The organism is Cellulosilyticum sp. I15G10I2, from assembly GCF_900095725.1.
Classification (GTDB): domain Bacteria; phylum Bacillota; class Clostridia; order Lachnospirales; family Cellulosilyticaceae; genus FMMP01.
The window spans coordinates 519,043-576,713 of sequence record NZ_FMMP01000009.1; the positions used below are offsets into that span (position 1 = coordinate 519,043).

Sequence of the window (57,671 nt, forward strand, 5' to 3'; positions counted from 1 at the left end):
TATATAATTACCAGCATTGGCTGTACTGACCCCTACGCCTTGCAAGGCTTCATTTTGATTGATGTTCTGAGGAATTTCTACTAATAGGGCTTCATTTCGCTTTAAAAGTTCCTTATTGCTTTTTAATGCAGCTTCTTCGGCTTTTAACGCAATCCTAAAGCTGTTGTGAAAATGGTTTATAGCCCTTTCCTTAGTCATAATGTCCAAAAACTTGATATAATTGTCATACAAAGTTTCAGCTAGCTTTAAGGCCTCCTCGGGACTGCCCGCTGATACTTTGATTTCAAAACTGTTTTGCTTAGGATCTGATTTTGCTCCTGTCTGGCTTATAGTTATTCTTTTTCTTAATCTTTCTACAGATAGTTCTTCTGATTTATACGCCATATGTGAGAGGGTATTAACGAGTACATTATTGCTTGTAATGAGGCCTATATACTGCTCATTTGTTGTAATGGGTAAAGTATACTCTCCATATTTCGTATTATAAATCTCCGGCATATTTATGATGATATTTAACTTGACATCATAAACAGGGGATAGCATAAATACACTATATCGTCCTGAAAGCATGGCTACTATAAGTGTTATGGCTATAGTGATATATTTTTGCTGCCATAGGGTAAAAATTAACTTCTTTATATCTATTTCATCTTCATACTGCTGTCTATTTAACTGATTGTCGGTAAGCGCATAATAAAAAGGTGTATTTTGGAATACAAAAAAGTCCGCTAAACTTAGATTTTTTTACTCTAAGTTTAGCGGACTTTTTATTTGCAGTCTTTTTGAACTTCTTCGTTCCAAGGCAGGAAGTTTTCCAGCTCTTCAGGATAATTTTTAAAGTCTATATCTCGCATATACTCTAAAAGATAAGTTAGATATTTATAGACGTTTAGGTTATTAGCCTTTGCCGTTTCTACAAGACTATAAATAGCTGCACTAGCATGGGCACCTTTTGGACTGACTGAAAACTCCCAGTTTTTTCTCCCTATAGTAAATGGGCGAATGCTGTTTTCAGCAAGATTGTTGGAGATTGAGCATCTGCTATAGATTTATACTTAAAACTTACTTGACAATCTACATCTGCCATCTAGTAAGTAGTTTTCCATATATTTTTTCTGATTCTTTGCATAGGTAACAGCCTTACCTAGTCTGGATCCATTTAGTGGATTTAAAGTACCAAGCCAGCACCAAAAAGCCTCTAATACTGGTTTTTCCAGTTCAAGACGCTTTATCTTTCTTTCATCTGCCGAAAGATCAACAAGAGTTTTTTCTATGTTAAAGAGTTTATTGCAATAGTCACGGCCTAGCTCTCCATTACTGACTTTTAACAGTTTGTTAGCATTAGAGGGCATAGCTTCTACAAAGTATCTTCTAAGGTGACTCCAGCACCCACATCTGATGATACCTTCTACTTTTTCATAGCCAGCGTAGCCATCTGTATTATCTTGATATCAGTATAATACTGACGGTTATGATGCTTATCATAATCTTGCAAATATGATTATTATATGCGGGTGCCTTGCTCATGCGAGAAGAAAATTTGAGGAAGCTCTTAAATCTATCCCGAGTTCAGAACAGTTAGGATCACAAGCGCTTATTGGTAAGAGTTATTGCGATAAACTATTCCGTATAGAAGAAGAGATAAAAGAACTATCTATTGAAGAAAAATATGAGAAGCGCCTTGAGCTTGCAAAACCAGTTTGGGACGCCTATTTAGTGTGGCTAAAAACAGTTAATGCGCTTCCAAAGTCAGCTTTGGGAAAAGCGATAAATTATAGCTTAGGGCAATGGAAGTATCTGCAGAACTATTTACTAGACGGCAGATGTGAAATTTCGAATAATAGAGCTGAACGCAGTATCAAGCCTTTTGTTATAGGAAGAAAGAACTTCCTTTTTGCAAATACCCCCCTTGGTGCAAAAGCTAGTGCAATAACTTATAGTATTATCGAAACAGCTAAAGAAAACAGGCTAAATCCCTTTGAATATTTACGATATCTTTTTGAGGAACTGCCAAATGTAGATTTTCAAAAAAATCCTGATGTACTGCAAAAGTATCTTCCTTGGGCAAATCTTCCGCAAGAATGTTATAGTAAGAAAAAATAATCTAATAAATAGCTCCAGAACCTTTGATGTCTGGAGTTATTTTACGCTTACCTTACAATTAATGGTACTATTTTCTTCGGAGCCAATGTAAAAAGGATGCAAGGGCAATCTCCTATCAGATTGCTTCTGCATCCTTTTTCTTAATCTTTTTTGAACCATTCTCTTACAAACACTATCATAACTCCTAACATGCCCCCAAGTACTATCCCAATGGCAACATTTAGTGCATTTCTCGGGCTTGTCTTTTGAGTTGGCGCTACAGGTGGTGAAGGCAGGTAGACACTGGTTTTGACTACACCTATTAAACTTGATTCAAGCTGGCCAATCTTACCATCTTCATAGTATTTTGTAATAGCCTGTTTTTCACTATCAAGCTCTGCTAAATATTCGTTATGCATCCTTATAGAATCTTCTATACCATTTATGGTTTGTTTATTGAGTATGATATCATTCTCTACTTTGGTATAGTTAGGATTAATAATGTTTTCGAGTACTACAAAATGACTGGTATTTGCTGACCCTGACGCAATTTCTTTTATGGCTTCTTTTTGATCAATCGTCTGTGGTATTTGGGCAAGGAGCTCTTCATTCTTTTTCAAAAGTTCTTGATTACTCTTTAATGAAATTTGCATTTTTTTAAGCTCAACATTGAAATTGTTGTAATAGTATCCTACAGCCCTTTCTTTGGTCATCACGTTTAAGAATTCTATGTAATTATCATATAATGTTTGAGCAAGCTTTAATGATTCTTGAGGAGTACTTGCTGATACTGTTATGTCAAAGCTATTTTGCACGGCATCTGCCTTTGCAGTTACTTGTCCTATAGCTATTTTCTTTCTTAAATCATCTACTGATACTTCTGACGCCTTGTAACCCATCTGTGAAATGGTATTTATGAGCACATCATTACTTTTAATAAGATTAATATATTGCTCGTTGGTGGTAATAGGCAGTTTATATTCCCCATACCTTGTATTATAAATTTCAGGCATATTTATTACGATATTTAATCGTGTATCATAAACAGGTGATAATATAAACACACTGAATAATCCTGCCAAAATGGTAGCTATAAGGGTAGTGCTTATGATGACATGCTTTTGCTTCCACAAAGTCAAAATAAGTTCTCTTAGGTCAATTTCATCTTCATAATGTTGTACGTTCAACTCATTTTCGCTCATTTTTTCCTCCTTAGTTATTGCTCTTATAATCTTAATGTAGCCTTTATAAGTGTATCATTTCAAATGCCCATTTGCAACCTGTTCTTAATTGTAAATAAAAGGTTTTTCTTTTCTCCTAAACGTTTTGAAGCTTTGCTGTGAATTATCCTTTTCCGATAATACGACTTCATCAACCTTTTCCAAAGGCCACTTTATACCTATATCAGGGTCATTCCGCACAATGCCGCCGTCATACTCCGGCGCATAATAATCTGTACATTTATACTGAAAAACAGCTACATCGGAAACTTCCAAAAAGCCATGGGCAAAACCTTGCGGCACATACAACTGCCTTTTATTCTCCTCTGCCAGCATAACTCCATGCCACTGCCCAAAGCTTGGAGAACCCTCTCTTAAATCAACAGCCACATCAAAGACTTCACCTTTAACAACCCTCACCAGCTTCCCTTGAGTATGCTTCATTTGGAAATGCAGTCCTCGAAGCACACCTTTTTTGGACTTACTTTCATTATCCTGAACAAATTCCATTGTAAGTCCTGCTTCAAAAAAGTCACGTTTTGAATAACTTTCCATAAAATATCCTCGGCTGTCTCCAAAAACCGTTGGTTCTATAACATATAAATCTCTAATGGGCGTTTCGATAAACTTAAATTTCCCCACTGGATGCCTCCTCATTTTCAAGATAATCCCTTAAAGCCTCTTCCCAATGTCTAAAGTGATTTAGACCATAAAGCTTAAGCATAAAATTATCAAGAACACTAAAACGAGGTCTTTTAGCAAGACTTACAAATTCCTTGCTTGTTATAGGGTTTACTTTTATATCTATATGCTTAAGGGCAAAGATCATACATGCAAAATCATGCCACGAGCATTGTCCTTCACATGTTGCATGATAAGTTCCGTAATACGCTGTCTGCATTAAGGCAATGATCACCCCCGCCAGATCTTTGGTTGAAGTAGGACTGCCTATCTGATCATCTACTACATTTAGCTCTTTATGTGTCTCGGCTAACTTTAGCATCGTTTTTACAAAGTTATTCCCCTCTCCATAAAGCCAGTCTATGCGAAGTATAAAATGCTTTTTGCAAAAGGTTTTCACATACTCTTCACCTAGAAGCTTACTACTTCCATAAATACTTTGCGGAGCGGCCTTATCATCTTCACGTCTTGGCTCTGGATTATTTCCTTCAAAAACATAATCCGTAGAAATATGCACAAGCTTAGCTCCTATCACTTCACATGCTATAGCTAAATGTTTTGCACCTAATGCATTTACTCTATAAGCATCTTCTATATCCTGCTCACACCGGTCAACCGCTGTATGTGCTGCACAATTAATCACTATATCAGGCTGCTTAGATAGCAACACTTGTTTTACCTTTTCTAAATCTGTAATATCTAGGGTATCATGATTTGTACTCATAATCTTATAAGCACCCTCTTTCTCATACAACTGTCTTAGTAGCTCTATGCCTAATTGTCCCTTGCCGCCTGTTATTAGCACTTTCATGTTGTGCATCCTTTCTCTTGTTTGTTCTCTCATAAAAATTGTGTTAGAGTTGATGATTTTATTTTGGAGAAACAGATCCACCTTTCATGATCTTATCTAGTACATCCCTCAATTTAGCTGAGGAAGTGCCTTGAGTGTAAGGGAAGTAAACAATATCTACTCCCAGAAGTTGTCAAGCTAGTTGTCCAAAGCAGTATAGGTTTTTAAGATGCATTTGCTCCTTGATCTTTCTTTGTGTCAGATTCTTCAGACTTATCAGGGTTCAAATAGACTCTATCCTCAATAGACCAATTTCTCGTGGTGGTTGTCCACCTTTCTGGATGCTTAAGTTTAGCTGATTTGCAGACTAACTCCCTTTTCTTGAGTGCATTAAGTCCATGATCAGACGCGTGACGTTGATTCGGTGTTAAGAAGCTTATACCGCTATGACGGTGATTATTATTATACCATTCCACAAAATTATATACCCATTTACGGGCTTCTTCTAGCGAAGAAAATCCTTTTGGCTGATAATTACACCGATTCTTTAGTGTTTTGAATAGACTTTCTGCAAAAGGGTTATCATTGCTCACTCTTGGACGGCTTCTTGAAGGTGTTATCCCCAAGTTAATAAGGTTTCAAGCATAGTGGCCCCTTTCATAGGGCTGCCATTATCAGAGTGTAGAACCAATGGATGTTCCCTAGTGGTTAGTTTTTCAGCTATAATAGCCCTGCGTATAAGCTCACTTGCATTTTCAGCAGAAGCAACCTCCCAAACTTCCCATGCTACAATTTTTCTGCTGAAAAGATCAGATATCATATATAAATAATAATGCCGTCCTTTAATAGGCCCATTGAGGTATGTGATATTCCATGTGTAGACTTGGTTTGGTGCTTTTGCTACATGAGTAGATACAGGGCATTTAACAGGTTCCTTACTGCGACCACGATGATGTTGTGCATTACATTCTTTAAGTACTCGGTAAAAAGTCGATTCGGATGCAATATATACACCTCTATCAGCTAAGATGGGTACGATTTGGCTAGGTGGTAAACTGCTGAATTCTGGTATATTTACATTGTTGATAATTTCTTGTTTTTCTTGTGGAGTTAACTTATTATGTGGCGTTGGACGAACTGTAATAGTTCTTTTATCCACATACTTATTGTTCTTATTAAATGAAGTTATCCACCTTTTATAGGTTCTTTGACTTATTGCAGCCTCTTCACAAGCGATGGATAGACGTGCCCCGCTTTTAACAGCTTCGTTAATGAGCACCACCACCTTTTCACGTAATTCTGGTTCTGTCATTCGTCCTCGTCGTCTGTCCCCAGTAATGTGTTTAGCTTTTTTCTAAGCACTAGTATAGCAGCTGCTTCAGCTAAAGCCTTTTCTTTACGTTGAAGTTCTTTCTCTAAAGATTTTATTTCTTTATCACGTATTTTAACTTCTTTATTAAGACGAGAAGCTTCCTCAGCGACAACGCCATTAGCTTGAATACAGATGTTTTTCCATTCCTTTACTTGTTCAACATAGAGACCCTTTTGACGACAGTACTTAGAAAGCTCTGTTTCATTCACACTTGCTATCTCTATGACAATCAAAAATTTATCCTGACTGCTCCAACGTTCACTTTCTTTAGTTCCAACAGGGAGCTGCTTGACCCGAAGTGCGAACTTGGTTTCTCCAGGTAGTTAAAGTTTTAAAACTAGTACCTGTCTCTTTTGATTTCTTAGACAGTGATTCATTATTTTAGGGTAACATGCGTAGAACAATTTTTTCTTTGAATTCATTGCTATAGCTTGCCATGTAGTTGTATCTCCTTACATTGTTATAGTTTTACTGTACTATTTTTACAGCTCCATGACAACTATTCTAACACCTAGGGGAATTGCTAGAATTGCTTAATAACCTTCTCACAGCTGGAATCACCTGTATCATACTAACACTATTATAGCCGCATCTCAGGATTGTAAATCATATTTAGTTTTCCAAGATATCAAGCAAGCAACTGCTCTGGCAAAGATGTGACTGCCTAATCTAAGTATCTTTAGTCATAAGAGCATCATTCGGCTCATCCCCCGAATAACCCAATACCCTTCTCACAGCTGGAATCACCCAATCAAGCTTACACAGTTATATGGCTAATGTTGAGATCGGAAGCTAGTGCTCAGGTGAAATAGGGACTGGGGGATTAGGGATTTATCATTATAAGCGCAATTCACCATAGTGTTTGATTGATCAGATGAATGTCTGATTTAAGCAGCTCCTCTTCCAAGTTTTTTCTTAATCGCTCCAACGATTACTTCAACATCTTCAATCTTCATAAAATAGATAACCACAAAATATGATAATGCACCTACTCCGATTGCCAGTACAAGCGAAAGGTTCTGCGATAAAGTAGTCCTTAGGTAATTGAAGCTAAGTTTTGCTAATACCCCCATAATTAATGAGGAAAATAGGATTTTTAGGAATGAAATGCTGATTTGCTTCATGCCGAATGGGCCTATTTTCTTTCTGAGGCTTATAAATAAAAGAGCCGTAGTAAATATCGCGGCTATAGAAGTTGCTAGTGCTAAACCCCCAATACCAAGATAACGTGATAATATAATATTAAGAATAATATTTACAACCATGCCAATGCCCGCATTAACCATAGGTGTTTTCGTATCTTGGGAAGCATAAAAAACCCTAGAAAGTACTTCGCGAAGCCCGAATCCCATCATTCCTAACGAATAAAAGAAAAGTGCTGATGCTGTCATACTAGTAGCATTCAAATCGAACGCCCCTCTACCAAACACCAGATCAACTATTTGATGTGCAAACAACATGGAGCCAAAAGTAATTGGAATAATCAAAATATTTATACTTGTTATTATTTCAGAAACTATACTTTTTAACCCCTTAACATTTCCAGCTGCAACTAATTTTGATATTAGAGGATACATTACAGTAGCAATTGACATAACAAATATCCCTTGAACAAAAGTATTTAATCTATTCGCATAGTTTAATGCAGATATTCCACCAACTGAAATAGTAGAAGCTAATGTCCTATCAACCAGAACATTTATCTGATTGACTGAAACACCTATTATAACAGGTATCGATAAATAAAAGATCTTTCTTAAATTCTTATCCATGAGAATTTGATTTGGTTTGAATTTAAAGTTAAACTTCTTAGTAAAAATCAAAACAAGAAATAGTTGTGAAATCAGTGACGCGACAATTCCTAGCGGTAAAAAAATTGTCCCAAATGTTGAACTTAACCAAATTGAAATAATTATAACAATATTGTTCGGGATTCCTGCAAAAGCTGGTATATGATAGTTGCCTTTTATATTCAAATAACTTGATAATAAATGAAACGATACGGAAAGAAAAATCCCAAACATTGATATCCTTGTGAACATAACCGCTAATTCTAATGTTTCTTTATCAAATCCCATAGCAAATGCTTTAACAGCTGGGTATGCAAAAATATACATAAATACTACAAGTATACTACTAATCGTAAGCAAAATTAATAACAAATTACTTGTAAAGGTATCAGCGTCACTTGTCCCATTATCTTTTTCAATATTACTATACAAGGGGATGAAACTTGTTGCAAGCCCCACGCCTATAAAAGAGAATATAAAACCTGGAATAGTATAAGCAATTAAATATGCATCGCTAATAGTGCTTGCGCCATAATAATAAGATAAAACAATTTCTCTTAAAAAACCAAATATTTTTGATATCAATGTAATTAGTACTATAATAAATGCTGTTTTTTTCATACTAAATTTTCAACCTTAATTCGTTCCATATTTATGCAGATTTGCATATGAATCATCTCCATTTTCGTTTTATCATTCCCCCAGCATTCTATTTCCCCCAAACAACCCTATTCACGTAATCTGTATAAGATAAAATTATCCTCAACACTTTGTCTGATACATTAGGCATACTATAATCTGCCACCAATCTTAATGTATCTTTCTTCTGTGTTTCCAGTATTTCTAGTCCCTGTAGAATTCTTTCTTTCTTAAGTCCTACCATCATCACAGATGCTTCTTCCATTGCTTCAGGTCTTTCATGAGCTTGCCTAATATTAAGTGCTTTAAAACCAAGTATTGATGTCTCTTCGCTTATTGTTCCACTATCACTCAAAACTGCCTTTGAATATTTTTGAAGTTTCACATAGGCATTAAAACCAAGCGGCTTCATAGTTTTAACTAATGGGTTGAACTCAATACCTTTAGCTTCAATCATTTTTCTTGTTCTTGGATGTGTACTCACGATTAATGGCATCTGATATTTTTCCGCTATCGTATTTAAGCTATCTACTAGATCCATAAAGTTCTGCTCAGAACTGATATTCTCTTCTCTATGAGCTGAAACTACAAAGTATTTCTCGACTTCAAGTCCTAACTCTTCAAGTATATCTGCCTTATCAATATCCTCTTTTCTTGAATTAAGAACCTCGAACATTGGGCTACCAGTTTTGATTACTCTATCTGCAGGAAGACCTTCTCTTAAAAGATATTCTCGAGCTATGTCGCTATACGTTAGGTTGATATCTGCTGTATGATCAACAATTTTTCTATTAGTTTCTTCAGGCACTCTCTGATCAAAGCATCTATTTCCGGCTTCCATGTGGAAGATCGGAATGTGTCTTCTTTTCGCTGCTATTGCACACAAACAGCTGTTTGTATCTCCAAGTACTAAAAATGCATCTGGTTTTACTTTTTCAAGAATAGGATCAATTTTTACTAGAATATTCCCTATTGTTTCTACCGCTGTTCCAGTAGCAGCATTGAGGAAATAATCCGGTTTCTTTAGGTTGAAGTCATTAAAGAATACTTCATTTAGTTCATAATCATAGTTCTGCCCTGTATGCACAAGGACATGATCAATAGCTTCAGATTCATCTAGTTTATTTATCACAGCTGACAGTCTGATTATTTCTGGCCTAGTACCAACGACTGTCATGACTTTTAATTTCTTCATCAATTATACCTCCAAATAGTAAGTATCCGGTTTTTCAGGGTCAAACGGCTCATTGGCCCACATTATTGTAACCATATCTGTAACACCAAGATTCTCTATGTTGTGTGTATAGCCTGTTGGTATGTCAACAACTTCCATTTTTTCACCACTTACGAAATACTCTAGTAATTCATCTGAATCTATTTTTCTAAACCGAATAACACCTTTCCCGCTTACAACTAGAAACTTCTCATTCTTCGTGTGATGCCAGTGATTTCCCTTGGTAATTCCAGGTTTTGAGATATTAACAGAAACCTGACCACGATCAGGCGTTTTTATAAATTCAGTAAATGATCCTCTCTGATCCACATTCATCTTTAAGTCATAACTAAACTGATCTTCTGGTAAGTAACTTAAATATGTACTGTAAAGTTTCTTAGTAAATACATCAGACATGTTTGGCACTGATCTATTTTCTCTACTCTCCTTGAATGAGTATATTAAATCTACTATTTCACCAAGTGTTATCGCGTGTACTACAGGAACTTCGCAGAATTGTTCTACTTTATTCTCATTTCCTTCTAGTGCATTAATCAGTTCATTAACCACATCATCTATATAAACAAGATTCATTACTGCGCTCGGATCATTTACTTGAATAGGTAAGGCATGAGCAACATTATGACAGAAAGTAGCTACTGCACTGTTGTAATTTGGTCTGCACCATTTCCCGAAAATGTTAGGGAATCTATACACAAGAACTTTGGCTCCCGTATTTTTACCGTAAGTAAACAGAAGTTCTTCCCCTGCCTTCTTACTTTTGCCATAAGGATTATCTAACTCAGCCTGAATAGATGATGAAATCATCACTGGGCAGGTGTTATTATGTTTCTTAAGGGAATCTAGTAAATCGGAGGTGAAACCAAAGTTGCCCTCCATAAATTCAAATTGTTCTTTGGGGCGGTTTACCCCTGCAAGATGAAATACAAAGTCAGCCTCTTTACAATTATCGTCTAGTAAACTAGGATCCGTTTCTTTATCAAACTCAAAAATATCCTCATATTTTCTATTTCTCAATTCTGCTATTAAGTTTTTTCCTATGAAGCCTTTTGCCCCAGTAACTATGATATTCATTATTTATCCCAACTTTCCAATTGTTCCCTTACATAATCAAGCTGTAATAACTTTTCTTTAATCTGCTCAATATTAAGCCTTTCTGTGTTGTGTGAGTTGTACTCGTCTTCAGATGAAAGTTTTTGATCTCCTTCAACAAAGTATTTATCATAGTTTAATTCTCTCTTGTCAGCCGGTACACGATAGAATCCACCCATGTCTTTTGCCACAACATGTTCTTCTTTAGTTAAAAGTGTCTCGTAGAGCTTCTCACCATGACGAGTACCGATTACTTTGATTTCATTATCTGCATTAAAGAGCTCTTTAACCGCTTGCGCTAAGTCCCCGATAGTTGATGCTGGCGACTTTTGAACCATAATGTCTCCAGCTTCAGCATTTTGAAAAGCAAACACAACAAGCTCTACAGCTTCTTCAAGACTCATCAGGAATCTCGTCATATTCGGATCAGTTACTGTCAGTGGTTGTCCGCTCTTAATCTGATTAATAAACAGTGGAATAACCGAACCTCTAGAAGCCATCACATTACCATACCTAGTACCACAAATAAGGGTTCTGTCTGGATCAACAGTCTTTGCTTTTGCCACAAATACTTTCTCCATCATAGCTTTAGAGATTCCCATGGCGTTTATTGGATAAGCCGCCTTATCAGTAGAAAGGCAAATGACCTTTTTAACTCCCATCTCAATAGCACTAGTAAGTACATTATCCGTTCCTAATACATTCGTCTTTACAGCTTCTAACGGAAAAAACTCGCAAGAGGGAACCTGCTTAAGAGCAGCTGCATGAAAGATATAGTCAACTCCATGCATGGCGTTTTTAACGCTAGAAAGATCCCTGACATCACCTATATAAAACTTCAGTTTATCATTCTTATAAAGTTTTCTCATATCATCTTGTTTCTTCTCATCGCGAGAAAAGATCCGAATCTCTTTAATATCTGTATTTAAGAATCTTTTCATAACTGCATTTCCAAAAGATCCTGTTCCACCTGTAATAAGTAAAGTCTTTCCTTTAAACATATGATGCCTACTCCTATCTTAATTAGATTGCACATTCTTTTTACAATGCTTTATAATTATATTTCTTATGATAAAATAACCAAAACAAAATCATTGTAATTGTTGAAATAAAAGTATCAATTGAATTAAATAGCTGGTTGTTTGCTGGTACAAAAACTAATCCCAAAGATAATATTGAAAATAATAATATGGAAACTGGATTTCTATATTTTATAATTTCTAACCAGGCAGTTTGCCAAATATACCCTACAAAAATAAATATCAAGAGTGCTCCTAAAAAGGTAAAATCCGATGCTAACCACGGAAATATAGTATTCCATGTTCTCAAACCATTTCTTCCAAAAACCTCTGTCATTCGATTTAAATAAGTCCTGTCATAAATTTCTGAAGTATTAAATAGTACAGATATTAACTTGGACATAAAATAGGAATTTCCAATTCCGTAAGTCCATTCAAATGGCAATTTGAAGCACAACGATAAACCATAATATCCTGATGATAAATATCCTGTCAATAAAATTGCCAACCCTAACCCAAACTCGTTACCTAGAATCTTGAAAATAAAATGATTAGTGTCAAAATATAGTTGTCCCCCTGATCTGATACCATAGTTTTCAACAGTTACTCCTAGAAGAGCGTATCTTTGAGATTGGATAAATGTAAAAGTTAATATTAATATAAGTACTAGAATTATACTGTATTTAATAATTTTAAATGCTCGTTTCTTGTCAGAATCCATCATCCTAATAGATAAAACAATTACTGTAAAAATCACTAAATCACCAAGAAATTTTTGTGTTCCATATGCAAGCATGTTTACTATTACCAATAACATAAAATACATTAACAAGATAAGTTTATAATTCCTTTTTAAATTTCTCCAATAATAAACCCCTAAAATTATTGATGCGTTTCTAAAAAAACCTGTGAGGAACCTAAAAAGAATTGGAATAGAATAAAATGAACTTCTATTTTCTAAATTTATCTCAAAATAATTACCAGCCATATTAGATAAAGAAAAGGCTGATGGATTTTTTATTAGTATCTCTAAAAATTCTAAAAAAATCGAGAAAAAAGCAATTAGTATTGTTACTCTAACAAACTTTGTTATTTTCTTTTGGTTCTTAAGAGCAATAATCATGGTCGCATCATTCGAAAGTTGTGGTTTCTTCTTTAAAACTACCTTGTATCTATTTGCAATGGTATATCCCAAATATAAGCAAAATAGAAAACCAGTGACATATAAAAAAACTAATAATTTATCATAATTATAGTATTTCATAGGGCCAAAAAAACTCAAAAATAAAGTTGTTAATATATAAATTGTAAACATTTTGATCGGTAATGATTTCATTTTTTCACTCCTAAAATTTGCTGTATTACATTATTTTTTTGAAAAAATCATCGAAATTACCTACATAACTTTTAAAGTTAAACTCCAAACTATTAACACAGTTTATCTTGAGTCTTGACACTTCATCTCTAGTTAATTGTAATATTTCTTTAATCTTACTAATTGACTCACTAATATCCTCATCTAAATAAAATCCATTGAAATCATCCAGCAAATACATCTCTAAATCACTAGTTTTTGTTGTAATTACAGGGATTCCACAGCTGATGCTCTCTACAAATTTTGTTGGGAAACCTGCGTTTGTTAGCCGATTTCTTTCTCTTATAAAAATACTAAAATCGCTTTGCTTTACTTCATCAATACTCTTTTGGTGTGACAGACGCCCCATAAAAACAATCCGGTTACCTAAAGCGAGTAGCATTTCTTTATGTTCAGGATAATAATCAAGATAACCATCAACAGTAAGTCCTATTATTTTTAATTCATAATTCTTATATTCCTTTAGTGAGTATAAAACCTCAACTAGTTTGTTAATTTTATCTTTATTCTTCCCAGGACTACCTGAGTATGAGAATTTTAATTTATCATTAGTAGTATTTCTTTGATAGACATCCCATTTCGCTTCATTAATGTCTACCAAGGGAGGAACCCGTAAAACATTTCTATTGTTTTTATAGTAATTTTCCAAATATGTACTTATAACAATCAACCCATCTAATCTCTTTTGAATAATTCTCATTCTTAAAAATGAATCAATTCCTTTTATAAGCATGAATAAGAAATTTGTACCTTTTGTACTGTACCACTCTGTACAATCAGCTAAGATTTTAATATCATGTTTAGCACTATATTTTTTAAGATTATACAATGCTATTGATGGATAATTGTAGGCTGTAATGGCTTTAATATCTTTGTATTTATTTTCAATTATTTTAATAAAACTAATACAGGTTAAAAAACTTAACCAGTCTTTGATTTTTTCTGGGTAAGGTACTGACCAGCAGTCAAAACCTTGGATATTTCTTAAAGTTGTTGAAATATCTGTATCAAACCTCAAAGTTTTATCGACATCAACAAATACTACATCGTAACCTAACTCTCTCATGGCTTTCCCATTACTAAGCACCCTATGAGCTGCTGCATTTTTATCCGGCAGTTCAAAACCACCGACGTATAGAATTGTACCTTTTGACATATTACAAATTCTCCTTATACCATTCTATAGCTGCTTCAATTCCTCTTTCAAAACTCCAGCTTGGATTATATCCTAACATCTCTTTAGCTTTGCTGATATCAGCATTACTATGCTTTATATCGCCTTTTCTATCAGATCCAAAGATTGGCTTAATATCTTTTCCAAGTGCTTTACAGAGTGAACTATAAACATCTATCAAATACTCTCTTCCACCGTAAGCGATATTGAATGCTTCTCCGGCAACTTCAGATGATGCCTTGCAAGCTTTCAGATTTGCTTCGATTACATTCTCAATGTAAGTAAAATCTCTACTTTGTTTCCCATCACCATTTATAGTTGGCTGTTCATCATTTAAGAGTTGCTTTATGAACTTTGGAATTACAGCAGCATAAGCTCCACTTGGATCTTGTCTTTTTCCAAACACATTGAAGTATCTTAACCCATAAGTATCTAACCCATAAAGTTTTGAATATAGCTTACCATACTCTTCATCAACCATTTTAGTTAACGCATATGGTGAAAGTAGATTGCCTTCTCTGCCTTCTTGTTTCGGAAGGTTTGGTTCATCTCCATAAACAGATGAGCTGGAAGCGTAGACAAACTTCTTCACCCCGGTTTGTCTAGCTGCCGCCATCATGTTTAGTGTTCCTTTAATATTGATTTCTTCATAAAGTAATGGCATTTCAATACTTCTTGGAACGCTGCCCCATGCTGCTTGATTTAAGACATAATCTACGCCTTTACAAGCCTTCATGCATGTATCCATATCTCTTATATCACCTTTAATAAATGTATAATTTGGGTTATTAATAAATAGGTCAACATTGGCTTGTTTACCATTAGAAAGATCATCTAGACATCTAACCTTATAACCTTTACTTAATAACACCTCACACAGGTTGGAACCAATGAAACCCGCTCCACCTGTCACGAGAAATACACTATCTTTTTCAAATTTAATATTTTCATATCCCATGATATGCACTACCTTTCCTTAAAGTCTCCAATACTTATATCCTGAGGCTTCATACTCTTTTCTATCTAGTATTCCTTTAATATCAAGTAACACTTTATTTACATTAGATCCTTCTTTATACATCTTATTGAAGTTTTGTTGACTTAAACTCAAGAATTGATCATGCCCAACAGCTACAACAATTGCATCCATCCCTTTGATGTCTTCTATTGAATCAAAAGCAATTCCATATTCGTGTTTTGCTTCCTCAGCATCAGCTTCCGGATCTGCAATCATCGGATTAATTCCATATTCTTCAAGCTCATTAACAATATCAATAACCCTTGTATTTCTAGTATCAGGGCAGTTTTCTTTAAACGTAAAACCTAGAATGGCGACTTTTGCATCTTTTACTGGCACATCTGCTTTTATAAGGTTTTTTATCAAATTTTCAACCACATATTTCCCCATATCATCATTGATTCTTCTACCAGAAAGAATGATTTGTGAATGGTATCCTAGCTGCTCAGCTTTATAGGTAAGGTAATATGGATCTACACCAATACAGTGTCCTCCAACAAGACCCGGATGGAAATTAAGGAAATTCCACTTCGTTCCTGCAGCTTTTAGAACAGCCTGTGTATCAATGCCCATCTTATTAAAGATGATAGAAAGCTCATTCATAAATGCAATATTGATATCTCTTTGAGAGTTTTCAATAACTTTAGCTGCTTCAGCTACTTTAATTGATTCCGCTCTATGTACTCCAGCATCCACTACTAGCTCATACACTTTAGCGATAGTATCCAAAGATTCTTCATCCCTTCCGGATACAACTTTTACTATCGTCTCAAGTCTATGTACTTTATCACCAGGATTGATTCGCTCAGGTGAATAGCCTACTTTGAAATCTTCTCCACATTTCATTCCTGATTCTTTCTCAAGAATTGGAATACAGATTTCTTCTGTAACCCCTGGGTAAACAGTAGATTCGAATACAACAATGGATCCCTTAGTCAGATTTCGTCCAACTGTTCTACTTGCTGATTCAACGGGCTTTAAATCAGGGGTATGATCTGCATTTACAGGAGTAGGAACTGCAACAATATGAAACTTAGCTTCTTCAAGTTTGTTCTCATCTGCTGTGAATTCTACTGTTGTGTCTTTTATTACATCATCTCCAACCTCTTTAGTTGGATCGATTCCCTTTTTGTATAACTCAACTTTTTCTTGGCTAATATCAAATCCTATAACGTCAGCTTTCTTGGCAAAGGCCACTGCTATTGGCATCCCAACATAACCGAGGCCTACAAGTGAAATCTTCTCTTCTCTGTTTTTGATTTTTTCATATAAGTTCATTTTGAATACTCCTTCATCTACTGATTTGTTCTAAGTAAGCGTTTATGACAATTTTTCTATCATACTCTTGTTCCATTTTCTTTCGCCCAGCTATACCCATTTGCTTCTTATTCTCATGAGGTAAATCGAGGAATTTTTGAATGGCACTAATAAGAGCCTTAACACTTTTAACTTCAAATCCAATTCCACTAACACCATCATCAAACGTTTCTTTACATCCCGTCACATTCGAAGCCAAAATTGGCCTACCCGTAGAAGCGGATTCTAGCAAAACATTAGATGTTCCTTCATGATATGAAGGCAGAATTGCGGCATGTGAATCTTTTATAAACTTATGTACATCATCTTGTTGACCATGATAAAATATTATTCCTAAGTCATTTAACTCTCTGAGTTCTTCTGAATATCCTTCTTCACAAAATCCTACAAAATGAAATTCTACAGATTTATGACTTTCTTTTATTCGTTTTGCAGCCTCAAGTAATTCATCTATACCTTTCGCCTTCATTATTCTACCTATAAATAAAAGGCGGATATTCTCTTTATCATTCGGATACTCTTCAAAACGTTGTTGCTCTAAGTTCACCCCTGAACCAGGTATTACCTTTGATTTATTCTTAATAATTCCTCTGTCAATAAAAAATTGCCTGTTCGGCTCATTTTGAAAAAATATACACTCCGCATTTTTTAATGCTATTTTGTATAGATTAAGAGTAATTTTTTGCATTAACCCTTCATTTTCCACTGCAGTTCCTAAACCTGTTATGTTTGGTAAGTACGGTGTTTTGGTTATTCTACAGGCGATACCGCCATACACATTAGGCTTAATTGTATAAGTTAGAACAATATCCGGTTTGATTTTGTTTATGATCTTTATATAAGAAAGCAACAACTTCATATCAGATAAGGGATTTGTCCCTCTTCTATCTACATTTGATTCAATATATTCACAACCTAAGTTTTCGAGTAATGGAACATATTCATTATTTGGTAAGGATAAAACCACCTCATGTCCCTGTTTGATTAACTCTTGGAGTAACTCTTTTCTGAATTTATATAAGCCCATTCCGAAATTTGATAATACTAGAACTTTCATCTATCAACTCTCCTCACCGGAACCCCAACATATGTCCCCGGTTCAATAATATCCTTAACCACCACAGCTCCTGCACCTACTTTGCAACCGCTGAAGATGTTCACATTATTGCTTACAACACTTCCTATGCCTAACCATGTACCTTTACCTATGGTCACACTCCCTGCAATCCTAACTCCAGGAGAAATATGCACATAATCTTCAATAATAGTGTCATGATCCAAGCTAGAACTTGTATTGATAATGCAGCTCTTACCGATTCTAGTAGAACTATTTATAACAACTCCTGCCATTACTGCTGTCCCAATCCCGATCTCTACATCAGTGCCAATCACCACACTAGGATGAATTAAACTTATTACACTTAACCCTTGTTCAATTAATATCTCTTGAACCTTCTCCCTTATCGCATTGTTTCCAATAGCAACAAAGAAATCAGCTTCATCTTTATATGTAAAAGCATCAGCAGTCTTACCGATGACTTCTAACCCCATAGATGTCTTAATAGACTCGTCATCATCGAGGAATGTGATGCTTTTCCACTTATTCATTTTTATTGCGATGTCAGCAATAACCTTTCCATGTCCACTGGCACCAATAATGATTAGCTTGTCTTTCATAATCGGTACATTCCTCTCTGAAATAATACATGTATGATTACTCTTCTTTTAACTGTCAACTTTACTTCCTCTAAATGGTTCCATTGTAACGGACGTATCTGAACTGATGCCTTCCTTAACAAATACCTTCTTTATAGTAAAAAAGATTATTTTCCAGTCTCGTATAAAACTTATATTATCTATATACTCTACATCAAGATTAAACTTGTCTTCCCAGCTTATAGCATTACGCCCGTTGACTTGAGCATGTCCTGAAAGACCAGGTCTCACTTCATGTCTTCTCTTCTGATGTTCGTTATATAGTTCCAAATACTGAACCAGTAATGGCCTCGGCCCCACAATACTCATATCCCCTTTAAGAATATTGAATAGCTCAGGCAGTTCATCTAAAGAAGTTGATCTCAGCATACTACCAAACTTAGTAAGCCTCACTGAGTCTGGAAGCAGCTCACCGTTTTTGTTCTTCTCATCTGTCATTGTTCTGAACTTATACATAGTGAATATCTTCTCATTAAGCCCAGGTCTTTTCTGCTTAAACAATACAGGACTACCGAGCTTAACTCTTACTAATACACCAACAGTTATAAACACCGGACTTAAAAAGATAATTGCCATCAAAGACAAAATGAAGTCCATTGGTCTTTTGAGAAATCTTCTATATAAAGCTTTTGAAGGTTTAGCTGTATTCCAATTTACTTCACTAACTGATTTAACTTCACTCTGCATCTATTAGCACCTACTTTTTCTTAAGACCACAGTCCCTTTATAATTCCACAAATTCTCTCAAGATCCTCATCAGTCATCTTAGTGTCACTAGGCAAGCACACACCATTTTCAAACAGCTTTTCACTTACATCTGAACCTATATAATCATACTCAGCAAAGAACGGCTGCATGTGCATTGGCTTCCACACAGGTCTTGATTCAATGTTCTCTTTCTCTAATGCCTCCATAACATCAAGAGGTCTTACTTTACCTTTCAACGTCATGACACTTAACCAGTAATTCGGCTCATTCCAGTCATTGATTGGCATGAAGTCTACACCACCAAGTTCACCAAGTTCTCTCTTGTAATATTCAAAGATATATTTCTTCTTAGCAACTCTCTGGTCTAATACTTTAAGCTGGCCTCTACCTATTCCAGCAACGACATTGCTCATACGGTAATTGAACCCCAATTCGCTATGCTGATAGTGCCTTGCTGCATCTCTACTTTGAGTAGACCAGAATCTAACTTTCTTGATCTTCTCTTCATCATCAGAAACAAGCATCCCGCCACCTGAAGTAGTGATGATCTTGTTTCCGTTAAAACTGAAAACCCCAAACTTACCAAAGGTTCCAGTATGTTTTCCTTTATAATAAGCTCCTAATGACTCTGCAGCATCTTCAATGACTGTTACATCATACTTACTACAGATATCCATGATCCTATCCATATCAGCTGACAGGCCATATAGATGTACAACTAAAACAGCCTTCACCTTATCACCATACTTTTCGAAGGCCGCTTCTAATGCTGATGCGTCCATATTCCATGTTTCATAATCACTATCTATAAAGACAGGAGTAGCATTCTGGTAGATAATCGGATTGGCTGTAGCAGAAAAAGTAAGGCTCTGGCAGAATACGATATCACCCTCACCTACTCCAGCAGCTCGAAGCGCCAAGTGAATAGCTCCTGTTCCAGAAGTTAAAGCAGCCGCATGTTCAGCTCCAACCTTAGTCGCTAATTCCCTTTCAAACTCATTCACATTTGGCCCAAGAGGCGCGATCCAATTCGTATCAAAAGCTTGCTGTACATATTGCATTTCATATCCTTCATCGCTCATGTGTGGGGATGAAAGCCAAATCTTATCTGCCATTTTCAAAACCTCTCTCCTTGAAAACTTGTACATCTACATACTTCTTTTATATTACCATTCAATCATAAAAATGAAATTTCTTCCTCTTCTACTTCATCCGACAAACTACCTTCACAATCAATGCAAAGCCTTTATCCTCTACTATGCATTTTTTCTTATACTCCATCAATCACTCACCTCAAAATTATATTTTGAAGGTATTCTATTCATATATAAGAAGGAATTAAAAATTCTTTACATTTTATTCATATTTTCTCCAGTAAGTTAATGATATTTGAAAATCCCTTAAGAGTCTCAAATGTTTCCGTATTTAGCACAGCAATCTTTCTTTCTTTAAAATCTTCTTTTATACTATTTAAGAAAATCCCAATATCATCTCTTGACTCTATGTAATGTATATCTTTCATATCACTAGTGGCAAATTTAACAAGTTCACTTATTTCATCACCCTCTAGCACGATATAAAGCTTTTGCTTCTCTGTAGTTAACTCGATAATCTGTTCACGTATTTTTTCTTTTGTTTCATTAATATAATTATAGTGATATTTGATATAAGTACTTGTTTTATTTATTTTTTCAAGCATACCTTTAGGCGTAAGCATATAAGCTACTCTATTCATAGGAATCTGATTGATTTTTATCAGACCTTCCTTCACCATTTTATTAACCAACAAATTGACACTTCCTAAAGAAATCTGTGTTTTAGAAGATAGTTCTCTCTGTGTAATATTTTGATCTTGCTCAATCGCATGAAGTATGACATATTCTTTATCCATATACTATTTTCCTCCACTGTTCATTCTTTGAACAGCATTAGTATATAACTTCATAATATGTTGTGTCAACTTTTTTACATATTCCTCATCAATCTCGTGTTGTCTTAGCCTAATTATAGCATAATATTTACAGTACATGCCCTTTTTTTAAGATTTCCCACAAAAAACCACCTTAAAAAGTTACCAAACGATTAAGTTTGGTTTTTTACTTTTTTTATTACCTTTATTATGATAAAATTTAAAGGATATTTATTTTATATAGAATCGGAGATGACTTTATTCATGAAACGTTACAAAATTCTTTTAATGTTAATAGATGCCATTCTTATTAATCTTGCCTTTTTCCTCGCCTTATGGCTAAGACTAGAATTTGAAATTCCCCCTAACTTTTGGACGGCTTATAAAAACAGTATACTCATTATCCCACTAATACAGGTTGCAGTATTTATACTATTTAAGATTTATAATATTCTTTGGCAGTATACAAGCACTAAAGAACTTATTCAATTAGGGATAGCTGTACTTATAGGAAGTTTGGGTTGCTTAGGTTTTGGGGTCATGACAGGACATCTTTTGCCTCGTTCTGTTTATATTATCTATCTTCTCATTATACTCATCTTTATGGCTGGCTCTCGTATAAGCATTCGTATCCTCTATCGTCTGCTGAAACATGATGAATTTTCACTGAAGATGCTATTTAATAAAGAAACAGATGTACACAAAAGACGCATTATGATTATAGGCGCTGGCGAAGCTAGTTCTGTCCTTATCAAAGAACTCCAGAAAGAATTTAACAGTACAAACGATGTAGTCCTTGCTGTAGATGATGACACACGTAAACACCACTCAAGTATCCACGGTGTGCCTGTTAGGGGAACTATTGAAGATATACCAACATTAGTGACCAAATGGCTGATCGATGAAATTATTATCGCCATTCCTTCAGCTTCTAGAAAACGCATTTCACAGATTTTGAAAATATGTAATACTACAAACTGTAAACTCAAGATTGCCCCCCCTCTTACTAAAGCTGTCGAAGCCTCTCTTGGCATCAAAAATATTAGACCTGTAAATATAGAAGATCTCCTAGGAAGAGAAGAAATCGACTTAGACGCTACTGGTGTTGCTAACTATCTAAAAGATAATATCATCCTTGTAACAGGCGGTGGCGGATCTATAGGTTCTGAACTTTGCAGACAGATTATGTGTTTTAGTCCTAAAAAACTTATAATTTTTGATATTTACGAAAATAATGCTTATGATCTTCAAAACGAACTGCTGCAAAGAGGAATAAGTCCCTTGTCCTTAGAGGTTATCATTGGTTCAGTACGTGATGCAGCTAAGCTAAGGCAAGTCATAGAAAAATACACTCCGAATATTATCTTTCATGCTGCTGCTCATAAACATGTACCGCTTATGGAGGCTAATCCTGAAGAGGCTGTTAAAAATAATGTGTTTGGCACCCTAAATACCGCACTGCTTGCCAAAGAGCTTAAGGTTAAAAAATTTATTCTTATTTCTACAGATAAAGCTGTTAATCCAACTAATGTGATGGGTGCCACTAAACGCATCTGTGAGATGATCATACAGTCTCTTAGCAAAGAACCTTCTGATACTGAGTTTGCTGCCGTAAGATTTGGCAATGTACTTGGCAGCAATGGTAGTGTTATTCCTCTTTTCAAAAGACAACTGGAAGCCGGAGGGCCTCTTACAGTAACCCACGCAGAGATTATCAGATACTTTATGACCATCCCCGAAGCCGCGAGACTGATCCTGCAAGCTATGAGCTTTGCTAAGGGTGGTGAAATCTTTGTATTAGATATGGGTGAACCTGTTAAGATATTAGATTTAGCTAAGAACTTTATTAAATTATCCGGCCTATCTGTAGGCAAAGATATCGAGATTAAAATAACAGGACTTAGACCAGGTGAAAAACTTTATGAAGAACTTTTGATGGATGAAGAAGGCCTCCAAAAAACAGGTTGTGATAAAATCTTTGTAGCTCACCCCCTTGATTTATCCTTTGAAGAACTTAATAAACAACTAGATCTATTACTACATAGTATATATGATAAAGAAACACTTAAAGCATGCATTGGTAGTATTGTACCAACTTATAAAATGCCCCTAGCTTCTACAGAAAAATCTAAACCTTATGATACCGCTATGTAAGCCATTGTATAGTTCTAACTAAAAAGGTGTAATAGCAAGTCTACCCCAACTGCTACTACACCTTTTTATTGCTCTAAAAAAATTATGTTTCTATTTCTTTTGTTACTTGGTGACTTACTAAATAATTAATGCTTATACCAGTTCCTAGTAATATCCAAGATATAAATGCTATTCCTACTACCGAGTCATTAAATACTCCCGTCACTAAATAGCCCATTATACCCAAAAACGTAGCTATCCCTGTTAATTCTATAGAAGCATATCTGCTTTTCCAAGTATATAATCCCATGCTTTGTGCGATATATCCTATAATAAGAATGAGATATACAATCAGAGCTACTCCTCCATTGTTAATCCCTATTTGCAGATACATGTTATGAGGTTTGTCTACGATTATATTAGCATCATACAATGCATAGAATTTTGAAATATAGTCATTCTGAGGAAAATACATCACAAAAGTATCTACTCCCTTACCAATAATTAAACTATCTATAAGTATAGGAATACTTCTACTCCATATATAACCTCTTCCAGAACCACTTCTTTCTTTTCCTTTAAATCCAATAACAGGGGCATCCATTATCTTTATTTCCTTTTGTGTGTAGCTATCTATTGGATATACGCCTTGTATAGAATCTACTTTAATAGGGATAACCTGTTTATTATCTATACAAAGTGCAACACCCGCTACCCGTGTATTCTCCTTACTTGTAAAAATTTTTTCGAATGTAAGAGAAGCAAACCTATCATCTTTTGTGCTATAGACCTTTTCTGTCTCCTCATATTCAACTGGCTTCTCCTCTTGATCATAAAACCCAAGCTCCCCTTGTAACGATGTGATCGCAAGTGCATTATTTTGCATTACAATAACTACTTTTCCATCTTCACTTCTTATTTCCCTTACATGTAATTTGTTTTTATAGATAGTTAGTTGATCTTCCGGAGTAATAATAACTTCTATATCTCTCATTAACCTTTGAATCTGTAGTACAAATTTTCCACCGCTTGCTTGATTTACCCCAACCAAGATAACCACCCCTGCCAAAATAGTTGATATAGTAATAAACCACTTCTTAATGGCAATCCTGCCAAATATAAACAATGCCATTAGTACCGCTAGTGCACATCCTATCATTCCCGCTCTCGACCCACTAGCAACTACCAAAAATATATTACAAAAGGCAAGCAATGTGAATAAAAATTGTTTTATCCAATCTTTCACAAAAAATATTGAAACGAAAAAGATCGGGAACACCAAGGCAACAAAACTCCCCAAATAGTTTGGGTTCGAAAAAGTCCCATAAGCTGTTTTACTCCCTATCTTGGTTCCTAATGCTTCTCTTAAGTGTGCATATTTTTCAGGCACAATAAGCGCTCTTCCTATCTCAGTATGAATCATAAGGTCTTTACCAATCCACTGTGACAATCCTATAATAGTTAAAATACCTGTTACAATCCCCAGTGGTATCAATATATATTTATAGTGGACAGGCTTATTAAAGCCATAGAGGGTATAGAACATGATAAGTACGTAACATAACGTAACCACCATACCTTCATTTCTATCAGGTACTCCCCATAACGCTATATATTTGTATTCTGAAAAAATAGTGGAAAGAATAGAAAATAATAAGAATATGCCAGTGCCAATAGAGTAAAACAATATGTAATTATCTTTTTTTATCTTACTTTTGTCAAACAAGAAAAAAAGCATCACAATCATAATACCGGTGATGAGAATAATCATCATAGCTTTTTCTTGAGCAAAAAAATCTACAATTTGTGACTTTCTAAATACACTTTGTACAGCTTCACTTGGAACTATTATCTTCATCCTTACAATTAGAGGAACTAATGTAAGCATGAGCGCAATTGGAATAAGCAGTATATTATTTATTCTTTCCTCTGATTTTTCCTGCCTTCTTTGTTTACTTTCTTTAGACATAATATTTCTACCTCGCACAATAAAGTTTTATTATAATTTTATCATAATTTATGACAAATTTGCCTCCTCGACTCTAAAGAGGCCCTGTCACCCTTGCCATTATCGAATAATAGAGTATTACTTTTCCAGTTTGTGCCTTACTTACCCTGTTAATTATGTAAAACTTACGAAGCTCAGTCACATTTAGGTCTATTACCAACGGTTTACGCTTAAACACTATTTGTTGCCAAAAACGCTCCTAAACTCGCTACTGGTTTCTTGACTAAAGATTTATCAGATAGGATTTCCACCTATTAAACTACAAGCAACTTCCAAGTCGCACCACAAAATTATTTACACTCCTAAAGATTTTGTTTACAGGAAACCTAAAAGGTCTGACTCGAATAGAATGCATCCAAATCAGACCTTAACAACACAAATTTTATTTTTTCATCCGTCTACTTTCTAGGATACAGTTAATATTTAATTAATGCTTTCCTGTCTTATACTTCTACTTTATCATGAACATTTATATAATTGATAGCTATTCCCATTCCTAAGAGTATCCAAAATATAGGCGCCACAGATACAACTGAGTCATTAAATACTCCTGCTATCAAATAACCTACTATAGATGCCAGAGTAGCTATACCTATAATTTCTTCTTTTTTGTAATATACCTTTAATGCATACATTTTAAAGCTATTAATAATGTATATCAACATCAGTGAAATAAAACTCGCTAACGCTATCCCCCCCTGGTTAATGGCCATTTGAAGATATAGATTATGAGGTTTATCTACTACTTTATTAGGATCCCCAAGTGCATAATATTTACCTAAATAATCTTGCTGTGGAAACTCTAGTACATAAGTATCTGGTCCATGACCTATAAAGAATGTATTTTTGATCATCGGCAAACTCCTTGACCAAAGGTAACCTCTTGACGAGCCTATTTTTTCCTTTCCTTTGAATCCAAGTGTCTCTGGAAAATCTATTTCTGTTTTTTGTTGGGTAAAACTATCTACTAAGTAAATACCTTCCTGATCTGTTATTTGAAAAGCAAATAAGCCTCTATTCTTATAGACAAGTCCAATTCCTGATAACTTTGATGTATCATCTGCTTTAAAAAACGCTTCAAACTTTAAGTCTATAAATCTACTATCCTGTGTAAAATAGATATTCTTTTCTAATTGATACTCAACTTCATTTTCTTTTTTATCTGTAAAACTAATACCTTCTGGCGTACTTTCTAAAGTAAGTTTTTCTTCTTGGGTAATAATTATAAGCTTACCCTCACTTATAATAAGATCTCGGATAGGAAGGTAATCTCTATAGTCAACATCATTATTTACCGGCTTAAATATCTGAAGGCTATCTGCTAAAAGACTTGTTGTTTTATAAAGCATAATTCCTTTGGTAGCAATACCAAGCCCTACTACTATTGTCAGTATCCCTATTAAAATAGGGAAAATCAACCGCTTTTTACTCCATGCTTTTTTTAGGAAAATGACTCCTAATAAAATAATCGCACCTATTGTTCCTAGAATACCAGCTCTTGAACCACTCCCGAAAAGTAAAGATAAACTACTTAAAGCGATAATACTAAGAAATATTTTTTCTATTTTTCCTTTCACAAAAAAAGCAAGAGTCATAAATAGAGGAATCATCATGGCTGTAAAACTTCCTATATAGTTGGGATTATACATGGTTGCTGTAACCCTAGCCTTTTGAATATTTGTCATTAATCGTTCTCTTATTTCGGCAAATTCATTAGGTATGATAAGCTGCTTTCCTATATTAGATACTAATAGGTCCATACCCATATATTGTGAAATACCTATTATAGTGCTGATAATAACAAGTAGTCCTAAGCTATAGATAATATATTTGTAGCACTCGGCATTTTGAAATGCATATAGCGTATAAAGCATCATAATAGTATAACAAAAAATAATAACCATTCCCTCTGCTCTATCTGGTACCCCCCACATAGCTATATCTTTATAGTCTGAGAATAGTGTAGAAAGAACTGTAAAAGCTATAAATATAGCGGTAATAATTATATACATTGTAATTTTCTTATCCTTTTTAAGCTTATACTTATCAAATAGTAAAAACAAGATAAGCATCATAACTATAGAACTAGCCAATATAAAGACTGCTTTATATTGAGAATAAAAATCTATAAATTGTTGTTCTCGAAACACCTCATGAACTATTTGACTAGCTTGTACTTCTTTTAGCCTTACTATAAGAGGTACTATTCCTAGCAAAAACATAATAGGCATAAATAGTATAATAAGTATTTGTTTCTCTTTTTTCTCTAAACTTTTTTGTTTTACATTTTCTAACATGCGTATCCCTTTCTATGTTATAAAATAATTATGAATACATCTTTTATATTTTATCATATTATTCCTAGAGGGTATACTCTTATCTACATAATCTGTATTTTTTATTCTATAGCCACTATATTTTTATATTATCATAATAAAAAGCGACCTAATAATTTAGGCCGCTTTTTTAATAAACTAATAATTATTTATTTGTGAATGTAGCTGTTTGAGTTGCTGCATCCCATGTAGCTTCTACTCCAAGAAGAGCTCCAATTTCTGAAACTGGTACATAAGTTCTTCCATCTTTAAGTACTGGTGCTGCTACCATAACTTTAGCAGGAACACCATTTAATTTAGCTACTTTATCGCCAAGTGTTAATGAAACTGTTTTAGTTCCAGCAATAACTGTAGCTGTTCCATTTGCAAAATAGATATCTGATGAAGCTACGCCAAGAGCATTTGCAACATATCTTACTGGTACCATTGTACGACCATTTTCAATATAAGCAGCTCCATCCATTTCAGATTCTATACCATTAACAACATATTTGCTGCTTCCGATAACAAATGCTGATGTACCTTTTCTTAATCCATTTGCTGTAATATCTTCTGTATTTGGTGTTGCACTGTTGATAAATCCTTTAACTGTAAGATCACCTTTTAAAGTATAAGTATCTGGTTCAACAGCTAAACCATTAATTTTAAGGTCATATTTACCTTCTGGTATTGTACGATCTACGTTTACAGGGAATGCACTAATCTCAATTACTGAAGCAGTTTTTGATGCACGTTTGATTTCTACTGTAATTGTTGAATCAGTTTTCTTAATTTCACCAATTTGAACATCTCCAGATACTACTTTAACTACTGGTTTGTCAGAGAAAGTAAATCCTGTTGGACGTCCATCTACAGTAAACTCAAGAAGTTCATTTTGTTTTAACATGCCCTTATCTGTTTCAGTAAGAGTTACTTTACCGCCTACTTGCGCTTTAAGACCAGTTTTTACTGTAAGTTCTTCTGATGTAATTGTTACAGGTGCTTTTGCATTAAGCGCTACTACTTCAAGTTTTTCACCTAAAGTACGACCTTCTGCTGTAAGTTTAATATCACCTTCTACATTTACTGGTGTCCATACTTTTAAATCTTTAAATGTAATTTCATCGATATCAGCTTTTCTGAAATCTTTATTAGCAGTTGTAAAGTAGAATCCAACTACTCTTTGATCATCATCATTATCATAAAGTAATGATATATTTCCGTCTATTGCATCTGCACCTTTTTCTACAACAGGAGTTGCTCCCATTTTTGAAATTTCAAGTGTTGATCTAATAGCCGCGATAACTTTATCTGCTTCTCCAGCAGTATCTTTTACTTTTGTTTTATTCCAGAAATAACCTTTGTCTGCATTTATTTCAACATCTCTATTAGAAATAAATGTATCTCCAACATTTTCTTTAATACTAAATGTTACTTTAGCTTCTCTACCAGCTACAACATCTACTACTTTTTTATCTTTCATTTCTAACGTAGATCCAACTTCTTTAGCTACACCTACTTTAAGTGTAGTTTCATTTACATTATCTCCACTAACAGTTACTTCAATTGCATCATCTACTTTAATACTTCTTGATTTAGATCTAACTTCCCATCCTTCAAGAACCATTCTACCAGGTGCTACACTTGATTTTTGGCTAAGTGTAATTTCTACAACTCCAGCATCTGATGTCTTACGTACTGCAGTAGCTGTTACACTATTAATTGCTCCAAATCCACCGCTTAATTTTATTGTTCCACCGTTTGCATTTACAAATTCATAGTCAGTATTTTCTAATGTAACTGTGATTTTCTTTGTATCAAGATTTCCTTTGAAAGGTTCTTGAATTGTGATATCTGCAATAGCACCAGTAAAACTGATATTTTTTGCATCTCCTGCTGTTACAGTAGCTTTTGCATCACTTGTTCTAGCAAATACTACTTCAGCCATATCATTAACTGCTGTTCCATTACCATTAATAGCTACAGTAGCATCTCCACCAGTTAACTCTACTTTTAAAGGAATATCAATTGTGTTAGTACTATTAACTGTACCACTTACAACTACTTGTAATTGAGTGTCATCATTTTTGTAAAATGTTGCATTAGCAGTATTACTTGGAGTAACAACCCATTTAGCATTTGTTAAATTTACAAAAAATGTGCCTGTTGAAAATGATGGTGTAGGTGCTTCTGGTGTAATAACTAATGTTGCGGCTGTTATTTTATCACCTTTTTCTCCTACTTTAATACCTGTTGTTAATTGGTTCTTTGTTTGTGCCATTGTTACCATCGGCATAGCAGTAAGTGTCATTGCTGCTGCTAGTAACATAGCGATTTTTTGACGTATTCTCATTATTCCACGTCCCCCTTTTAAATTTTAAAAAATAGTTTAAAGATTTCTTTATCAATTTAGATTATATATATTCTATTTTTCAAAGTCAACCAAATATTGGTTTTGTAACTTTCTTGTAATATTTGCCTAAAGACTCTAAAATTAAATTTCTATCTAAATATATACCTAAACTGATTTATTTGTTTCAAGTATATTATTTAACCTAAGTGAAATCAAGTAAATATTTGTTTTGTATTATATTTGTATTTAATTTGTAACATAAAAAGAAAGCAGAATAGACCTAAGGTCTATCCCGCTTCAATTTAATAATTATTTATTTTCAAATGTTGCTACTTTTGTTTCAGCATTCCAGTTAGCGTTTACCCCAAGAAGAGCTCCGATTTCTGAAACTGGTACAAATGTTCTACCATCTTTGATAACTGGTGCTGTAGTCATTACACGTGCTGGCGCACCGTTTAATCTAGCTACTTTATCACCAACTGTTAGTGAAACAGTTTTATTACCCGCGATAATAGTCACTACACCATTTGCAAAGTAGATATCTTTAGCACTTACTCCAAGAGCATTTGCTACGAATCTTACTGGTACCATTGTACGTCCATCACTGATGTATGGTGCTGCATCCATTTCTTCGGTAACACCATTAACAGTAAAGTTTTTGTTTCCGATAGCGAAAGTTGAAATACCTTTTCTAAGTCCATTACTTGCAAGATCTTCTGTATTAGCAGTTCCAACTACAACAAATCCTTTAATAGCAAGCGTATTTTTATCTTTTCCATCGCCATCTACATCAACCATAGTAGTGCCATCTTTTAATAACGCTGCCCCACTTACAGATGCATCATATGAACCTTCTGCTAAAGTACGGTCTGCTGATACTGTGAATCCAGCAATTTCAATAGTTGAAGCTGTTTTTGAAGTACGACTTACTGTTACTTCAACTGTTTTACCAACTACTTTAACTGTTCCAATTTGCATGTCTCCCTCTACAACTTTTACAGTTGGTGCTTTAGTTGCAAATGTCATACCTAATTCATCTGGAAGATCAATTACTAATTTATCACTAGCTAAGTTACCAGCTTTTGTTTCTTTAATAGTAATTTTTCCACCCACTTGATCTTTAAGACCTACTTTAAGTGTCATTGCTTGTGTTGTAACTTCTACTGGAGCATTTACTTTTACTGCTGTTGCCTGAATTTTATCACCTATAGCACGACCTTCGGCTGAAATAGTGATATCTCCTTCTGCTGTTAATGGAACAAATACTTCTAAATTTTCAAATGTAAGTTTATCTGCTTTTGTACCATCTAAAGTAGGCATAGTAAATTCAAATCCAGTGATGTAGTCATCTGAGTTTGTTATAGGTACTGCACTAATAGCTACTGTTGAGTTGTTAAGCTTAGCAGTAAGAGAAAGTGTTTGACCTAAAGCATTTGTATTTGTTAAATACCCTTTATCTAAAGTAACAATTGTTGTTCTACCATCAATAATACTATCATTTACGTTTTCTTTAATAGAGAAAGTTACTTTACCTTTTTTACCTGCAGTTATCTCCACTACTTTATCATCTTTCATTTCAATAGAATTACCAAGCTCTACTGATTTAGCAACTTTAACTGTAGAATCATTAAGTTGTTCACCACTTACTGTTATAGAAATGTCTTCACCTACTGCTACATTTCTATCTTTAGCTCTGATTTCTAATCCTTCTAAAACAATTCTTCCTGGAGCTACTGTTGATAAAGCTGACAGTTTAATTCTAACTTGACCATTATCAGTACCAACATATTCAGAACCGTCTAAGGTTACACCGTTAGATGTTCCAAATCCTCCTGATAATTTAACATTAGCCGCTTGTGGAACTGCTACGAACTCATAATTAGTATTATCAAGAGTAAGTGTTATCCAATCTGTTTTCAATGTGCCTTTTACTGCTTCTTGAATAGTAATATCGGCAATTGCACCTCTATAGTTAATACTTTTAGCATCGGCTACCGATACACTTGCTTTTGCTTCATTAGTTCTAGCAAATACAACTGGGCTCATATCATTAATTTCTGAACCATTACTATCAACAGATACTGTCGCTTCTCCACCTGTTAATTTCACTTTTAAAGGTATATTAATACTAGCATTTGCCGCAAGGTTGGCATTTTTAATAGTAACTTGTAATTGTTTTTTATCATTTATACTTACTACTGTCTCTGCATCTGGTGCAGCCCCTCCGAATGTAACATCTGCTGAAGTTGTTAACCATTCTGCGTTTTGAATATTTACAAAAAATGTTTGATTGTTTGCAAATGCAGTTGTAGCACCTTCTGGTTTAATAACTAATGTCGCCGCTGTTACTTGAGCATCTTTAGCTGCTACTACAACCCCTGTTGTTAATGCATTTTGTGATTGAGCCATAGTTACTACTGGCACTGATGTTGCTAACATTGTTGCAGCAAGGACTGCTGCTAATTTTTGACGTAATTTCATTATGTAAGTCCTCCTTAAAAGTTATAAATAAATGAGTTTAATTTAGCGAAAGACGTTTTGGTATCTGACGGGCAGATTATGTTTGTGTTAAAAGTTATGTAATAGTTTGTAACATGTATGTAATCTGCCACTGATATCTATCGCTGCATCAAGATGTGGCATGCTTGATGTGTTTATTATAACTTGGGAATTCTACAATTTCAATAGCCATTTACTGGAATTAATCCAGCTGTAAAGATTCTATTTTTTCCGTAAATAGACCTAAAAAGGTAATTTCTAGGCCTAAGGCCTTGTGCTTTATAGATTTATTTTTTTGAACTTATGTTAACATTTCCTTTATGTAGTTAATATTATTAATACTTTTGTAACATTTTTATTGCTATTTTTTATAATTTCATGTGTTTCTCCCCTTTTTTTGACTTGAATACGTCTTATTTGAGAGCTTGTTTAATATATTTAGAGATATAGCTTTTTATAATGATTTTATATTAGGGGGTACATATGAGAAAAATAATTTATCTTTCACTCATTGTTTTTGCGTTTTTTACTTTGGGCTCTATTCCTTTATCCGCAGATACGCTTAGCGGTGAGTATACTTTCTTTACCAAAATCATAGGTTACACCAGTGCCAAGTACGAACCGCATGTGGGCACCTTTACTGGCGCTTACGTCTTACAAGATAGCTTTATTGAAAATTAGCCGTACTGTTTGAGCAGCAATTATAAAATTTGTTTACAAATTTTATAATTCGCGAGTTTGCGGCATTTATTTGAAAAAAGCGGTTAGATTTTTAGCAATGCGCAAGTCAGCAACTGAAGAATCCTTAAATCTTCCTACGGTCCTAGTATAAAACCCAAGGCTCTAGACATTTTCACTAGTCTAGAGCCTCTTTTAGTGTTAAAATATACTTTAGTACTAAAGCCGCAGCCTTTTTGCGACAGCTTACCTGAGGAGGTCTACCATGAATCTTGTCCGCCGACACTTTAATCCGACTTTATTTTACACCCTTTTGTGCCTACTATCCTTGATACTCTTAACATCTAGATACATTTACGCTAAAGACGTACCGGTGCAAATACTCACCCTTACCCAGAAGACTGCTCCTACTTTTAACATAGCCCCGGTATTTACCACTAGCAGTGATTTAGCCGAAAAACCGCCAGTATCAGATAGTTCCAAGTTACATACTAAAGTTGTTATAGCCTCTCCTGATAGTGATTTAGAAACTATTATCACGCCACTCATGACCCTAAGTCCCTCATACGAGGCGATTATGCTTTCTGTTATCCCGGATGCTGCTTTATCAGAAGAAGCCTATAGTGCACTTTGTGCTGATTTAAATAACTTAATTGAAGAAAAAGCTATCTCAAATATTTATCTCATCGCTTATCCCAAAGATCTCAAAAACCTACCCCTCTACGAAAACGAGACTATCTCTGGTATAGGCATCGTCATTAAGAAGGCTGAGGATCTTAATCAATTACATACTTTTTATCACGCACCCAAAAGAACTAAACCCTTATTTATAGAAGATAATATCCAAGCCCAGCACCTCTATGATGTTGCTATAGGCATTAAAACCGTGTACAAGCTCTACTACGCCTTAGCCGTTAAATATCCTCAGGTTGATACACTACTGCGTCCCCAAGGGCAAAATACAGCGCATGCACAATATAACCGCGCCTATGACAATGTCCTGTCTAAAATACAAGGGACCTATGCCCCTATTGGTCAATCTACCAAACTCTCAGGCACCCATCATCTTATATTATGGGATGATCAGGATTTCTTTAAAGATACAGCTTATGTGCAGTATAAATGGAATGACAACCACACCGATCAAAGCGTGCATTACCCTTATCCCCTAACGACTGATACCACCAAGCTCCACGATGGGATAAACCGCCTCCGCGTAATCGGTTTTGACACTGCAAACAACGTACTCTGGCGTAAAACGATGGATGTGGAAGTCTCTAATAAGCTAACACCCAAAAGATCTCTACGAGTCGTAACGGCTTATCCTAAAAATCAAAAACCATCCTATAAGGGGCGTTACATCCCTGTACTGATGTATCACTCTTTTGCCGAAACGGTACCTAAATCTTCACAAAGCAGTTATGTAACCACCAAGTTATTTGAACAGCAGCTCCAGGCTCTTTTAAAAAATAATTATACCCCGGTTTCTTTTTATGATCTGCACCAATACATAGAAGGCAAAGCTGGACTTCCTAGTAAACCCATTATCATTACAGCAGATGATGGTTATTCAAATAACTACACCCACGCTTACCCCCTATTAAAAAAATATAATATACCCGCCACTTTTTTTGTATCCACAGCGTACGTAGGTATTAACGAAACCACCAGCCAAAACACAGTCCATCCCCATTTTAGCTGGGAAGAGGCTCTAGAGATGGAAAAAAGCGGCCTGATTGATATACAGATCCACGGCTATGACCATACCCGATTTACCAAGCTTTCTAAAGAGGAGCTCGCCTATCAAATCTCTATCTCCATAGGCTTAATCGAAAAAAATCTAGGCAAAAGGGATGTGGTAGCCGCAGCTTATCCAGAATTTAAGCACAATACTTCTACTGTAGCGCTTTTATCTAAAATGGGCGTCCACCTTCAGATCACTGATCTTGCAAGAAGGGGGACGGTTCTCCAAAGTACCGGTATTAAACGCATTCATGTGTCAAATACCATGAGCGCCGCAGAGTTGATAAGCACCCTCGAGTATATGACAAACTAAGTGGCTAATGACTTCATTTATAGGTGCCAGAAAAACAGGCGCAAATATATATAAAGGGTTATGGCCAATCTCGCCATAACCCTTTATATTGTTATTTTAACTATCTGCTACTCCATAGCCATCCAAGGCTTCTGTATAACTTCTTTTAAAACATTATAGTTGGTAATAAGCTTTCTTATATTAAGCTCAATAGCCTCTAAACTTAAAATTTGCTTATTATAATCAAGAGCAGTACTCATACCCGCTTCATAATGAGCCTTTGCTATAGCTGCCTGTTTTTGTACCAATTGATGTTTCGTCTCTAGTGTACTGATTTGTTCTTCCAAACTGATAAGGTTTGAATAACTATTCATCAGTGCATCTTTCATAGCTTTTCTGGCATCTTCCAGAGAAGCTAAATTTTTATCTGCCGTATACTTTTTATCTAAGTAATCTGCATAAAAGACCACTGGAGTTCCTGCTATAATAATATGATCTTTTGCAAACTGCGCCAAATTCTGATCATATTTTAAATACTCGGTAATTTTACTATCCATATAGCGATCTACACTCCCTGGAATACGAAATATCTCATAGTTAAAAGCATCATCTAGTATGTATTTGGTTAAATCTTTACCTGTAACAAGTTTAAAATAACTTTGCTCATTCGCAAGGAATTCTAACTTAGATTGTCTGCTGTTTTTAAGATCCTCGAGTTCGATAGCTGCACTGTCATACTGAACAGGTGTAATAACTCCCGCTTCTTTTCTAGCCTGCATCTGCATAAGCTCTTTTGTTTTTAGAGCAATCTCACGCTCTAAATGCATCAATTCTTTTTCAAGAATTACAATCGCATTGTAGCGGTTTGTAATATCATACGTCATCTGGTCTTTTAAAACTTTTGCTTGATTTTCATTTTTAGCTTTTTGCAAATAGATACTTTGATAAACCTCATAAATATTATTTTGGTTCGCTTTAAGCCTTTCTTTTAGCAAATCTCTTTCCTGAGCATTAAGCGCAATTTGGTTACTATAAATAGTTCCCGACTTAATAGACTCTTCTAAAGTAAGCACTGGTCTTGCGTCAGTCGCATAAATTGGCAATGCATTTAAGCAAACTATGCTGAGTCCAATAACTAACATTTTCTTTAAATGTTTTTTCACTTTTATACTCATTCCTTTCTCCATACTTAGCCACGAGTTTGCGACGTTTATAGTTTTAATCTATTATATATTTACATTTAATTTTTTCTCATCCCTTCTTCTTTTAACTGCTTCTATTTTTCCTTCTATTAGACTATATAGTACTGGAATGATTACTAAAGTTAATAGGGTAGCAACCATAAGTCCTCCCACGAAAGCTACTGCCATGGGTCTAAATAAGTCATTGCCAAAGAAGGCTAATGGAAATAAGCCAAAGACTGTGGTGGTGGTACTTAAAATGACTGGTCTAAATCTTTCACTTACAGCTTTACTACAAGCCTCCTCTATAGGCATGCCAGCTTTTCTTTGAGCGTTTATATAGTCTATTAGGATGATGGCATTATTAATAACAACCCCCATTAAACTGACTACTCCCAATATACTAAATAGGGATAGGGGCTGTCTTAATACTACTAGAGCCACCATAGAGCCTATAAGTGATAAAGGAATTGAAGCTAATATAATCCCCGGTTGAATTACAGAATTGAACTGGATCATAAGAATGATAAAGAGCAAAAATAATGCAAATATTGCTGATATCCCCATATTCCCTAAATCTCCCTCCATCTCGGCTTTTTCACCTTCCGGGACAATGGTAACATTAGGAAAATCTATATCCTTAATCTTTTCTTCCAATATTGTTTGTACTTCAATTGCATTATATCCTTCAGCAATATTTCCCTGTACTGCTATAGCCCGCTCTCCTTTATATCGGTTAATCTGTCCAACAACAGGCTCAAAGTTTACATTGGCCACATCCTTTAATAGCACCTGTAATCCTGTAGCTGTAGATTTAATCTTCAAATTTTCAAGTTCTTCAAGTCTCGATATGTTTCCCTTTACTAGAATATCAAATTCTTCTCCTTCTTCCCTAAATACAGAGGCTCTTCTTCCCATTAGAGCCATATTTACTTCATTTTGTATCTCCTGCTTTGTAAGTCCATAGGCTAGGGATCTATTTCCATCTATCGTCATACTAAATTGGTAATCTAATAAGGGTAAATCATCCCTTACATTGGTAGTCCCCTCTATATTTATGAGGGCTTCTTTAATTTTTTCCTTTGCTTCAATAATGTCTTCTATTTCATTTCCTTTAATTCTAATTTGAATCGGTGCTCCAAAACTGCCTTCCATCTCCAGTTCTTTTACAATAACATTTGCCCCTACAATTCTTTTATCATATATATCCTGAAGATGTCTTACTAGCTCTTCATTAGTCTTAAATGCTTCTCCCTTTAATAAATTGACCCGCATTACAATCTGTGCTGAATTAGGAGCATTGGATTGAGGTATAATAGATAAATCAAACTTAGGAAGACCTCCACCTATAGAAGATGTATAGGAGGTGATTTCTGGTTGTTCCCGTAGTACAGCTTCAATTTCCTTTACTAAATCATCCGTCTTATCTAGATTACTAAGGTATTCTGTTTGTATATCAATATAAATCATATCCTTATCTGATGCTGGAAAAAGCTCCTGGGGTAAGGTACTAACTAAGGTTAATGATAGAATTAAGGTAATAAAAGAACCAAGAAGAGTCCGAGCCTTATACTTCATCCCTAAAACCAATAACTTTTCAAACATCCCTTTAATCTTGCCATCTTTTTTTCTATTACTCTTACTTTTTCTAAAGAATAAATAAGCCATTAGGGGGGTTATAAAAATTGCAATGCCATAGGAGGCAATCAATGATATAATAATCATCTGAGGTATACCTCCTAAGAAGGCTCCTACCGACACAGGTAAAAATAGTAAAGGCGAGAAGGCTGCAATGGTTGTAAGGGTAGAGGATAATACTGGTATAGCAACCTCTTTTGTTCCTTCTACACAAGCCATTAGCTGATCTATATCTTCATCAATTTTATTTTGAATGGAATCACTCACAACAATGGCATTATCCACCAGCATCCCCAGTGCCATAATAAGGCCTGTTATAGTAATCATGTGGATCTTAATCCCCAAAAGACCCATCGTAATAAAGGTAATAAACATCGATAAGGGTATGGCAAAGGAAACTGTTGTAGCATTTCTTATTCCCATTCCCAACATAACCACAAGAATAACAATGAATATGCCGCCTATAAGGTTTTTAACAAAATCATTAACAGATTTTCCAACCTCCTCTGGCTGATAAACAATCTCATCAATACTTATATCCTCTGGCAGTTGTTTTTTGAAATCCTCTAATGCTTTTCTCACGTCTTTACCTGCCGTTACTACATTCACATCTCCTTTAAAATATCCCACGAGTAATATTCCGCTTTCTCCATTGTTTCTTATCTTATAATTTGAGTCCTTCAACCCCATATATACCTGAGCTATATCCTTCAATCGTACAATTATATTGTCTTCCCTTATGTATAAAATAGTATTTTCTATTTCCTCTAAAGACTTAAATAATCCCTTTTGATTGATATGAAATTTCATCGTATCATCCTGTATGCTTCCCGAAGGCAATTGTATATTTTGTGAGGCCAAGATATTAGTAATTTGACTAATAGATAAGTTATATAAATCTAACTTTTGAAGATCTACCTCTATCTTCAATTCTTTTTCTTGCTCCCCAATAATTTCAAATCTATTAATTCCCCCTAGACCAGTAAGGTTATTTTTCAACCTTTCTCCATAGGCCACCAACTGCTCATAGCTGTAATGATCACCGGATAGGCCAATCAATATCCCTGAAGTCTCTAGTAAATTCGTATCAATACTTATCTCAGCTACTCCTGCTGGCAGATGTCTTTTCACATCCTCCATCATGCGATATAATTCATTCCAGGTTTGATCTAGCTCAGCTTGAGAAATGTTCGCATCTAACACAAGAATAATCGCTGCTGCACTGTTTAGTGTAGTAGAAGTGGTGTAGTCATAATTTCTTAATTCTACAAGCTTTTCCTCTAGCTTTTTGGTTACTAAGACTTCTACCTCCTCTGCTGAAGCTCCGGGGTAGATCACTGTTATCATGGCAAAAGGGGCAGGAAATTCAGGGTATTCTTGCTTTGGAATAGTATAGTAGCTATAAAACCCAAATAGGATGATCATAATCATTGAAAATATAGTAACTGTTTTATTTCTTATGGGTAGTTTAATCATATTCTTAAACAATTGAATCCTCCCTCTACTCTTTAATCTCTACTTGATCGTTATTTTTTACACTCCTCATGCCTTCTACAATTACTTTATCTCCTGGATTAATTCCCTCCAGTACCTTTATTTCATTTCCAAAGACTTCACCTAAGAGGACTTCCTGCATTACAGCCCTTTCATCTTGAACAATATATACAAAGTCAACGCCTTCATTTAAAAGACTATTCATTGGAAGAAATACCCCCTCCTCTTCCCCTAAGATAAAGTCAATATTCACTAAAGATCCTATGGGGATTGTATTTGGCTCTAAGTCTATTTTTACTTCATAAAGACTACTTTGACTTTTAGGAATAGAGGATACGGTTTCTACAATTCCCTTAACCGCATTGTTTTGGTGTCTCACGGCCACATCCATTCCTAAAGTTATTTTACTTGCATCTTCATTACTAACTCCTACCGTTACTGTAGTTCGTTCTCCCTTTATAATAATAACTGGTACCCCTGCAGATACATAATCTCCCTCTTTAACCTCTATCTGCAAAACTACACCATCTATATCACTTCTAAGGATGCTGTCTTCAAGTAGGTCTTGACTTTGTTGATAGGAAGCATAGGCAATATCTATTTGATTCTTTAATATTTGAAGTTCCTCATCCCTTGCTCCTTTAAATATGCGATTATAGGATTCTTTGGCACTAATAAGCTGCTTTTCTTCTAAATCAAGTTTAAGCTTAATTTCTTGTAGCTGTTGGGGAGATACAGCTTCCACTTCTAATAATTCTTGATACTTTCCATATAGCTCCTTAGTATTTTCTAAATTTCTTTCTGCCATTTCTACACTAATCTTTGCTTGATTTATTTCCTCCTCTGTGGCCCCCTTCATTACCATATTATATTGAGTTTGTGCCATTTCATACTGGGCCTTAGCTACACTTACTGTTGATCTTAAATCCTCTTCATTCAATCGAATTAATTTATCTCCCTTATTAATCTGTTGCCCTTGTTTTATGTATATCTCTTCTATTTTTCCTCCTGTTTTAAAAGCAGATGACCTTGTATCCTCAGTATCCACAATCCCCATATACTCTAGAGTTAGGGGATATTTATGGGTTTTAGCCCCTACTATCCTCACATTTTTTCCTACTACTTCAATTTCCGCTTGAGTTTGACAACCCGGTAGTACTATTAAGCCTAAAATCATTAATGCAGTTAATTTTTTCATATTCTGCCTCCTTACACCAAGTACCGAGTGATCGGTATGTTTTTGTTGTAAAAAAAATGGAAACTATTTTCCATTTATAAACTAAAAATTGAGCCTTCAATAATCATCTAGTTTTTACTTTTCAACACTTCATAAAAGCTATCCCAAAGAGCCATCCAATTATTTTTTGCATCTCCATTGCTATCCCCCATATAAATACTATGCAGCGCTAATCCATCTCCTGCAGTTATAAACATCTTAACTATATCTTCATCCTTCATAACTGTGGAGATTTCTCCATTAGCCCTTGCCTTCGAAACTACCGACTTCCAATTATTAAATTCAATTTCTTGAATATGAGATATTTTTTGTTTAAAATCAGGAAAAATTTTCGCTGCTTCAAAATAGAGTGAAAAATAATTCATCACTGAATTTCCATCTTCTGTAGAAATGAATTCAGGCAAAAAGTTATCTAAAAAAGTGTGTATATATTGTCTATAAAATTGCTGCAGCGAATCTTTGGTAAGATAATCATAATAGTCATCAACGGTGGATAAGGCATTTTCAATCACTTCTAAAAATAAAGCTTCTTTTGTTTTGAAATAATGAAAAAAAGCCCCCTGAGACATTCCAGTTTTCTCAACTATCTCTTTTATAGTAACTTCCTTAAAGCTCTTTTGCATAAAAAGCTTAAAGGCGATTTCTACTATACGTTCTCTTGTATCAGTCACCCTTTGGCACCTTCCTCCTAACATAGTGTTCACTCGGTTTTTTTATCATACTACTATTTATTAAAGGATTTGTCAACAATCTCTTTGTTTTTTTAATAATTAATACTTTACTTATTTTATGTTTAAGATCTTCTCTTATATTATTAATGATTATTTACTAAATAGCATTTTTAAAGAACTGTCCCTCAGTTTTAATACCCGCTTTACCAAACTTTCTAAAGAGGAGCTCGCCTATCAGATCTCTATCTCTCTAGGATTAATCGAAAAAAATCTAGGCAAGCGGGATGTGGTAGCCGCAGCTTATCCAGAGTTTAAGCACAATGCTTCTACAGTGGCCCTTTTATCTAAAATGGGCGTCCACCTTCAGATCACATATCTTGCAAAACGGGGGACGGTTCTCCAAAGTACCGGTATTAAACGCATCCATGTGTCAAATACCACGAGTGCCAGTGAGCTGATAAATACGCTGGAGCATATTACTAATTAGTAGTAAATAAAAGATGCAGCGCATATCATTACTGATAGGTACTGCATCTTTTATTTATAGGCTATTCATCCAATCACACTTGTAGTTCCTTCTGACATCTGCAATACTTCTTCGGCTGATATCAGTTTATTATCCGTTTAATATATCTTCTTACCTGCAAGTTTATAGTCTGCAATCTCTAGCTTCCGAGGTATATCAATACCGTATGGACATTTTGAGCTACACTTGCCGCACTGTGTACATTGATCTGCTTTAATAGTTAATGACTCATACTTTGCCATCGCCATATCGGTGTTACCAAACCAGAATCTTAGACGATCTCTCAGAGCAAACTCCGCTGCATCCCTTACCGTACCATCCCGCATCTGACGGTCATAATAGCCTTCATATTTGAATATTTCTGGAATAGGAATCCCCGCCTCACAAGGCATACACTTATCGCATTGCCTACATACATAGTTGCCAAGTTCTGGTGCATTTTTAAATAACGCCTCTTCCTCCTCTAAGGACATAGGCTGAAAGTGACGCACATAGTTTAAATCTTCTTCAAGCATTTCCCGAGTATTAATACCCGTAACCACAACTGACACCGGTCGGCTTATCGCATATCTGAATGCTGCTGGGGCTGAGCGCCAAAGCAGTCCATCTGCAATAGGTTTCATAAGGATAACAGCTGTTTCTTTTTGACTTGCAAGAGGAAGCAGTTCGTTTTCGATTTCTGGAAAGTTAAAACGGTCGTAATAGTTGATAGTCGTCATCACAGCATCAAAAGGATATTGCTGTAAAGCTGAGATAAGTACATCCGGCTGTCCGTGCATAGAAATACCTATATGACCGATCTTGCCCTGCTGTTTGGCCTTAAGCGCTGCCTCTAATGCGCCGTTTGGACTCAATATTTTATCTAGATCTTCTTTGGTCCCCACGGCGTGCATGATAAGTAGGTCAATATAATCGGTCTTTAAGTTTTTAAGACTTTGCTCTAAACTCGCCATACAGCCACTACTATCCCGGCTGCCCGTTTTTGTAGCTAAGATGCATTGCTTACGGTGCGCGGCCATAACGCGTCCAACCTTAAGCTCAGACTCACCATCGCCATAGCTTGCTGCCGTTTCAACATAGTTTCCCCCTGCATCTAGGTATGTATCCAGCAAATATTCGGCCTCGCTTGTTGGTATTTCAAGAAGATGAAAGCCTCCAAAGCCAAGCAGCGATGTCTTAAGTCCCGTCTTGCCAAAATCTCTGTATAACATAATCATTCCCCCATTTACTGATTTTTTTATACGCCGGCTGTACTTCATGCAAATCTTCAGCTATGCCTTCTCACGGAGTGGTATTTATAAAGCTAATCTTAGTATATGACTTAAAGTTTACGCTAAGTCAATACTAAAGTTTAAAAAGCCACCTATGATGATAACCATCACAGGCGGCTTTTTAACAAATTATCTCACCCCACTATCTAACAAGCAGTGTTAAAATAATAATTAAATTAAAAGTCCAATGCAAATTATTGGTATAAGGTATCCCAAGTCCTTCAAAATGGGTAACACACTTATGGGCTTTAAGGGCTATAGGTAAAGTCATAAAGACTAAAGCCGAAAGCCAAGGATAGATGCCGGTTAAAATATAAAGCGCCGTGAGTCCAAAGGCACCAAATACTAAAATGCGATATACTATTTTGCTCCACTGGCTGCCCATTCTTACGCTTAAAGTACCAAGGCTTAGTCTTTTGTCTCTCGTGAAATCTCTCATTTCATTACTGATCATAAGCGCTGGTATGAAAAGTGTGGGCGGAAGTCCTAGTAAAATAGGATACCATGAAAACGTGAGCGTAAAGGGAAAATACGCACCGTACAGCATCAATGGCCCCATAAGAAGAAATGAAATAGGCACACCTAAGCCATGTCTTTTATAAACAAATGGTTCTCCTGTATAGGCATAGGCCCCCACAACTCCGATTAATCCAATATAAAGCATCTGTATATTGGTCACATAAATAAGGTATAGCCCGATAAGCGCTGCCCCGCCAAAGCATGCCATTCCCCATAGAAATACAAAGACATCAAAATATGTCCTTTCGGCTCCTAAGAATGTCACCTTTCTCCCTGAGGGACGATAATACCTAAAAGAGCCTTCAAAATAGTCATTAATGAGATTGGCTCCGCCTTGGGCAAAAATACCAGCGATAGTTATGAGGATGATCTTTATGAGGTTCTCTGTATTTAATACCATCCCTTCCCGATAAGCTGCAATCATCCCCAAGGTAGTTGAGCCTATAGCAAGTGTCAGAGACCTTGGTCTAAAGGCGATCCAGAGGTCTTTGATGAGTTTTTGATAGTATTGTTTGTCTTTTATTAGACTTATTTTGATTGGCATATTTTAGTTCCTTTTTCTATGTTTAAATTGAGTATCTTAGCTTAATATTCTAATTTAGTATTTTAATTTCATACTATAAATTACTTCAATAGTAATGCTAAACCTTTGTAAAAATGGTAAAATGTTGTCTGACGGCATGAAATAATAATTATTTCTACATCATTATATAACATTCTTTACAAAAAGCAACTTTAACCACAATCTAAATCAATCAAGGAGAAAAGTAAAATGATTAAGTTTAAAAAAATATTAATACTTTCAGCAATGTTTAGTCTTATCTTTACTGCAGGCTGCGCCTCAGGGAGCACGCCAAGGAATGATGCAAATAATCCGGCAGCACTAACCGAGACAAAGAATGCCGCTTCTGATGAAATAGTTAACGAAGGAAACAGTGCGGCATCCAGCGAAGAGGCTACACTGCCTGCGTTAAAGATAGGCCTTATGCCTGCTGTGGATTCTGCGCCTATGTTTATCGCCGAAAAAGAAGGTTATTTTAAAGCACTAGGATTAGATGTTGAACTTATTGTTTTTAATAATGCTCAGGATAGACAAAGTGCCCTTCAGACTCATTCTATTGACGGGGCTATGACAGATTTTATTGCTGTCGTGACCAATGTAAATGGCGGTTTTGATCTTAAGGCTACTACAATGACTTCTGGCAAATTCCCTGTGCTTGTTAAAAAGGGCTTTGAGGATAAAAAGGATATCAAAGTAGGCATGATGGAAGTCAGCGTTTCTAATTTTCTGATCGATGAATGGTTAGGAGATAAATACAATATTGAAAAAGTATTTATTAATGAAATACCAGCAAGGCTTGAAATGATAGGAAGCGGCAATATAGATATGGGATTATTCCCAGAACCTATGGCTTCCATGGGCGCCCTTGGCGGTCTCGAAAAAGTAATCTATGAACCCGCAGATGGCTACTGCCCTGATGTCATGGCCTTTACTGGCAAAGCTCTAGAGGAAAAGGCTGAAGCTATTAGGTTATTCCACGAGGCTTATAACCAAGCTATAGATACAATCAATGAGGACGAAAACCAAGCCAAGGATATCCTTATAGAAAGACTTAAACTTAAAGAAGAAGTTAAAGAGATCATGCTACTTCCAAGTTATACCAAGGCTTCACTCCCTGATGCTGCCTATCTTCTAAAAATAATTGATTGGGTCGAAGAGGTGCTTGGCAAAGATATTACAATTACACCTGAAGATCTTGTTGAAGGGAAGTTTGTGGCGTAATGATTGCAATCAAAGACTTATGTTTTTCATACGGTACCGAGAAAGTACTTGATCGTATTGATTTAACAGTCCCTAAAAACACCACCTGCGCCGTTATAGGTCCGTCCGGCTGCGGCAAAACCACCCTGCTTTATACCCTGGCAGGGCTTCTTCATTTTGACCTGGGGACTGTTCTTATTAATGGAGAAAGGCCAGTAGGACGCCAGAAAGAAACCGGCGTTATTCTTCAAGACTATGGTCTTTTGCCTTGGAAAACGGTGTGGGCCAATGTAGCTCTTGGTTTAAAAGCAAGAGGCTTTAATAAGCTTGAAGTAAAGGATAAGGTTCATGCAATACTTGAAGAGCTTAACATTTTAGAACTTAAAAATAAATATCCTGCACAATTAAGCGGCGGGCAAAAACAAAGGGTTGCCATAGCTCGGGCTTTAGTCCTAAATCCCGATTTGCTGCTCTTAGACGAAGCCACCTCTGCTCTCGATGCGATGACTAAGGAGCATATTCAAAACCTTCTTTTAAAACTCTATAAAAAACACCCACTTACCATGGTATTTATCACCCATAGTATTGAAGAAGCGGTATTTTTGGGACAGCAAATTGTCATTATGGAAAAAGCGGGTATCAAAAAAGTGATTGCCAATCCTTACTTTGGGGATGAAACCATACGGTCCAAAATGGATTATTATAAGATATGCCTCGAAGTTCGAAAATACCTAGATGGAGGAAATGATCAATGAAGGCTTTTATCAAAACATCCAAGCTTAAAACATTATACGGCATGATTATGGTCGTTCTACTCTGGTATGTACTGCATCTAACCCTGAAGTCTAATGTGATCCCAAGCCCCTATGCGGTGTTTAAGCGGTTTATGGTTCTGCTGCCCAATACTTTATCGCTTCATCTTCTGGGCAGCCTTTTAAGAATTTTAACGGCAGTCACCCTGTCGCTTCTACTTGGTGTGCCGCTTGGTCTCTTAACAGGTACCAGCAAAAAAGCTGATGCTGTTATTTCGCCGATTATTTATATTTTATACCCGCTGCCTAAAATAGCTTTTCTGCCTATTTTTATGATTCTGTTTGGCATTGGGGACGCTTCTAAAATTATCCTGATTGTAACGATTATTATTTTTCAAATACTGCTTGCGGTACGGGATGGTGTAAAAGAAATACCTCAAGAACTTTTTTACTCCGTCTCATCTCTCGGGGTCTCTCCTTTAGGTATGTATCAGCATCTTATTTTGCCAGCAGTGGTTCCTAGGCTTATCTCCGGTCTTAGAATCAGTATCGGGATCAGTATTTCAGCCTTGTTTTTTGCCGAAAACTTTGCCACCACCTATGGCATCGGTTATTATATTATGAATGCCTGGACGATGGTGGACTATCTTGATATGTTCTGCGGCATACTTGCCCTTAGTCTGCTTGGCTTTTTTCTGCTGAGTACTCTGGATGCTCTTGAAAAAGGCCTATGCCCTTGGCTTTTTGCAAAAAGCGCATGACCCAGTTGCCTATCTATTTTATAGATCCTGTAACTTAAATGAGTGGGTAAGTCTATCTAGAGCCTTTGTCAGATCATTGAGCTGATTAGATGAATTATTAATCTGCTCCACATGATGAAACTGCTGCTGCATAGAGGCTGAAAGCTCCTGGGTCGATGCAGCTGACTGTTCAGATATGGCGGCTATTTCTTCCATTGCTTTTAACACCACTTCTTTACTCTGGTGTATGCCTTGGATAGTGGCTGTCAGTTCCTTGATTTTGACCACAATATCTCCTATAACAGTTTCTATCTCTTTAAACTCTCCCTCACTCTTAGTCGCAGCCTCATTGGTTTGGCTAATTAAGTGATTGGCATCATGAACGGATGCTTTCGTCTCAGTAATGTCTTGATGAATCTCTTGAATCATCTGTCTTATGTCTTCAGTATTCACTGATACATTAGCTGCAAGCTTTCTTATTTCTTCTGCAACAACTGCAAAACCTCTGCCAGCTTCTCCAGCTCTTGCAGCTTCTATGCTGGCGTTAAGCGCTAGTAGGTTGGTTTGGTCTGCAATACTTGCAATCGTATGTACAATCTGACTGATCTGTCCAGATCTTTGTTCGAGCAGATTGACCTTCTCCAGCATATGCGTCGAGCCTTTAGTCGTGCTGTCAATAGAACGCTGAAGCAGCGCCATCCCTTTTAAGCCCTGCTGGCTGCTATTTATGATCTTATCGCTATCTAACTGAACGTCATTTGAATGTTTTACAGCTGTGTCGATGGCATATCCAAGGTGACTTAAGTGGCTTACCCCTTCTTCTGTAATGCGTGCAAGCCCCGTAGCTCCGCCTGCCAGATCTTCTGAAGCTCTTACAACTTCTTCTAAGCCATCTTTTGTGTCATCTGCTACATAGCTGATAGCTGCCGTCTGCTCTTTAAGTACATCCGACTCCGACTGAATAGCCCGCACCACCCGCCTGAGCTGCTCACGCATATTAGACAACGCTCTTATCATCACGCCTATTTCGTCTTTTCTTTTTAAGAGCTTGTCTGTCTGCTGGTTGGGATGTCTAATCAGATCAAACTGCGCTGTTAGATCGAGATACCTCGTTAAGATCTGAAGAGGCTTATGTAATTGATGACCAAAGTAAACAGCTAGTATTACAGCTAAAAAGAGCCCTCCGATGATGGCTACGATGCCTGATCGCATATTACGATTTAGTTCTTGAAATATTTCTTTTTCTAGTACATTTCCCATCAAAATATAACCGCTTTTTAGTACATAATAGCTTGTTATTTTTTTAGATCCTTGATAAGTATAGATGACAGTATCCTGAGGCTTTGCCTTTACCGCTTCAAAGAGTACTTGAAGCTCCTGATTCTGATCCTGATCTTTTAGATTATCTTGTTCTTTAAAATCTGGATGTACCATCACATTAAAATCCTGATCGACGAGGCTCAGATAGCCTGTCTCATAAATAACCTCCTTGGCAATTTGTGCGTTGACATGCTGCTGCGCCGTAGCACCTGTTATCCCATCAATCTTATTAGCATAAGACTGGACGAGTAGCTGGAGATTTTCTTTGGCATAGTTTTCTATAACTAATTTACTTTGATAGGCACTAAATCCTCCCACGAGCAAGATAGAACTTAACGAACTTATAAGCATATAAAGTATAATCTTAAATCTTATACTACGAATAATAATACCTTTCAAACACTTTCCCTCCTTTAGCAGATTAATTATTATAAGATATAAACATCGGAAAATGATTATTACTATCAAAATTATAGTTTATAATATTGTACAAGTCAACGTATAATTCTGAATCTTTGGCGGAGCTATTTGGGGACAGTTATTCAATATTGGGGTTCTTCTTTTGGGGTTCTTCTTTTGGGGACTACTCTTTTGGGGACGGTTATTCAATTTTACGGTTAGATTAACTGCTACAAAACTGCTTGCAGGGAAATTTTATAGGCGTCATACAGAAACAGGGAGCACCTCAGATGAGATACTCCCTATTTCTGTCTTTATATTAATTATTCGCTACATTTTTAATAACCCTTATTTCTACATCTTGTTTTTGGATCTTAGAGCTTAGTTCATCAACTTTCGTTTCTAAAGTTGTAAGTTTTTCATAAGTTTGTTTATAGCCACCAAAGAGTGCCTTACCTTGAGTATCTATTTTATCTTCTAACTTTATAATATGGTTTTCAACATTATCCATTCTCTTTGCCATATGATCCATTTTTTGTGTCATATCAGAATACATTTTACTCATTAATTCAAAGATTTTATCTTCCATACTTTTACTCCTTATAGCCTTTTTGAACAAGCTAAATGATCACTTGCCACTCTCTATCAATTATATCATTATTCTAGCCCCAAAAAAATTAAGCTATGCAGATTTAATTCTTTTATGCTCTCGTCTCCCTTTATGTACCTTTGGGGACGTAGCTTTGGTAGCTTTGGGGACGGACATCCAATATTGTGGTTAAGTCATATGAGCCCCTGAATGACATTGAGTATCGGTACGACTACAAGGAGAAGTCCTGTACAAAACAGCCAAGCTGAATTGGCAAGGTCTACGTCAAGGTCATACAGCTGAGGCGGAATCAATGAATTAAAAGCCGGAGACATGGCTGATAATACAAGAACCACCTTTAAAACTAGACCATCTTGAATAGATCCAATTCCTAAAAAATAAGCCACGCTTGTTATGATTGCAGGTACCATCAAAAACTTAATGGAGGCCACCACAAAACATTCTGGTAAATATGTACTGATCGCTTTGAGTCTCATATTAAATCCAACAGATGTTACAAGGAGAAATGATGAGAGCGGAATAAGGATTTCGTTAATATGTTGATAAATAGCAAACCTTGGCACCCCGGATATATTTAAGCTTCCCCCGATTAATATACTCACAAAGTATATGAGTATAAACGGATCGGTAATCAACTTGATAAAGGCACTTCTTTTTACCCCGCTCTTCGGGTCCGTTCCATAGAGCTTTGCAATGGGATAGCCGATAAGGTAATAGGCTATTTCCTCTAAAAGTTTATACATTGCAACAAGCGCATAACTTACCTCACCGAAAAAGATATAACAAACTAATCCTCCGAAATTACCTATATTGGTAAAAGAACCGGATACTATCATAGATCCTGTCTGTCTTTTGGTGTGTTTTAAAAGCTTGGAAGCGATATAGCCTAGTATCCCTCCAACAACAAGCGCACCAAATCCCAAAACCGGCAGCGCCGCCAACTTGATGTTATTAAGATTGGTGCCCCAGAATGCACCTATTGTAATAATGGGATTAATACCCAGCAAAGCTGTTATTTGTATCATTCTTATATATTTACTGACCGGGACAGTCTCTTCTATTTTATATTTAAGCGTTAAAAACTTGATACTTTTTCCAAGAATAAGTGCAACTAATATAATTCCTGTCGGAATTAAAAACCTTATCAAACCGCCACCTCACTTTCCATCTATTTAAGCGCTTTTTATGCGCGTATTATACTATACTATCCCAATTAATACGAAAATTCAATATGATACTTTTGGTGATACTTTTGTACTTTTGCGGATCTATTTGGGGACAGTTATCCAATAGTGGGCTTGACCGTTTCCCTTGGGGACGGACATCCAATATTACCGACTGCTTCTCTTGGGGACGGTTATCCAACAGTGCCGGTAAGCGCTAAAAATGGAAGCCGGCATCTTCTGCTACGGGCTCCCATTTCTTTTAGCTATCTTATGGATTAACAATATTAACAGGCGCTCCGTCTAAAAATGCCTTTAAGTTATTCACCGCAATGTCCATTAGACGTGTCCTTGATTCTGTAGGTGCCCAGGCAATATGAGGAGTAATGATACAGTTTTTGGCATCTAAAAGAGGATTATTCGCTTTAATAGGCTCTGTAGATACCACATCTACGGCTGCTGCATATACTTTTCCAAGATTTAATGCATCTCTTAAATCTTCTTCTACAATAAGAGGTCCTCTAGAGGTATTGATAATAATGACTCCATCCTTCATTTTAGCAATAGTATGATGATTAATAATCCCCTTTGTACTTTCAAACAGCGGACAGTGTAAGCTGATGACATCCGATACACCCAGCAGTTCATCCAGTGTCGCGTATTTTAAAGTATCTGTTTCTAGTGCATGATTTGGATACTCATCATAAGCTACTATTTTCATCCCTAGAGCCTGGGCAATCTGTGCTGTTTGCTGTCCAATTCTTCCAAACCCTATGATCCCCATGGTTTTTCCTGCGAGTTCTATCAGTGGATGGTTCCAGAAGCACCAGTCAATATTATTGGTCCATGCGCCTTTTTTAACTTCCTCACTATGTTCTCCAACATGGTGGCAGATCTCAAGCAGTAAGGCAAAAACAAATTGCGCCACTGCCGTTGTGCCGTAGGTTGGAATATTCGCAACAAGAATGCCTAGTTCTTTGGCCGCTGCAGCATCTACTATATTATACCCCGTTGCCAGTACCCCAATGAATTTTAGGGCTGGCGCCTGACTTAGTGTTTCTTTTGTAAGTGGTACTTTATTGACAAAGACAATCTCCGCATCTTGCAGGCGTTCTAGAATTTTTTCTTCAGGAGTTCTATCATAGACCGTAAGCTCTCCGAGCCTCTCCAGTTCCTGCCAGCTTATATCCCCTGGATTTAAGGTATAGCCATCCAATACTACAATTTTCATATTCACAGTCTCCTTTTATTAAAGTTTTGCCCAAGCTTCGTTTAAGGTCCTTTTTGCATTAGCAATAACAAGTTCTGGGTCTTCATCTCCCCATGGTTTTACCTCAAAACTCACAATAGGAGGATTCTTCGTATTTAAAAAACCAATATCAAGGAGTACTCTTAGGAACTGCGTTAATTCCTCTACATCGTTTTCTCCCCCTGGAAATCCAAAGCGTGGATGCATATCTCCATAGGCCTCAAGGCTCGGATCCTTAATCACGGTATTACCCATATGGGCATGCACCAAATAATCCCGAATAGGCAGTATAGCCTCTTCACAAGTTTCATGGATCATCGGAATGTGACTTAGGTCTACCATAAGTCCAAAGTTATCATATTCTTTTGTGATATCTTCGGCAAATCTCTTAGCAAGAGGCGCAGGGCCTATTAAACTCTTCTTATCAATATCATAATCAAAAACTTCTAATATGATCTTCAGATCTCTTTTAGACTTGGCATAAGTACAGAGTTCTCTCGTTGAGCTAAGCAGTGCCTGATAGGAATCTTCTTTTGTCTCCTCTTGGTACTTGCCGCTTAGAAAAGCAAATCCCTTTGCCCCCATCTCATACGCTTCATCAATACCTTCTTTTAAAGAAGCAACGGCATTAATTCTTTCTGATTCATCTAAGTTATTGATATTCATGCCCGTAGTAAGCAGTCTTGGCTGTGCGCCATAGCCTACTGCCATATGGCTTGAGGTTAAGATTTTCTTAACTTCATCTCGAACCTTGGCATCTTTGATCCACGTTAACTCAATTGCTGTAAAGTACTCATCACAAGCAATTCTTTTTATCGTTTCAACGATAGGCCCTTCGCCTTTTATTGTAGACGGATATGCCATAAAGTGGATAAGCCCTACCTTCATATACTTATGCATTGATTCATTCATTGCCAGACCTCCTAGGTTTATTTTGTTTTTAATATACGTTTTGCTGCTTCTAGGATGTGCGGTGTTGTCAGTTTATATTTATCAAGCAGTGCACTGTACGCGCCGCTTTCACCAAAAGTGTCTTTAAGCCCTAATCTTTCAAGCTTGGTTGGGCATTTTTCTGCTAAGGTTTCTGCAACAGCACCTCCCAGACCTCCAATAATGGAATGTTCTTCTATACTTATTATAGCACCTGTTTTTCCCGCATAGGCCACTAATGTTTCATGATCAAAAGGTTTAATAGTCGGAAACTCAACAACTGCAGCACTAATGCCCTCTTTTTCAAGTGCCTCTGCGGCCTCTAGGGCAAACGCAAGCAGTGTCCCGCATACAGCAAGGGTTACATCGCTGCCATCACGCAGTACTCTTGCCTTACCTATTTCAAACGTCTCATCGCCTCCATGGTAGGAACCCACCAGGTCACGAGAAAGTCTCAAATAAACAGGTCCCTTATACTCTATCATGGCTTTTACCGCCCCTCGGGTTGTTTCAATATCCGAAGGCACAAGTACAGTCATATTAGGCATAGCCCGCATAATTGCCATATCCATTACTGACTGATGGCTGGCACCGTCTGCAAAATCTGAAAGTCCTGCATAGCCTCCGGCCAATTTGACATTGAGGTTGTTATACGCAATAAGGCTTCTTATAGGATCCCCAGCCCTTAGGGTAAGTAAAAATGCAAAGGTAGAAGTGACTGGGATGAGGCCCGAAGCTGCCATACCTGCTGCTGCACTGACCATATTCGCTTCTGCAATGCCAAAATTAAAAAATCTTTCTGGGTATTTTTGTCCATAAAGTTTAGTCTGTGTACTGCTGGATACGTCACAGTCTAAAACTGCAAGCTCCGGAAATGATTCGCCAAGTTCTACAAGTGTCTCTCCAAATACTAGTCTCATTGGTTTTGATGCACTCATACCAACACCTCCTTTAATTCCTTCATAGCCTGCGCATACTCATCGTCACTAATCGGTTTGCCGTGCCATGCTGACTGTCCTTCCATAAACGAAACGCCTTTTCCTTTTACGGTTTCAGCTATTATTGCAACAGGGCCTTTGTGATCAAGAGCGCTGTCAAATGCATCTGATAAAGACTCTATAGTGTGCCCATCACAGACTATTGTATAAAGTCCGAAGGCTTCAATCTTAGCCTTTAGATCTCCCATAGGCAGGACTTCATCTACTGTGCCGTCCAGCTGCACGCGGTTTCTATCAATGATCACGACTAAATTATCAAGCTGCCACTTAGAAATGCTCATCATCGCTTCCCAGTTCTGTCCTTCCTGAAGCTCTCCGTCTCCGCAGAGTACGTAGGTCTTGTAAGATCTATCCTGCAGTTTAGCCGTGAGTGCCATGCCTACGCCTACGGATATCCCCATTCCTAAAGAGCCTGTAGACATTTCTATGCCTGGCAGCTTAAACATACATGGATGCCCTTGAAGGCAGCTTTCTATTTCTCTAAGTGTCTGAAGATCTTCTGACTCAAAATAACCTTTTCTAGCCAAAGTGGCATATAAAGCCGGTGCCCCGTGGCCTTTACTAAGTATAAAACGGTCTCTGTCGGGCCAGTTTGGTTCGTTTGGTTTAACGTTCATTACTTTTTCATAAAGCACGGTTAATATTTCAGCACTGGAGAGACTTCCGCCAGAATGTCCGCTGCCAGCTTTATGTATCATGTTGATAATGGTTATACGAAGCTCCTGTGCTTGGCGCTGCAATTTTTCAAATGTTGACATGTTTATTCCCCTTTCATTATAGTTTGTTGTTATAGGCTTCAATTCTTGGCAGAATGAACTCTGCTGCCTGCCTTGCCGCTGTATCCGGATCCGGTTTAGCCAGTATTTCAATAGAAGCCCAGCCGTCAAACTTTGCTTCTTTTAGCCCCCTAAAGACATCATCAAAATCCAGATGTCCCTGCCCAGGAGCCAGTCTGTTAGAATCTGCAAAATGGATGTATTTTATCCTATCAGCATTACGAGTGAGGCTTGCACCGATATGATCATCCTCAATATTCATATGGAAAACATCTGGCATAAGCCCAATATTTTTGTGTTTGAGTTTAGCCGCAAGCTTTGCGCCTTCGTCTAAGTTATTAATAAAATTAATCTCGTAACGGTTAACCGGTTCTAAAATAATCGTAACGCCCTTTTTGTCTGCCCGCTCACAGATACGTTCTGCAGTATCGATGAAAATGCGCTCCGCCTCTTCATAGGTTTGCCCTTCTGCGATAAAACCTCTTGTGCGCCCTACGTTGATAATCTGCCCAAAGTCCTGTGACAGATCAATTAGACCATTAAACACCTCTATCGCCCGCTCGCGCATCACTTTGTCCGGATGTGTAAAATACAACCCCAGTGCTGCAAAAACCTGACCTGTACTGATACAGCTGACTTCCATCTTATACTGATTAAGCCAAGCACTCAGTTCGTGTGGATTAATATCATCTGCTGTTTTTAATGCAAGCTCCACACCGTGATAGCCAAGCTCAGAAGCTTTTCTAATCGATTCCTTAAAGCCGCGCCATACTACAAATGCTGAAGATGGTGCGTCTTCACTTGCGATTGCTACTGCTAATTTCATGGTTTACCCCCTCTTTATTAAAGCATCGGACCTTCCGGCGTCCATAAAGCCTCGCTGCATAACGTCTCCTCAGCCTCACTGATCAGCCCCAGTGAAATAGCGTGTCTGCCGCCTTCATATTCCGTTGCAAGCCATGCTTCAAGAATATCAAGCGCCTCCATAGTACCCGTCACCTTGCCGCCAAGCACCAAAACGTTTGAGTTGTTATGCGCTCGTGTCATCTTACCTGCAAAAGTACTGGTACAAAGTGATGCACGCACCCCTTTAAACTTATTAGCAATAATACTCATCCCAATACCCGTTGAACAAATCAATATGCCACGAGTAGCCGCACCGCTTGAAACAGCCCCAGCCACTTTCGCTGCAAAATACGGATAACGGACAATATCAGTAGAATCTGTACCGATATCGTTATAGGGAATTCCCTTCTCTTTTAAATAAGCTATAACATGCTGTTTCAGCTCGTAACCCCCATGATCATTACCAATCCAAATCGTATCTTTATCCATCTTTCCCCCTCCTTTAATGTGCCTATCATTGTAGCTATATAACACGCTATACTTTTCTGCTCTAAATTTTAATTATGTTATTTTTGAAGTTTACAAAAAATTTATTTGGGATTTTAATAAGTCAATATTGATCTTAATTATTTTAATCTCTTCTCTCCTGCTCCCTTTTTCGATATTATTGCTATTCATTCCTTGGCAGGTAGTTCTAAAACTCATTTTCAACTAATTATTTCGAGGACTAGCAGGGAGATTTTAGGGTTCGGAAGTTGCCTCTGTGAGCATAAACCTTCTAACGAAGGTCCGTAAAGAAAATCTTAGCAGATTTTTGGAATGGTTCTTAGGGAGACTGTTTGAGCAGCAATTATAAAATTTGTATACAAATTTTATAATTCGCGAGTTTCGACCGTTCATTTAAAAAATGTGCTTAGATTTTTAGAAATACGCAAGCGAGCAACTGGAGAATACTAAAATCACTTGCGGCCCTCCCCAATAATATCGCACCCAATCCCCTTGATCTCACAGAACTTCCTAAGCTCCTCAATATAATCTCCAGCTATGGCATGCACATGGTTATTATCATACCTATCGATAAGTACATCAGGATCTACCCCCACTTCCACAAAGCCATGGGGCCATGCCTCACAAGTTTCTTCAAGCTTCTTAGGCGGCATGGATTTAAAGTTTCCTTTAAACATCGTTAATTTATATTGATCTAAACATCTTGTCAGCCTTGCAAATGTCATTTCTCCCGCTTTAGCTATATAGCGCACATGGCATCCTCCGCCTGCATATTTAGGAATCACCGGACACAGGGTAGTTTCACTTAGATTCACAAGAGGATCTTCGCTTTGTGCGGCATACCATGTGGCCATCGCACCACAGTTGCAGAAGGTAAATACCTTGTCTTTTCCATCATAGTGCCTAAAGTCAAAGAACAAGACAGGCTTCCCTGAAATAAGCTTCATAATCTGCATCGTAAGCGCGCCGTCTGAGTCTGCTTCGCAGGAATACACTATAGGATCCTTCGGCCCATCCCAATCATAGGGATCGTTAAAAAATGCAGCTGACAGACATTGTGTAAAGTAATATTCGCTGAGCTCATAATGGCACTTTACGCCTACAAAGTTTAACTTTCGCTCGTTTATAATTGCTTTTGTTGCATAGTAGGCTCTAATTTGCTGCTTTAGCGTACTTTCAGTCAGCTTACTCTCATCGTACACAATGCTTCCCATATTCTTTTGCAGCCAGTTAAAGGCACTTTCAACTTTTTCCTCTTCTATGATTTCTGCTCGGCGTATAATTTCGAGCTGATCGATGTGCTCCGTATCTACACCAAATACCTTCATCCAAAGATCCGGGCTAATGGTCCCTGATCCCATGCCGATGCTTCTGCCGCCAAAGACACCATAGACCTGGCCTTTAAGCCTCGCGGCTGCATGGGCAGCCCTTATGAAACTCAAGACCTTGGTGAGGGTTTTAGCATCTTCTATATTCCCCCACACCTTTTCACACTGAAGCCCCACTTGTCTTACCATATTGACAGCTGCCTGAAGGCCTCCAAGCCCTGGCAGCATGCCGTTTATGGGTGCTATAGCGAGGCATGGCACATGTTGCAGGCTCACTGCAATTGCCGAAAAGTTAGGAAAAGCAAAGACAGGCACATTTAATATCACTACATCTGGGTTCTTAGCCGCAAGCTCTATAGGCTGTGTACGGGCCAGTTCGTTGTTACATATTATGTATGAGGCACTAAAGCACTCAACTTCCTTGGTCTCCTCAAGGGATTTTTTGATACGCTCTTCACATGCTATAATATATTCTTTCAGACTTTCATGTACCCTTTCTCTGCCATCAGAAAAGGATAAAATACCTACCCTAATCATAATTCCCCTCCTTCAAGTACTGCATCAATCATCCTTCTTCTATTTGCTGTTCATTACATT

49 protein-coding genes and 2 pseudogenes (2 of these 51 only partly in view) are annotated in these 57,671 nt (G+C 36.5%); 9 read left to right on the forward strand and 42 right to left on the reverse strand.

What is annotated here, in order from left to right; translation table 11 throughout:
- Both BN3326_RS10985 and BN3326_RS22900 read right to left on the reverse strand, forming a co-directional pair.
- Window positions 1-645: the 5' portion of a Wzz/FepE/Etk N-terminal domain-containing protein gene (locus tag BN3326_RS10985; RefSeq protein WP_083258643.1), read on the reverse strand. Its footprint begins 390 nt before the window's first position; the window shows 645 of its 1,035 coding nt (coding positions 1-645); the start codon lies at window positions 643-645; its stop codon lies off the left edge, out of view.
- A 122-nt stretch (window positions 646-767) separates the two neighbouring features.
- Window positions 768-1,442: pseudogene (locus BN3326_RS22900) on the reverse strand (IS66 family transposase); the annotation flags it as partial.
- Window positions 1,443-1,473: 31 nt separating this feature from the next.
- On the opposite strand from BN3326_RS22900, the pseudogene BN3326_RS10995 reads away from it, so the two are divergent.
- Window positions 1,474-2,103 (forward strand): annotated as a pseudogene (locus BN3326_RS10995) (IS66 family transposase); the annotation flags it as partial.
- Between the two features lie 140 nt (window positions 2,104-2,243).
- Here the strand turns inward: BN3326_RS10995 and BN3326_RS11000 are convergent.
- The 19 genes from BN3326_RS11000 to BN3326_RS11085 form a co-directional block, all read right to left on the reverse strand.
- Window positions 2,244-3,284 carry a Wzz/FepE/Etk N-terminal domain-containing protein gene (locus tag BN3326_RS11000; protein WP_069999279.1) on the reverse strand — a complete coding sequence of 347 codons (1,041 nt, stop codon included), beginning with the start codon at window positions 3,282-3,284 and terminating at the stop codon, window positions 2,244-2,246.
- An 84-nt stretch (window positions 3,285-3,368) separates the two neighbouring features.
- The gene (rfbC, locus tag BN3326_RS11005; RefSeq protein ID WP_069999280.1) at window positions 3,369-3,944 is read right to left on the reverse strand and encodes a dTDP-4-dehydrorhamnose 3,5-epimerase; all 576 of its coding nucleotides are present in this window, start codon (window positions 3,942-3,944) and stop codon (window positions 3,369-3,371) included.
- Window positions 3,931-4,794 carry a dTDP-4-dehydrorhamnose reductase gene (gene rfbD, locus BN3326_RS11010; RefSeq protein ID WP_069999281.1) on the reverse strand — a complete coding sequence of 288 codons (864 nt, stop codon included), beginning with the start codon at window positions 4,792-4,794 and terminating at the stop codon, window positions 3,931-3,933. The genes rfbC and rfbD overlap by 14 nt, the downstream gene beginning before the upstream one ends.
- A gap of 203 nt (window positions 4,795-4,997) precedes the next feature.
- Window positions 4,998-5,366 (reverse strand): integrase core domain-containing protein, encoded by a 369-nt coding sequence (locus tag BN3326_RS21455; protein WP_171903816.1) that lies wholly within the window; start codon window positions 5,364-5,366, stop codon window positions 4,998-5,000.
- A 23-nt stretch (window positions 5,367-5,389) separates the two neighbouring features.
- Window positions 5,390-6,085 (reverse strand): DDE-type integrase/transposase/recombinase, encoded by a 696-nt coding sequence (locus BN3326_RS21460; RefSeq protein WP_083258645.1) that lies wholly within the window; start codon window positions 6,083-6,085, stop codon window positions 5,390-5,392.
- Entirely contained in the window at window positions 6,082-6,378 is a 297-nt protein-coding gene (locus tag BN3326_RS22385; RefSeq protein WP_242875986.1) for a hypothetical protein, read from the reverse strand. Before BN3326_RS22385 ends, BN3326_RS21460 begins: the two co-directional genes overlap by 4 nt.
- Before the next feature lie 654 nt (window positions 6,379-7,032).
- Window positions 7,033-8,556, reverse strand: a complete 1,524-nt coding sequence (gene murJ / locus BN3326_RS11025; RefSeq protein WP_069999282.1) for a murein biosynthesis integral membrane protein MurJ — start codon at window positions 8,554-8,556, stop codon at window positions 7,033-7,035.
- A gap of 88 nt (window positions 8,557-8,644) precedes the next feature.
- On the reverse strand, window positions 8,645-9,769 hold the full coding sequence (gene wecB / locus BN3326_RS11030; protein WP_069999283.1) for a non-hydrolyzing UDP-N-acetylglucosamine 2-epimerase: 1,125 nt from the start codon (window positions 9,767-9,769) through the stop codon (window positions 8,645-8,647).
- A gap of 3 nt (window positions 9,770-9,772) precedes the next feature.
- Entirely contained in the window at window positions 9,773-10,882 is a 1,110-nt protein-coding gene (locus BN3326_RS11035) for a capsular polysaccharide biosynthesis protein CapF (protein WP_069999284.1), read from the reverse strand.
- Window positions 10,882-11,901 carry a polysaccharide biosynthesis protein gene (locus tag BN3326_RS11040; RefSeq protein ID WP_069999285.1) on the reverse strand — a complete coding sequence of 340 codons (1,020 nt, stop codon included), beginning with the start codon at window positions 11,899-11,901 and terminating at the stop codon, window positions 10,882-10,884. The genes BN3326_RS11035 and BN3326_RS11040 overlap by 1 nt, the downstream gene beginning before the upstream one ends.
- Window positions 11,902-11,941: 40 nt before the next feature.
- Entirely contained in the window at window positions 11,942-13,255 is a 1,314-nt protein-coding gene (locus tag BN3326_RS11045; RefSeq protein ID WP_069999286.1) for a hypothetical protein, read from the reverse strand.
- A 25-nt stretch (window positions 13,256-13,280) separates the two neighbouring features.
- On the reverse strand, window positions 13,281-14,450 hold the full coding sequence (locus BN3326_RS11050) for a glycosyltransferase (RefSeq protein ID WP_069999287.1): 1,170 nt from the start codon (window positions 14,448-14,450) through the stop codon (window positions 13,281-13,283).
- Between the two features lies 1 nt (window position 14,451).
- Window positions 14,452-15,426, reverse strand: coding sequence for an SDR family oxidoreductase (locus BN3326_RS11055; protein ID WP_069999288.1), 975 nt, complete (start codon window positions 15,424-15,426; stop codon window positions 14,452-14,454).
- Window positions 15,427-15,444: 18 nt separating this feature from the next.
- On the reverse strand, window positions 15,445-16,764 hold the full coding sequence (locus BN3326_RS11060; protein WP_069999289.1) for a nucleotide sugar dehydrogenase: 1,320 nt from the start codon (window positions 16,762-16,764) through the stop codon (window positions 15,445-15,447).
- A gap of 13 nt (window positions 16,765-16,777) precedes the next feature.
- On the reverse strand, window positions 16,778-17,860 hold the full coding sequence (locus BN3326_RS11065; protein WP_069999290.1) for a glycosyltransferase family 4 protein: 1,083 nt from the start codon (window positions 17,858-17,860) through the stop codon (window positions 16,778-16,780).
- Entirely contained in the window at window positions 17,857-18,480 is a 624-nt protein-coding gene (locus tag BN3326_RS11070; RefSeq protein ID WP_069999291.1) for an acetyltransferase, read from the reverse strand. Before BN3326_RS11070 ends, BN3326_RS11065 begins: the two co-directional genes overlap by 4 nt.
- A 48-nt stretch (window positions 18,481-18,528) precedes the next feature.
- Entirely contained in the window at window positions 18,529-19,116 is a 588-nt protein-coding gene (locus BN3326_RS11075; RefSeq protein WP_069999406.1) for a sugar transferase, read from the reverse strand.
- Between the two features lie 110 nt (window positions 19,117-19,226).
- A complete protein-coding gene (locus BN3326_RS11080; RefSeq protein ID WP_069999407.1) occupies window positions 19,227-20,342 on the reverse strand; it encodes a DegT/DnrJ/EryC1/StrS family aminotransferase in 1,116 nt (371 codons plus the stop codon).
- A gap of 245 nt (window positions 20,343-20,587) precedes the next feature.
- A complete protein-coding gene (locus tag BN3326_RS11085) occupies window positions 20,588-21,118 on the reverse strand; it encodes a winged helix-turn-helix transcriptional regulator (RefSeq protein WP_069999292.1) in 531 nt (176 codons plus the stop codon).
- Between the two features lie 282 nt (window positions 21,119-21,400).
- On the opposite strand from BN3326_RS11085, the gene BN3326_RS11090 reads away from it, so the two are divergent.
- Window positions 21,401-23,290 carry a polysaccharide biosynthesis protein gene (locus tag BN3326_RS11090; protein ID WP_069999293.1) on the forward strand — a complete coding sequence of 630 codons (1,890 nt, stop codon included), beginning with the start codon at window positions 21,401-21,403 and terminating at the stop codon, window positions 23,288-23,290.
- 82 nt (window positions 23,291-23,372) lie between these two features.
- On the opposite strand, the gene BN3326_RS11095 is transcribed toward BN3326_RS11090, so the two are convergent.
- The 4 genes from BN3326_RS11095 to BN3326_RS11110 form a co-directional block, all read right to left on the reverse strand.
- Window positions 23,373-25,238, reverse strand: a complete 1,866-nt coding sequence (locus tag BN3326_RS11095; protein WP_069999294.1) for an O-antigen ligase family protein — start codon at window positions 25,236-25,238, stop codon at window positions 23,373-23,375.
- A gap of 482 nt (window positions 25,239-25,720) precedes the next feature.
- Window positions 25,721-27,574: an O-antigen ligase family protein gene (locus BN3326_RS11100; RefSeq protein ID WP_083258647.1), complete on the reverse strand. Its 1,854-nt coding sequence runs from the start codon at window positions 27,572-27,574 to the stop codon at window positions 25,721-25,723.
- Window positions 27,575-27,758: 184 nt separating this feature from the next.
- Window positions 27,759-29,945, reverse strand: a complete 2,187-nt coding sequence (locus BN3326_RS11105) for a copper amine oxidase N-terminal domain-containing protein (protein ID WP_069999296.1) — start codon at window positions 29,943-29,945, stop codon at window positions 27,759-27,761.
- Window positions 29,946-30,254: 309 nt separating this feature from the next.
- A complete protein-coding gene (locus BN3326_RS11110) occupies window positions 30,255-32,426 on the reverse strand; it encodes a stalk domain-containing protein (protein WP_069999297.1) in 2,172 nt (723 codons plus the stop codon).
- Window positions 32,427-32,927: 501 nt separating this feature from the next.
- On the opposite strand from BN3326_RS11110, the gene BN3326_RS11115 reads away from it, so the two are divergent.
- On the forward strand, window positions 32,928-33,125 hold the full coding sequence (locus tag BN3326_RS11115; RefSeq protein ID WP_069999298.1) for a hypothetical protein: 198 nt from the start codon (window positions 32,928-32,930) through the stop codon (window positions 33,123-33,125).
- Window positions 33,126-33,495: 370 nt separating this feature from the next.
- Window positions 33,496-35,178, forward strand: a complete 1,683-nt coding sequence (locus BN3326_RS11120; protein WP_171903817.1) for a polysaccharide deacetylase family protein — start codon at window positions 33,496-33,498, stop codon at window positions 35,176-35,178.
- A gap of 107 nt (window positions 35,179-35,285) precedes the next feature.
- On the opposite strand, the gene BN3326_RS11125 is transcribed toward BN3326_RS11120, so the two are convergent.
- From BN3326_RS11125 to BN3326_RS11140, 4 genes are all read right to left on the reverse strand, one after another.
- Window positions 35,286-36,332 (reverse strand): TolC family protein, encoded by a 1,047-nt coding sequence (locus BN3326_RS11125; protein ID WP_069999300.1) that lies wholly within the window; start codon window positions 36,330-36,332, stop codon window positions 35,286-35,288.
- A gap of 51 nt (window positions 36,333-36,383) precedes the next feature.
- A complete protein-coding gene (locus BN3326_RS11130) occupies window positions 36,384-39,464 on the reverse strand; it encodes an efflux RND transporter permease subunit (RefSeq protein WP_083258649.1) in 3,081 nt (1,026 codons plus the stop codon).
- A gap of 13 nt (window positions 39,465-39,477) precedes the next feature.
- Complete coding sequence (locus tag BN3326_RS11135) at window positions 39,478-40,668, reverse strand: efflux RND transporter periplasmic adaptor subunit (protein WP_069999301.1); 1,191 nt, start codon at window positions 40,666-40,668, stop codon at window positions 39,478-39,480.
- A 107-nt stretch (window positions 40,669-40,775) separates the two neighbouring features.
- Window positions 40,776-41,378, reverse strand: coding sequence for a TetR/AcrR family transcriptional regulator (locus BN3326_RS11140; protein ID WP_069999302.1), 603 nt, complete (start codon window positions 41,376-41,378; stop codon window positions 40,776-40,778).
- Between the two features lie 118 nt (window positions 41,379-41,496).
- Between BN3326_RS11140 and BN3326_RS21730 the strand changes: the two genes are divergently transcribed.
- Window positions 41,497-41,865 carry a polysaccharide deacetylase family protein gene (locus tag BN3326_RS21730; RefSeq protein WP_141722898.1) on the forward strand — a complete coding sequence of 123 codons (369 nt, stop codon included), beginning with the start codon at window positions 41,497-41,499 and terminating at the stop codon, window positions 41,863-41,865.
- Between the two features lie 137 nt (window positions 41,866-42,002).
- Here the strand turns inward: BN3326_RS21730 and BN3326_RS11145 are convergent, their stop codons facing one another.
- Together BN3326_RS11145 and BN3326_RS11150 are read right to left on the reverse strand one after the other, a co-directional pair.
- Entirely contained in the window at window positions 42,003-43,115 is a 1,113-nt protein-coding gene (locus tag BN3326_RS11145; RefSeq protein WP_069999303.1) for an aldo/keto reductase, read from the reverse strand.
- A 202-nt stretch (window positions 43,116-43,317) separates the two neighbouring features.
- A complete protein-coding gene (locus tag BN3326_RS11150; RefSeq protein ID WP_069999304.1) occupies window positions 43,318-44,238 on the reverse strand; it encodes a prenyltransferase in 921 nt (306 codons plus the stop codon).
- A gap of 228 nt (window positions 44,239-44,466) precedes the next feature.
- Between BN3326_RS11150 and BN3326_RS11155 the strand changes: the two genes are divergently transcribed.
- The 3 genes from BN3326_RS11155 to BN3326_RS11165 all read left to right on the forward strand — a co-directional run bounded on the left by BN3326_RS11155 (window position 44,467) and on the right by BN3326_RS11165 (window position 46,969).
- Entirely contained in the window at window positions 44,467-45,477 is a 1,011-nt protein-coding gene (locus BN3326_RS11155; protein WP_069999305.1) for an ABC transporter substrate-binding protein, read from the forward strand.
- Complete coding sequence (locus BN3326_RS11160; RefSeq protein WP_069999306.1) at window positions 45,477-46,211, forward strand: ABC transporter ATP-binding protein; 735 nt, start codon at window positions 45,477-45,479, stop codon at window positions 46,209-46,211. The genes BN3326_RS11155 and BN3326_RS11160 overlap by 1 nt, the downstream gene beginning before the upstream one ends.
- Window positions 46,212-46,327: 116 nt before the next feature.
- Window positions 46,328-46,969 (forward strand): ABC transporter permease, encoded by a 642-nt coding sequence (locus BN3326_RS11165; RefSeq protein ID WP_242875988.1) that lies wholly within the window; start codon window positions 46,328-46,330, stop codon window positions 46,967-46,969.
- An 18-nt stretch (window positions 46,970-46,987) separates the two neighbouring features.
- Here the strand turns inward: BN3326_RS11165 and BN3326_RS22000 are convergent, their stop codons facing one another.
- The 3 genes from BN3326_RS22000 to BN3326_RS11180 form a co-directional block, all read right to left on the reverse strand.
- Window positions 46,988-48,667 carry a methyl-accepting chemotaxis protein gene (locus BN3326_RS22000; RefSeq protein ID WP_069999308.1) on the reverse strand — a complete coding sequence of 560 codons (1,680 nt, stop codon included), beginning with the start codon at window positions 48,665-48,667 and terminating at the stop codon, window positions 46,988-46,990.
- A gap of 319 nt (window positions 48,668-48,986) precedes the next feature.
- A complete protein-coding gene (locus BN3326_RS11175) occupies window positions 48,987-49,256 on the reverse strand; it encodes a hypothetical protein (protein WP_069999309.1) in 270 nt (89 codons plus the stop codon).
- A 194-nt stretch (window positions 49,257-49,450) separates the two neighbouring features.
- Window positions 49,451-50,425 carry an AEC family transporter gene (locus BN3326_RS11180; protein ID WP_069999310.1) on the reverse strand — a complete coding sequence of 325 codons (975 nt, stop codon included), beginning with the start codon at window positions 50,423-50,425 and terminating at the stop codon, window positions 49,451-49,453.
- Window positions 50,426-50,575: 150 nt separating this feature from the next.
- Between BN3326_RS11180 and BN3326_RS22230 the strand changes: the two genes are divergently transcribed.
- Window positions 50,576-50,722 (forward strand): hypothetical protein, encoded by a 147-nt coding sequence (locus tag BN3326_RS22230; protein WP_207646335.1) that lies wholly within the window; start codon window positions 50,576-50,578, stop codon window positions 50,720-50,722.
- Here BN3326_RS22230 and BN3326_RS11185 read toward each other — a convergent pair.
- The 8 genes from BN3326_RS11185 to BN3326_RS11220 all read right to left on the reverse strand — a co-directional run.
- Entirely contained in the window at window positions 50,712-51,671 is a 960-nt protein-coding gene (locus tag BN3326_RS11185) for a D-2-hydroxyacid dehydrogenase (RefSeq protein WP_069999311.1), read from the reverse strand. The two genes, BN3326_RS22230 and BN3326_RS11185, sit on opposite strands and share 11 nt — an antisense overlap.
- An 18-nt stretch (window positions 51,672-51,689) precedes the next feature.
- Window positions 51,690-52,601, reverse strand: a complete 912-nt coding sequence (locus tag BN3326_RS11190) for a sugar phosphate isomerase/epimerase family protein (protein WP_069999312.1) — start codon at window positions 52,599-52,601, stop codon at window positions 51,690-51,692.
- Window positions 52,602-52,618: 17 nt separating this feature from the next.
- Window positions 52,619-53,557 (reverse strand): transketolase family protein, encoded by a 939-nt coding sequence (locus BN3326_RS11195; protein WP_069999313.1) that lies wholly within the window; start codon window positions 53,555-53,557, stop codon window positions 52,619-52,621.
- Window positions 53,554-54,375, reverse strand: a complete 822-nt coding sequence (locus tag BN3326_RS11200; protein ID WP_069999314.1) for a transketolase — start codon at window positions 54,373-54,375, stop codon at window positions 53,554-53,556. The genes BN3326_RS11195 and BN3326_RS11200 overlap by 4 nt, the downstream gene beginning before the upstream one ends.
- A gap of 16 nt (window positions 54,376-54,391) precedes the next feature.
- Window positions 54,392-55,219, reverse strand: a complete 828-nt coding sequence (locus BN3326_RS11205) for a sugar phosphate isomerase/epimerase family protein (RefSeq protein ID WP_069999315.1) — start codon at window positions 55,217-55,219, stop codon at window positions 54,392-54,394.
- A 17-nt stretch (window positions 55,220-55,236) separates the two neighbouring features.
- Entirely contained in the window at window positions 55,237-55,728 is a 492-nt protein-coding gene (gene rpiB, locus BN3326_RS11210; RefSeq protein WP_069999316.1) for a ribose 5-phosphate isomerase B, read from the reverse strand.
- A gap of 470 nt (window positions 55,729-56,198) precedes the next feature.
- Complete coding sequence (locus BN3326_RS11215; RefSeq protein WP_069999317.1) at window positions 56,199-57,611, reverse strand: L-fucose/L-arabinose isomerase family protein; 1,413 nt, start codon at window positions 57,609-57,611, stop codon at window positions 56,199-56,201.
- A 58-nt stretch (window positions 57,612-57,669) separates the two neighbouring features.
- On the reverse strand, window positions 57,670-57,671 hold a 2-nt sliver of the coding sequence (locus BN3326_RS11220; RefSeq protein ID WP_069999318.1) for a TRAP transporter large permease. It continues 1,306 nt past the right edge of the window; just 2 of its 1,308 coding nucleotides fall inside the window; its start codon lies beyond the right edge, outside the window; the stop codon is cut by the window's right edge — 2 of its three bases fall inside, at window positions 57,670-57,671.

Bases quoted from the DNA above. Each gene is read 5' to 3' on its own strand.
- BN3326_RS11085 (WP_069999292.1), bottom strand. From the start codon at position 21,118: ATGGATAAAGAATATGTCATACTTCATGCGATTGAGCAAGATCAAAAT.
- BN3326_RS11080 (WP_069999407.1), bottom strand. From the start codon at position 20,342: ATGGCAGATAAGATTTGGCTTTCATCCCCACACATGAGCGATGAAGGA.
- BN3326_RS11045 (WP_069999286.1), bottom strand. From the start codon at position 13,255: ATGAAATCATTACCGATCAAAATGTTTACAATTTATATATTAACAACT.
- BN3326_RS11160 (WP_069999306.1), top strand. From the start codon at position 45,477: ATGATTGCAATCAAAGACTTATGTTTTTCATACGGTACCGAGAAAGTA.
- BN3326_RS11055 (WP_069999288.1), bottom strand. From the start codon at position 15,426: ATGGGATATGAAAATATTAAATTTGAAAAAGATAGTGTATTTCTCGTG.
- BN3326_RS11175 (WP_069999309.1), bottom strand. From the start codon at position 49,256: ATGGAAGATAAAATCTTTGAATTAATGAGTAAAATGTATTCTGATATG.
- BN3326_RS11040 (WP_069999285.1), bottom strand. From the start codon at position 11,901: ATGTTTAAAGGAAAGACTTTACTTATTACAGGTGGAACAGGATCTTTT.
- BN3326_RS11215 (WP_069999317.1), bottom strand. From the start codon at position 57,611: ATGATTAGGGTAGGTATTTTATCCTTTTCTGATGGCAGAGAAAGGGTA.
- BN3326_RS11090 (WP_069999293.1), top strand. From the start codon at position 21,401: ATGAAACGTTACAAAATTCTTTTAATGTTAATAGATGCCATTCTTATT.
- BN3326_RS11185 (WP_069999311.1), bottom strand. From the start codon at position 51,671: ATGAAAATTGTAGTATTGGATGGCTATACCTTAAATCCAGGGGATATA.
- BN3326_RS11050 (WP_069999287.1), bottom strand. From the start codon at position 14,450: ATGTCAAAAGGTACAATTCTATACGTCGGTGGTTTTGAACTGCCGGAT.
- BN3326_RS11070 (WP_069999291.1), bottom strand. From the start codon at position 18,480: ATGAAAGACAAGCTAATCATTATTGGTGCCAGTGGACATGGAAAGGTT.
- BN3326_RS11110 (WP_069999297.1), bottom strand. From the start codon at position 32,426: ATGAAATTACGTCAAAAATTAGCAGCAGTCCTTGCTGCAACAATGTTA.
- BN3326_RS11150 (WP_069999304.1), bottom strand. From the start codon at position 44,238: ATGCCAATCAAAATAAGTCTAATAAAAGACAAACAATACTATCAAAAA.
- BN3326_RS11065 (WP_069999290.1), bottom strand. From the start codon at position 17,860: ATGAAAGTTCTAGTATTATCAAATTTCGGAATGGGCTTATATAAATTC.
- BN3326_RS11060 (WP_069999289.1), bottom strand. From the start codon at position 16,764: ATGAACTTATATGAAAAAATCAAAAACAGAGAAGAGAAGATTTCACTT.
- BN3326_RS11200 (WP_069999314.1), bottom strand. From the start codon at position 54,375: ATGTCAACATTTGAAAAATTGCAGCGCCAAGCACAGGAGCTTCGTATA.
- BN3326_RS11035 (WP_069999284.1), bottom strand. From the start codon at position 10,882: ATGAATATCATAGTTACTGGGGCAAAAGGCTTCATAGGAAAAAACTTA.
- BN3326_RS21730 (WP_141722898.1), top strand. From the start codon at position 41,497: ATGTTTAAGATCTTCTCTTATATTATTAATGATTATTTACTAAATAGC.
- BN3326_RS11100 (WP_083258647.1), bottom strand. From the start codon at position 27,574: ATGTTAGAAAATGTAAAACAAAAAAGTTTAGAGAAAAAAGAGAAACAA.
- BN3326_RS11095 (WP_069999294.1), bottom strand. From the start codon at position 25,238: ATGTCTAAAGAAAGTAAACAAAGAAGGCAGGAAAAATCAGAGGAAAGA.
- BN3326_RS11145 (WP_069999303.1), bottom strand. From the start codon at position 43,115: ATGTTATACAGAGATTTTGGCAAGACGGGACTTAAGACATCGCTGCTT.
- BN3326_RS11205 (WP_069999315.1), bottom strand. From the start codon at position 55,219: ATGAAATTAGCAGTAGCAATCGCAAGTGAAGACGCACCATCTTCAGCA.
- BN3326_RS11135 (WP_069999301.1), bottom strand. From the start codon at position 40,668: ATGAAAAAATTAACTGCATTAATGATTTTAGGCTTAATAGTACTACCG.
- BN3326_RS11115 (WP_069999298.1), top strand. From the start codon at position 32,928: ATGAGAAAAATAATTTATCTTTCACTCATTGTTTTTGCGTTTTTTACT.
- BN3326_RS11155 (WP_069999305.1), top strand. From the start codon at position 44,467: ATGATTAAGTTTAAAAAAATATTAATACTTTCAGCAATGTTTAGTCTT.
- murJ (WP_069999282.1), bottom strand. From the start codon at position 8,556: ATGAAAAAAACAGCATTTATTATAGTACTAATTACATTGATATCAAAA.
- BN3326_RS11075 (WP_069999406.1), bottom strand. From the start codon at position 19,116: ATGGACTTCATTTTGTCTTTGATGGCAATTATCTTTTTAAGTCCGGTG.
- BN3326_RS11195 (WP_069999313.1), bottom strand. From the start codon at position 53,557: ATGAGTGCATCAAAACCAATGAGACTAGTATTTGGAGAGACACTTGTA.
- rpiB (WP_069999316.1), bottom strand. From the start codon at position 55,728: ATGGATAAAGATACGATTTGGATTGGTAATGATCATGGGGGTTACGAG.
- BN3326_RS21460 (WP_083258645.1), bottom strand. From the start codon at position 6,085: ATGACAGAACCAGAATTACGTGAAAAGGTGGTGGTGCTCATTAACGAA.
- BN3326_RS11125 (WP_069999300.1), bottom strand. From the start codon at position 36,332: ATGAGTATAAAAGTGAAAAAACATTTAAAGAAAATGTTAGTTATTGGA.
- BN3326_RS11105 (WP_069999296.1), bottom strand. From the start codon at position 29,945: ATGAGAATACGTCAAAAAATCGCTATGTTACTAGCAGCAGCAATGACA.
- BN3326_RS11000 (WP_069999279.1), bottom strand. From the start codon at position 3,284: ATGAGCGAAAATGAGTTGAACGTACAACATTATGAAGATGAAATTGAC.
- BN3326_RS11190 (WP_069999312.1), bottom strand. From the start codon at position 52,601: ATGAATGAATCAATGCATAAGTATATGAAGGTAGGGCTTATCCACTTT.
- wecB (WP_069999283.1), bottom strand. From the start codon at position 9,769: ATGAAGAAATTAAAAGTCATGACAGTCGTTGGTACTAGGCCAGAAATA.
- rfbD (WP_069999281.1), bottom strand. From the start codon at position 4,794: ATGAAAGTGCTAATAACAGGCGGCAAGGGACAATTAGGCATAGAGCTA.